This window comes from Acuticoccus kandeliae (assembly GCF_003073115.1).
On record NZ_QBBV01000001.1, the window covers coordinates 2104792 to 2162462 of the forward strand.

General features: G+C 68.9%; 49 protein-coding genes (2 of these 49 only partly in view). 18 read left to right on the forward strand and 31 right to left on the reverse strand.

Features of this window, described 5'->3' with window-relative positions:
• The 8 genes from bchY to pufC form a co-directional block, all read left to right on the forward strand.
• A protein-coding gene (gene bchY / locus DBV35_RS09565; RefSeq protein ID WP_108659922.1) for a chlorophyllide a reductase subunit Y crosses the window boundary here: on the forward strand, positions 1-854 show its 3' portion. The gene continues 706 nt to the left of window position 1, outside the view; the window shows 854 of its 1560 coding nt (coding positions 707-1560); its start codon lies off the left edge, out of view; its stop codon occupies positions 852-854.
• On the forward strand, positions 848-2296 hold the full coding sequence (bchZ, locus tag DBV35_RS09570; RefSeq protein ID WP_108659923.1) for a chlorophyllide a reductase subunit Z: 1449 nt from the start codon (positions 848-850) through the stop codon (positions 2294-2296). The genes bchY and bchZ overlap by 7 nt, the downstream gene beginning before the upstream one ends.
• A gap of 61 nt (positions 2297-2357) precedes the next feature.
• Positions 2358-2573, forward strand: a complete 216-nt coding sequence (locus DBV35_RS09575) for a hypothetical protein (RefSeq protein WP_157961654.1) — start codon at positions 2358-2360, stop codon at positions 2571-2573.
• A gap of 119 nt (positions 2574-2692) precedes the next feature.
• Positions 2693-2920, forward strand: a complete 228-nt coding sequence (gene pufB / locus DBV35_RS09580) for a light-harvesting antenna LH1, beta subunit (protein WP_108659925.1) — start codon at positions 2693-2695, stop codon at positions 2918-2920.
• A gap of 11 nt (positions 2921-2931) precedes the next feature.
• Entirely contained in the window at positions 2932-3111 is a 180-nt protein-coding gene (pufA, locus tag DBV35_RS09585) for a light-harvesting antenna LH1, alpha subunit (RefSeq protein WP_108659926.1), read from the forward strand.
• A gap of 158 nt (positions 3112-3269) precedes the next feature.
• The gene (pufL, locus tag DBV35_RS09590) at positions 3270-4097 is read left to right on the forward strand and encodes a photosynthetic reaction center subunit L (RefSeq protein ID WP_108659927.1); all 828 of its coding nucleotides are present in this window, start codon (positions 3270-3272) and stop codon (positions 4095-4097) included.
• A 15-nt stretch (positions 4098-4112) separates the two neighbouring features.
• A complete protein-coding gene (pufM, locus tag DBV35_RS09595) occupies positions 4113-5102 on the forward strand; it encodes a photosynthetic reaction center subunit M (protein ID WP_108659928.1) in 990 nt (329 codons plus the stop codon).
• Positions 5099-6391 (forward strand): photosynthetic reaction center cytochrome PufC, encoded by a 1293-nt coding sequence (pufC, locus tag DBV35_RS09600; protein ID WP_108659929.1) that lies wholly within the window; start codon positions 5099-5101, stop codon positions 6389-6391. Before pufM ends, pufC begins: the two co-directional genes overlap by 4 nt.
• A gap of 150 nt (positions 6392-6541) precedes the next feature.
• Here the strand turns inward: pufC and hemA are convergent, their stop codons facing one another.
• From hemA to bchF, 14 genes are read right to left on the reverse strand one after another with little or no spacing between them, the layout of a single operon-like run.
• The gene (gene hemA / locus DBV35_RS09605; RefSeq protein WP_108659930.1) at positions 6542-7762 is read right to left on the reverse strand and encodes a 5-aminolevulinate synthase; all 1221 of its coding nucleotides are present in this window, start codon (positions 7760-7762) and stop codon (positions 6542-6544) included.
• 36 nt (positions 7763-7798) lie between these two features.
• Positions 7799-8605, reverse strand: a complete 807-nt coding sequence (puhE, locus tag DBV35_RS09610; protein ID WP_157961655.1) for a putative photosynthetic complex assembly protein PuhE — start codon at positions 8603-8605, stop codon at positions 7799-7801.
• Positions 8606-8616: 11 nt separating this feature from the next.
• Positions 8617-9711 carry a magnesium-protoporphyrin IX monomethyl ester (oxidative) cyclase gene (gene acsF / locus DBV35_RS09615; protein WP_108659931.1) on the reverse strand — a complete coding sequence of 365 codons (1095 nt, stop codon included), beginning with the start codon at positions 9709-9711 and terminating at the stop codon, positions 8617-8619.
• Positions 9708-10007: a hypothetical protein gene (locus DBV35_RS09620; RefSeq protein WP_108660649.1), complete on the reverse strand. Its 300-nt coding sequence runs from the start codon at positions 10005-10007 to the stop codon at positions 9708-9710. The genes acsF and DBV35_RS09620 overlap by 4 nt, the downstream gene beginning before the upstream one ends.
• Positions 10007-10456, reverse strand: coding sequence for a photosynthetic complex assembly protein PuhC (gene puhC, locus DBV35_RS09625; protein WP_157961656.1), 450 nt, complete (start codon positions 10454-10456; stop codon positions 10007-10009). The genes DBV35_RS09620 and puhC overlap by 1 nt, the downstream gene beginning before the upstream one ends.
• A gap of 16 nt (positions 10457-10472) precedes the next feature.
• Positions 10473-11129, reverse strand: coding sequence for a photosynthetic complex putative assembly protein PuhB (puhB, locus tag DBV35_RS09630; protein WP_108659933.1), 657 nt, complete (start codon positions 11127-11129; stop codon positions 10473-10475).
• On the reverse strand, positions 11126-12058 hold the full coding sequence (puhA, locus tag DBV35_RS09635; RefSeq protein WP_108659934.1) for a photosynthetic reaction center subunit H: 933 nt from the start codon (positions 12056-12058) through the stop codon (positions 11126-11128). Before puhA ends, puhB begins: the two co-directional genes overlap by 4 nt.
• A gap of 22 nt (positions 12059-12080) precedes the next feature.
• Complete coding sequence (locus DBV35_RS09640) at positions 12081-13517, reverse strand: BCD family MFS transporter (RefSeq protein WP_108659935.1); 1437 nt, start codon at positions 13515-13517, stop codon at positions 12081-12083.
• Positions 13514-14221 (reverse strand): magnesium protoporphyrin IX methyltransferase, encoded by a 708-nt coding sequence (gene bchM, locus DBV35_RS09645; RefSeq protein ID WP_108659936.1) that lies wholly within the window; start codon positions 14219-14221, stop codon positions 13514-13516. The genes DBV35_RS09640 and bchM overlap by 4 nt, the downstream gene beginning before the upstream one ends.
• Positions 14221-15111, reverse strand: coding sequence for a ferredoxin:protochlorophyllide reductase (ATP-dependent) iron-sulfur ATP-binding protein (gene bchL, locus DBV35_RS09650; protein WP_108659937.1), 891 nt, complete (start codon positions 15109-15111; stop codon positions 14221-14223). Before bchL ends, bchM begins: the two co-directional genes overlap by 1 nt.
• Positions 15108-18794: a magnesium chelatase subunit H gene (locus DBV35_RS09655; protein ID WP_108659938.1), complete on the reverse strand. Its 3687-nt coding sequence runs from the start codon at positions 18792-18794 to the stop codon at positions 15108-15110. Before DBV35_RS09655 ends, bchL begins: the two co-directional genes overlap by 4 nt.
• Complete coding sequence (gene bchB / locus DBV35_RS09660) at positions 18769-20292, reverse strand: ferredoxin:protochlorophyllide reductase (ATP-dependent) subunit B (RefSeq protein WP_108659939.1); 1524 nt, start codon at positions 20290-20292, stop codon at positions 18769-18771. The genes DBV35_RS09655 and bchB overlap by 26 nt, the downstream gene beginning before the upstream one ends.
• Complete coding sequence (locus tag DBV35_RS09665; RefSeq protein WP_108659940.1) at positions 20289-21590, reverse strand: ferredoxin:protochlorophyllide reductase (ATP-dependent) subunit N; 1302 nt, start codon at positions 21588-21590, stop codon at positions 20289-20291. Before DBV35_RS09665 ends, bchB begins: the two co-directional genes overlap by 4 nt.
• A complete protein-coding gene (bchF, locus tag DBV35_RS09670; RefSeq protein WP_108659941.1) occupies positions 21587-22096 on the reverse strand; it encodes a 2-vinyl bacteriochlorophyllide hydratase in 510 nt (169 codons plus the stop codon). Before bchF ends, DBV35_RS09665 begins: the two co-directional genes overlap by 4 nt.
• Positions 22097-22326: 230 nt before the next feature.
• Here bchF and DBV35_RS09675 point away from each other — a divergent pair, with 230 nt between their 5' ends.
• The 7 genes from DBV35_RS09675 (at position 22327) to DBV35_RS09705 (ending at position 29777) form a co-directional block, all read left to right on the forward strand.
• Positions 22327-23229: a cobalamin B12-binding domain-containing protein gene (locus tag DBV35_RS09675; RefSeq protein ID WP_157961657.1), complete on the forward strand. Its 903-nt coding sequence runs from the start codon at positions 22327-22329 to the stop codon at positions 23227-23229.
• A 62-nt stretch (positions 23230-23291) separates the two neighbouring features.
• Positions 23292-24671, forward strand: a complete 1380-nt coding sequence (gene ppsR, locus DBV35_RS09680) for a transcriptional regulator PpsR (RefSeq protein WP_108659943.1) — start codon at positions 23292-23294, stop codon at positions 24669-24671.
• 88 nt (positions 24672-24759) lie between these two features.
• Positions 24760-25644, forward strand: a complete 885-nt coding sequence (gene chlG / locus DBV35_RS09685) for a chlorophyll synthase ChlG (RefSeq protein WP_108659944.1) — start codon at positions 24760-24762, stop codon at positions 25642-25644.
• A complete protein-coding gene (locus tag DBV35_RS09690) occupies positions 25641-26975 on the forward strand; it encodes a BCD family MFS transporter (protein ID WP_245943890.1) in 1335 nt (444 codons plus the stop codon). Before chlG ends, DBV35_RS09690 begins: the two co-directional genes overlap by 4 nt.
• A 5-nt stretch (positions 26976-26980) precedes the next feature.
• Positions 26981-28177 carry a geranylgeranyl diphosphate reductase gene (locus DBV35_RS09695; RefSeq protein ID WP_108659945.1) on the forward strand — a complete coding sequence of 399 codons (1197 nt, stop codon included), beginning with the start codon at positions 26981-26983 and terminating at the stop codon, positions 28175-28177.
• A 140-nt stretch (positions 28178-28317) separates the two neighbouring features.
• Positions 28318-28626 carry a high-potential iron-sulfur protein gene (locus tag DBV35_RS09700; protein ID WP_108659946.1) on the forward strand — a complete coding sequence of 103 codons (309 nt, stop codon included), beginning with the start codon at positions 28318-28320 and terminating at the stop codon, positions 28624-28626.
• A gap of 374 nt (positions 28627-29000) precedes the next feature.
• The gene (locus DBV35_RS09705) at positions 29001-29777 is read left to right on the forward strand and encodes a GntR family transcriptional regulator (protein ID WP_205648532.1); all 777 of its coding nucleotides are present in this window, start codon (positions 29001-29003) and stop codon (positions 29775-29777) included.
• 38 nt (positions 29778-29815) lie between these two features.
• Here DBV35_RS09705 and DBV35_RS09710 read toward each other — a convergent pair whose 3' ends face one another.
• The 13 genes from DBV35_RS09710 to DBV35_RS09770 form a co-directional block, all read right to left on the reverse strand.
• Positions 29816-30568, reverse strand: coding sequence for an SDR family NAD(P)-dependent oxidoreductase (locus tag DBV35_RS09710; protein WP_108659947.1), 753 nt, complete (start codon positions 30566-30568; stop codon positions 29816-29818).
• Positions 30565-32070, reverse strand: coding sequence for an amidase (locus tag DBV35_RS09715; protein ID WP_108659948.1), 1506 nt, complete (start codon positions 32068-32070; stop codon positions 30565-30567). Before DBV35_RS09715 ends, DBV35_RS09710 begins: the two co-directional genes overlap by 4 nt.
• Positions 32067-32966 (reverse strand): polysaccharide deacetylase family protein, encoded by a 900-nt coding sequence (locus DBV35_RS09720; RefSeq protein ID WP_108659949.1) that lies wholly within the window; start codon positions 32964-32966, stop codon positions 32067-32069. The genes DBV35_RS09715 and DBV35_RS09720 overlap by 4 nt, the downstream gene beginning before the upstream one ends.
• Positions 32963-33862 (reverse strand): polysaccharide deacetylase family protein, encoded by a 900-nt coding sequence (locus DBV35_RS09725; RefSeq protein WP_108659950.1) that lies wholly within the window; start codon positions 33860-33862, stop codon positions 32963-32965. The genes DBV35_RS09720 and DBV35_RS09725 overlap by 4 nt, the downstream gene beginning before the upstream one ends.
• A complete protein-coding gene (locus DBV35_RS09730; RefSeq protein ID WP_157961658.1) occupies positions 33853-34545 on the reverse strand; it encodes an ABC transporter ATP-binding protein in 693 nt (230 codons plus the stop codon). The genes DBV35_RS09725 and DBV35_RS09730 overlap by 10 nt, the downstream gene beginning before the upstream one ends.
• The gene (locus DBV35_RS09735; protein WP_108659952.1) at positions 34542-35297 is read right to left on the reverse strand and encodes an ABC transporter ATP-binding protein; all 756 of its coding nucleotides are present in this window, start codon (positions 35295-35297) and stop codon (positions 34542-34544) included. The genes DBV35_RS09730 and DBV35_RS09735 overlap by 4 nt, the downstream gene beginning before the upstream one ends.
• On the reverse strand, positions 35297-36193 hold the full coding sequence (locus DBV35_RS09740) for a branched-chain amino acid ABC transporter permease (RefSeq protein WP_108659953.1): 897 nt from the start codon (positions 36191-36193) through the stop codon (positions 35297-35299). Before DBV35_RS09740 ends, DBV35_RS09735 begins: the two co-directional genes overlap by 1 nt.
• 3 nt (positions 36194-36196) lie before the next feature.
• The gene (locus DBV35_RS09745; RefSeq protein ID WP_108659954.1) at positions 36197-37114 is read right to left on the reverse strand and encodes a branched-chain amino acid ABC transporter permease; all 918 of its coding nucleotides are present in this window, start codon (positions 37112-37114) and stop codon (positions 36197-36199) included.
• A gap of 10 nt (positions 37115-37124) precedes the next feature.
• Positions 37125-38285: an ABC transporter substrate-binding protein gene (locus DBV35_RS09750; RefSeq protein WP_108659955.1), complete on the reverse strand. Its 1161-nt coding sequence runs from the start codon at positions 38283-38285 to the stop codon at positions 37125-37127.
• Positions 38286-38307: 22 nt separating this feature from the next.
• Positions 38308-39261, reverse strand: coding sequence for a D-2-hydroxyacid dehydrogenase family protein (locus tag DBV35_RS09755; protein WP_108659956.1), 954 nt, complete (start codon positions 39259-39261; stop codon positions 38308-38310).
• A 38-nt stretch (positions 39262-39299) separates the two neighbouring features.
• On the reverse strand, positions 39300-40025 hold the full coding sequence (locus DBV35_RS09760; RefSeq protein ID WP_170134896.1) for an SDR family NAD(P)-dependent oxidoreductase: 726 nt from the start codon (positions 40023-40025) through the stop codon (positions 39300-39302).
• Positions 40026-40231: 206 nt separating this feature from the next.
• Positions 40232-41029 carry a DUF2189 domain-containing protein gene (locus DBV35_RS09765; protein WP_108659958.1) on the reverse strand — a complete coding sequence of 266 codons (798 nt, stop codon included), beginning with the start codon at positions 41027-41029 and terminating at the stop codon, positions 40232-40234.
• Between the two features lie 170 nt (positions 41030-41199).
• Entirely contained in the window at positions 41200-43248 is a 2049-nt protein-coding gene (locus DBV35_RS09770) for a calcium-binding protein (protein ID WP_170134897.1), read from the reverse strand.
• Positions 43249-43691: 443 nt separating this feature from the next.
• Here DBV35_RS09770 and DBV35_RS09775 point away from each other — a divergent pair, with 443 nt between their 5' ends.
• Positions 43692-44402 (forward strand): response regulator, encoded by a 711-nt coding sequence (locus DBV35_RS09775; protein WP_170134898.1) that lies wholly within the window; start codon positions 43692-43694, stop codon positions 44400-44402.
• On the opposite strand, the gene DBV35_RS09780 is transcribed toward DBV35_RS09775, so the two are convergent.
• The 3 genes from DBV35_RS09780 to DBV35_RS09790 form a co-directional block, all read right to left on the reverse strand.
• Positions 44381-45748: a sensor histidine kinase gene (locus DBV35_RS09780; protein WP_108659961.1), complete on the reverse strand. Its 1368-nt coding sequence runs from the start codon at positions 45746-45748 to the stop codon at positions 44381-44383. The genes DBV35_RS09775 and DBV35_RS09780 overlap by 22 nt on opposite strands.
• A gap of 86 nt (positions 45749-45834) precedes the next feature.
• Positions 45835-46740 carry an oxygen-dependent tRNA uridine(34) hydroxylase TrhO gene (gene trhO / locus DBV35_RS09785; RefSeq protein WP_108659962.1) on the reverse strand — a complete coding sequence of 302 codons (906 nt, stop codon included), beginning with the start codon at positions 46738-46740 and terminating at the stop codon, positions 45835-45837.
• Positions 46741-46810: 70 nt separating this feature from the next.
• Positions 46811-54118, reverse strand: coding sequence for an autotransporter outer membrane beta-barrel domain-containing protein (locus tag DBV35_RS09790; protein WP_108659963.1), 7308 nt, complete (start codon positions 54116-54118; stop codon positions 46811-46813).
• Between the two features lie 284 nt (positions 54119-54402).
• Here DBV35_RS09790 and DBV35_RS09795 point away from each other — a divergent pair, with 284 nt between their 5' ends.
• Complete coding sequence (locus DBV35_RS09795; protein WP_108659964.1) at positions 54403-55602, forward strand: serine hydrolase domain-containing protein; 1200 nt, start codon at positions 54403-54405, stop codon at positions 55600-55602.
• A gap of 159 nt (positions 55603-55761) precedes the next feature.
• The gene (locus tag DBV35_RS09800; RefSeq protein ID WP_108659965.1) at positions 55762-56856 is read left to right on the forward strand and encodes a cache domain-containing protein; all 1095 of its coding nucleotides are present in this window, start codon (positions 55762-55764) and stop codon (positions 56854-56856) included.
• Positions 56857-56902: 46 nt separating this feature from the next.
• Here the strand turns inward: DBV35_RS09800 and DBV35_RS09805 are convergent, their stop codons facing one another.
• Positions 56903-57671: the 3' portion of a glycosyltransferase gene (locus DBV35_RS09805; protein ID WP_170134899.1), read on the reverse strand. Its footprint extends 1208 nt past the window's final position; only the last 769 of its 1977 coding nucleotides appear in the window; the start codon falls outside the window, past its right edge; it ends in the stop codon at positions 56903-56905.

Consider the following 57671-nt stretch of genomic DNA (forward strand, 5'->3'; position numbering starts at 1 on the left):
CCGATCCGGTCGGCATCGCCGCGATGCTGGCGCCGATGGGACTTGCGGCCGGCCCCGTGGTCCCGACGCGCGAATGGCGCGAACTCTATGCCGCGCTCGACTGCGCCGCCGTCGCCGCGATCCATCCCTTCTACAAGGCCTCGATCCGCGAGTTCGAGGCGGCGGGTCGCGCGGTCGTCGCCTCCGCCCCCGTCGGCGTCGACGGCACGGCGGACTGGCTCGACGCCGTCGGCGCCGCCTGCGGGATCGCGGCGGCCCAGACGGGCGCGGCGAAGGACGCCGCGGTCGGCGCGATCCGGGCGGCGCTCGGCCGGACCCCGATCAACGGGCGCATCACGCTGTCGGGCTATGAGGGGTCCGAGCTCCTGGTGGCGCGGCTTCTCGTCGAGAGCGGAGCGGAAATTCCCTATGTCGGCACGGCCTGTCCGCGGACGCCCTGGTCCGAGCCGGACCGTGCGTGGCTCGAGGCGCGCGGCGTCACGGTCATCTACCGCGCCTCGCTTGAGAACGACCTCGCGGCGGTCGACGCGTTCGCGCCCGACCTTGCGATCGGCACGACCCCCGTCGTGCAGCACGCGAAGGCGCGCTCGATCCCGGCCCTCTACTTCACGAACCTCATCTCGGCGCGGCCGCTGATGGGTGTCGCAGGGGCGGGCTCCCTCGCGAGCGTCGTCAACGCGGCGCTCGCCAACAAAGACCGCTTCGCCGCGATGACCGCCTTCTTCGACGGCGTCGGCACCGGCCACGCGGCCGGGGTCTGGCAGGAAGTCCCCGCCGACCGTCCGCAATTCAAGGCGAAGTTCGCGAAGCAGCGGGCCGCGGCGGCCAAGAGCGAGGAGGCGGTCGGATGTTGATCCTCGATCACGACCGCGCCGGCGGCTATTGGGGCGCCGTCTACGCCTTCACCGCCGTGAAGGGGTTGCAGGTCATCGTCGACGGTCCGGTCGGCTGCGAGAACCTGCCGGTCACCTCGGTGCTCCACTACACCGACGCGCTGCCGCCGCACGAGTTGCCGATCGTGGTGACCGGGCTCGGCGAGGAGGAGCTCGGCAAGACCGGCACCGAGGCGGCGATGAAGCGCGCCTGGGACACGCTCGACCCGGATCTGCCGTCGGTCGTCGTGACAGGCTCGATCGCCGAGATGATCGGCGGCGGCGTCACGCCCGAGGGCACCACCATCGCGCGCTTCCTGCCGCGCACGATCGACGAGGACCAGTGGCAGAGCGCCGACCGCGCGCTGAAGTGGCTGTGGACGCAGTTCGGGCCGAAGAAGGTCCCGGCCGCGAAGCCGCGCAAGGAGGGGGCGCGGCCGAAGGTCAACATCATCGGCGCGATGTACGGCACCTTCAATTGTCCGAGCGACCTCGCCGAAATCCGCCGCCTCGTCGAGGGCATCGGCGCCGAGGTGAATATGACCTTCCCGCTCGGCAGTCACCTCGCCGACATTCGCCAGCTTGCTGAGGCGGACGCGAACGTCTGCCTCTATCGCGAGTTCGGCCGACTCCTGTGCGAGACGCTGGAGCGGCCCTACCTCCAGGCGCCCATCGGGCTGACCTCGACGACGCGCTTCCTGCGCACGCTCGGCGAGATGCTCGGGCTCGACCCGGAGCCGTTCATCGCGCGCGAGAAGCACACCACCATCAAGCCGCTCTGGGATCTGTGGCGCTCGGTGACGCAGGACTTCTTCGGCACCGCGAGCTTCGGCATCGTCGCGACCGAGACCTATGCGCGCGGCGTGCGCCATTTCCTCGAAGGCGACATGGGCCTCCCGTGCCACTTCGCGTTCGCGCGGACCGCCGGCGTGAAGCCCGACAACGAGGCGGTGCGCAAAGCCATCCGCGAGACGCCGCCGCTGGTCCTCTTCGGTTCCTACAATGAGCGCATGTATCTCGCCGAGGCGGGCGGGCGCGCGATCTACATCCCGGCCTCCTTCCCCGGCGCCATCATCCGGCGGCACACCGGCACGCCGTTCATGGGCTATGCCGGCGCGACCTACCTCGTGCAGGAGGTCTGCAACGCGCTGTTCGACGCGCTGTTCGCGATCCTGCCGCTCGGCGCCGACCTCGACCGGGTGACGCCGACGCCGGCGCGCCGCCACGACACGGTGCCCTGGTCGGCCGAGGCGCGGACGGCGCTCGATCGCATGGTGGAGGCCGAGCCCGTCCTCACCCGAATTTCCGCCGCAAAGACCTTGCGCGACCGTGCCGAACACACGGCCCGCGCCTGCGGCGCATCCGAAGTTTCCGTCGCCCATCTCACTGGTCGATCGCACGTCCTGGAGGTCGAGACGGTCTGAGGCGTCGTCGATCCGTCGGCGCGCCGCTCGTGGTCAAGCAAAAGAAGAGTGGAGGTTAGAAATGAAGAGTGCGCCCCACAGTCACATCTTGACGAAGCGCGAGAGGGATTTTCGCGTCGTCTTCATCATGTCCTTTCCTCTGTTCGTCGTCGGGGCGCTCGCTGAGCGGATGATCCCGCAGTCGCGCCCCGTCGGACCGATGCCGCGGCGGCGTCGCGGGTCGATCTTCGCCGAGGCGAAGGCCGCAGCCTATCGGACGCTTCCCTACGCCTTCTGAGGCGGACCGTCTCCCGGCCGTCAGCCGGAGAACCTCGGCCGCAGACGACGCGGCCAACCCTGTCGCGCGGGTCGTGCGCGGCGTCCAGAGGCCGCAAGGCCAAGTGCGGAGGTATTTCAATGGCAGGAGAAGAACGGCCGGTCTCCCTATCGGGGTTGACTGAGGCCGAAGCGCAAGAGTTCCACAGCGTATTCATGACGAGTTTCGTCATATTCGTCGTTATCGCCATTGTCGCCCACGTCCTCGTGTGGATGTGGCGCCCGTGGTTGCCAGGACCGGAAGGCTACACTTCGCTGCAAGACGCCACTACGTTCGCCTCGGCGACCGTCAGCGCGCTGATCGGATAGGAGAACAGACCATGTGGAGAATGTGGTTGCTGTTCGACCCTCGTCGAACACTTGTGGCGCTGTTCACCTTCCTCTTCGTCCTTGCCCTGTTGATCCACTTCATCCTGCTCAGCACGGATCGGTTCAACTGGCTCGAAGGACCTGGCGCGCACATGCGGCCGGCACCGGCGGTGGCCGCCAACCCGGCCTGACGATCGGCGCTGCAGGGCAGCGCGCGAGAACGGGTCAGGAGGGACCCGGACCAGCACAGGCGGCGGAGGGCGCAGAGCGTCCGCCGTCGACCCATGCGGCCCCGCCCCCCTGATCCTCGTCCGATTTCGCCTCGCGAACCGTGCAGGAGCTCAATGGCATGGCTATGCTGAATTTCGAGCGTAAGTATCGCGTGAGGGGTGGCACCCTGATCGGGGGAGACCTGTTCGACTTCTGGGTCGGGCCGTTCTATGTCGGTTTCTTCGGTGTCACCACGATCTTCTTCTCCACGCTCGGCACGAGCTTCATCCTGTGGGGCGCCGCGCTCGGCGATACCTGGAACCCCTGGAAGATCAACATCGCGCCGCCGGACATCGCCTATGGCCTGTCCTTCGCCCCGCTCGCCGAAGGCGGGCTGTGGCAGCTCATCACCATGTGCGCGATCGGCGCCTTCGTATCGTGGGCGCTGCGGCAGGTGGAGATCGCCCGCAAGCTCGGCATGGGCTACCACGTGCCGTTCATCTTCTCCTTCGCGATCCTTGCCTACATCACCCTCGTCGTGATCCGGCCTGTGCTGATGGGCGCATGGGGCCACGCCTTCCCCTACGGCATCTTCTCGCATCTCGATTGGGTGTCGAACGTCGGCTACCAGTACCTGCACTTCCACTACAATCCGGCGCACATGATCGCGGTGAGCTTCTTCTTCACCACCGCGCTCGCCCTGTCGCTCCATGGCGGCTTGATCCTCGCCACCTCCAACCCCGGCAAGGGCGAGGCGGTGAAGACGCCGGACCACGAGAACACGTTCTTCCGCGACACGATCGGCTACTCGATCGGCCCGCTCGGCATCCACCGTCTCGGCGCGTTCCTGGCGATCAACGCCGCCTTCTGGAGCGCCGTCTGCATCGTCATCAGCGGGCCGTTCTGGACGCGCGGCTGGCCGGAATGGTGGAGCTGGTGGCTCAACCTTCCGATCTGGCAGCAATAAGGAGGGGCGAGGACAATGGCGACCTATCAGAACATCTTCACGCAGGTCCAGATCCGCACCGCCGCTGGAGAGCCGGGCGTACCCGTCCCGTACTCCACCTTCCGGCGCACCGGGCGGCCGACCTTCAGCTACTGGCTCGGCCAGTTCGGCGACGCGCAGATCGGCCCGATCTATCTCGGCTATCTCGGCTCGCTGTCCCTCCTGTGCGGCTTCATCGCGTTCGAGATCATCGGCCTCAACATGTGGGCCTCGGTGGACTGGGATCCGGTGGAGTTCGTGCGCCAGCTACCCTGGCTCGCGCTCGAGCCGCCATCGCCGGCCTATGGGCTCACCATCCTGCCACCCCTCAACGAGGGCGGCTGGTGGCTCCTCGCCGGCTTCTTCCTCACCGCGTCGATCATCCTGTGGTGGGTGCGGATCTACCGTCGCTCGCGCCAGCTCGGCCTCGGCTCGCACGTCGCGTGGGGCTTCGCGGCGGCGATCTGGCTCTATCTCGTGCTCGGCTTCTTCCGGCCGATCCTGATGGGCTCATGGGGAGAGGCGGTGCCGTTCGGCATCTTCCCCCATCTCGACTGGACCGCCTCGCTCTCGATCCGGTACGGCAACCTCTTCTACAACCCGTTCCACTGCCTCTCGATCGTCTTCCTTTACGGGTCGGCGGTGCTGTTCGGGATGCACGCCGGCACCATCCTCGCGCTGACGAAGCTCGGCGGTGACCGGGAGATCGACCAGATCCTCTATCGCGGCACGGCGGCCGAGCGCGGCGCGCTCTTCTGGCGCTGGTGCATCGGCTTCAACGCCACGTTTGAATCGATCCACCGCTGGGCCTGGTGGTTCGCCGCGCTGACCACGATCACCGGCGGCATCGGCATCCTGCTCACCGGAACGGTGGTCGACAATTGGTACCTGTGGGCCGTCAAGCACGGCTACGCGCCGATCTATCCCGAAGTCTATCCGCCGACGCCGGATCCGAGCGTCTTCCTGCCGACGGAGGCGGTGCAATGAAAAGCGGCCTGCGCATCTCATTCCTCTCCGTCGTCGTGGTGCTGATCGGCGCGGCGATGCTCCTCATGCCGGACTATTCCCGGCCGCCGATCGAGTCCCGGCAGATCGGCTATCGCGGCACCGGCATGATCGATGTCGCGAACCCGCGCGAGGAGGCGGCCCTCCTTGCCGCCAACGTCGTGACGCCGCCCACGATGCCGCTGATCACGGCGGGGCCGAAGGCGAGCGAGGCGTACGAGAATGTCCAGGTGCTGGGCGATCTCAGCCAGGCGCAGTTCACGCGGCTGATGCTCGCCATCACCGCCTGGGTGGCGCCCGAGCAGGGCTGCACCTACTGCCACTCGGCGGCCGGGTTCGCCGACGATTCCCTCTACACCAAGCGCGTCTCCCGCTGGATGATCGAGATGACGCGGCACATCAACAACCAGTGGACCGATCACGTCAAAACCACGGGCGTCACCTGCAACACCTGCCATCGCGGCAAGAACGTGCCGGAATTCGCCTGGTATGAGCCGGAAATCACGGGCGTTCAGCCGGGCAGCAATGCGATGCTTGGTTATTACAAGGAGCTCTATGGCGCGTCGGAGGTCGCGGGCGACACCTCGCTCGGGCTGACGCCGCTGATGCGGTATCTGGATTCCGACACGCAGATCCGCGTCGTCTCCGACACGGCGCTCCCGACCGGCAACGCCGCGTCGACCAAGCAGACCGAGCAGACCTACGCGCTGATGATGCACATGTCGCAATCGCTCGGCGTGAACTGCACCTTCTGCCACAACACCCGCGCCTTCACCGACTGGGCGCAGAGCCCGCCCCAGCGGGCGACGGCCTGGTACGGCATCCGCCTCGCGCGGGACCTCAACGAGAACTATCTCGGACCGATCACCGAGGTGTTTCCGCCGCACAGGCTGGGACCCCACGGGGATGTCGGCAAGGTGGCGTGCGGGACGTGCCACCAGGGGCTCAGCAAGCCGCTGAACGGCGTCTCGATGCTGCCGGACTATCCCTCGCTCGCCGCCGCCAACACGACGACGCCGGAAGAGCTCCTGCCGCGCACCCTGGAGCCGATGCCGCTCGCGGCCGCGACCCCTGCGGCCCCGGATGCCGCCAACTCGCCGGCCGACACCGCGGCGACCCCGGCGGAGACACCTGCGACCGAGGCTGCGGCCGCGCCGGACACCCCCGCGCCGCCGACGACACCGGAAGGCTCTGGCGAGGCTCCGGCCGCCGCGGAGCCCGCGCCGGCCGAGACGCCGAGCGCCGAGACACCGACGCCGGGTACCCAGTAGGGGGCACCGCCTCCGGGCGGGCCCTCGCGGCCCGCATCCGCCGACGAAAGAACGCCCGCTTCGGTCCGAAGCGGGCGTTTTCAGTTTCCATGCGCCGGGTGGAGGAGGACCCGACGGAAGGGCCTGGCCGTTGTGGCCAGGCGAGGGCGTTCAGGCGGCGACGGACACGTGATTGAGCGCGCAGCGCGACCAGAGCGCGTTCAGCGCGCGGGCGAGGTGGTCGATGTCCGCATCGCTGTGCAGCGGGCTCGGCGTGATGCGGAGCCGCTCCGTCCCGCGTGCCACGGTCGGGTAGTTGATCGGCTGCACGTAGATGCTGTGATGGTCGAGGAGGTGGTCGCTGATCAGCTTGCACTTGGCCGGATCCTTCACCATCACCGGCACGATGTGGCTCGGATTGGCGAGGTGGGGGATCCCGATCGCGTCGAGCCGGTCGCGCACCTTCCGCACGCGGTCGCGATGGCGGGTCCGCTCCGCGTCGCTGACCTTGAGGTGGGCGACCGAGGCCCGCGCCCCTGCCGCGACCGCCGGCGGCAGCGCCGTGGTGAAGATGAAGCCGGACGAGAAGGAGCGGATGAAATCGCACAGCGGCGCGGACGCGGCGATATAGCCGCCGAGGACGCCGAACGCCTTGCCGAGCGTCCCCTCGATCACCGTGAGGCGGTCCATCAGCCCCTCGCGCTCGGCAACGCCGCCCCCGCGTGGGCCGTAGAGGCCGACGGCATGCACCTCGTCGAGATAGGTCATGGCGCCGTGCTTCTCGGCGACATCGCAGATCTCGGCGATGGGCGCGATGTCGCCGTCCATCGAATAGACGCTCTCGAAGGCGACGAGCTTCGGCACCTTCGGGTCGAGCGCGGACAGCTTGGCGTCGAGGTCGTCGGGATCGTTGTGCCGCCACAGCACCTTCGTCGCGCGCGAATGGCGGATGCCCTCGATCATCGAGGCGTGGTTCATCGAGTCGGAGAGGACCACGCAATCCGGGATGCGCGAGGCGAGCGTTCCAAGCGCTGCCCAGTTCGAGACGTAGCCGGAGGTGAAGAGGAGCGCGGCCTCCTTGTGGTGAAGGTCGGCGAGCTCGCGCTCCAGCTCCACATGATAGTGGTTGGTGCCGGAGATGTTGCGCGTCCCGCCCGCGCCCGCGCCGCAGCGGTCGAGCGCCTCATGCATCGCGGCGAGTACCGTCGGATGCTGCCCCATGCCGAGATAGTCGTTCGAGCACCAGACGGTGACGTCGGAAATCTCGCCGCCCGCATGGCGGCGCGCCTGCGGAAACGCGCCGCGGCGTCGTTCAAGGTCCGCAAAGACGCGGTAGCGCCCTTCGCGATGGAGGCCGTCAATCTGGTCTCTGAAAAATCTGTCAAAATCCATGGTCGGTCTCCAGCGTCGGTCGTTTGTCGATCCGGTCTAGGGGGCGGGCGCTTCAGTGCGCAGTCGCCGCGTCTCGGGTTGGGTGGGAGGGGAGGCCATGCCCCACCGCCACAGGCCGGTCGCGGGGAAGGGCGCGACCATGAAGAGATGCTCGATCACCGCGAGGAGGACGAGCGTTGCGGTCAGCGTGTCCCGCGCGACCGCGAAGGGGGTCGCCGCCGGGTCGAACGCGCCGGAGAGGAGGAGGCCGGCCGCCACGAGTCCCGCCACCACCGAGAAGGGCAGGAGCGGGTTCATCGGCGTGCGGCGGAAGTAGCTTTCGACATAGGCAAGGTGCGCGGGCAGGAAGTCCTCGGAGAGGTTCCGCACCCCGAGGAAGACGTTGAACTTCGCCGAGAGGCGCATGACCCACAGGATCGCGAAGGTCATGATGCCGACCTTGTTCGCGCCGCCGGCGGTGATGAGCGCAACCGCGCCGAGCGTCAGTGCGAGCCCGACCTCGTGATAGAGGATGACCTCCGTCGCGGCGCGGAACCGGCTCACCCCGGCCTCCGGCGGCGGGGCCGAAGTGATGCGCGGGCCGGTGATGAAGCCGTGCAGGAACATCAATTCGTGCCAGCTCCACACCCCGATCGCGCAGAGGAAGGCGATGTAGGCCCCGGCGACCGTCGTGTCGTCGCGGCCGAGATGGAGGCCGACCAGCGAGATCGCGAGCACCACCGTCGCCGCCGCTGCCGTCCACCCGTGCGCCCGCCGTGGCCGGCCGCTCGCAACGAGGATCACCCCGGTCGAGAACCACCAGACGAAGACCACGGTGAGAAAGGCGGCGGCGTGGGGGAGCACCCGGAACCCTCCTACCAGACCGGCTGGAGGCGGACGGTGTCCGGCAGGTCGTTCCGCTTCACCGGCAGGAGATAGAGGCGGGCGAAGATCGCCGCGGACCGCGCCGCGAGCCAGCTCCGCCGGATGGCCCCGCCGACACCGCCCTCGGCTTTCGCCTTCGCCATCGCCTCGCCATTGGTGCGCAGCCGCTCGAGGCCGCGCCGGAAGGCCGGATTGTCGATGTCGAGGAGCACCGGGAAGACCTGCTTCGAGATCTCCGACGTCAGCGCGAAGACGCGATAGTCGTAGTCGGTCGGGTCGATGCCGAGCGCCTTGTGGAACTCGGGCCGGGCGTGGTCGCGCACGTACATCGTCGCGTAGACGGCGAGCTGGAAGAAGCGGACCCAGAGCGTGTTGCGGCCTTCGAGGATGTGCGGGTTCGCCCGCATCAGGAGGGCGAAGGCCTCGCCGTGGCGGAACTCGTCGTTGCACCACTTCTCGAACCACTTGAAGATCGGGTGGAAGCGGTTCTCGGGATGCTTCTCCAGGTGACGGAAAATGGTGATGTACCGCGCGTAGCCGATCTTCTCGGACAGATACGTCGCGTAGTAGATGAACTTCGGCTTGAAGTAGGTGTACTTCTTCGTCTTCGTCAGGAAGCCGAGATCGACGCCGATATTCGCCTCTTTCAGCGCGTCGTTGATGAACCCCGCGTGGCGCGCCTCGTCGCGGCTCATGTAGCTGAAGAGCTCGCAGATATCCTTGTTCGTGCCCCGCTTCTTCATCTCCTTGTAGAGGACGCAGCCGGAGAATTCGGCGGTCAGGGACGAGACGAGGAAGTCGACGAGCTCCTTGCGCAGGCCCGGTGAGAGCGCGTCGAAGTCGATCGTGTCCCACTCCTCGGTCTTCTTGAAGTGGCCCTTGTTGTGGTCGGCCTTCAGCTCCGCGATCAGCTCGTCCCAGTCGGCGCGGACCGGGGAGACGTCGAGCCTGTCCATCTCGTCGAAATCGGTGGTGTAGAAGCGCGGCGACAGCATCGTCGTTTCCTGCGCCGCGCGGGTGGTCTCGTTGACCTCGCGCGCCGGAACGGCCGCGGCGACGTTCGCCTGACGGAGAGGGGCGTTCATAGCGTGGTCCTTTCCGAGAAGCTGAATTCGCAGAGCTCCATGAATTCGGTGTCGCCGGTGAGCCGGGTCCACATGCGCTCGATCGGTCCGGCGCGCACGACCGTCGCCTCCCGGCGGAACACGGCGCGCTCGCCATAGGGGACGCGGATCGCCTCGCCGTGGACCTTCACCTCGTCGCCGGGCTCGATCGCGATGTCGCCGTCGAGGACGACATGGGCCGAGAGGCTCTCGAAGGTGTGCTCGACCTCGACCGTGCAGGCGGTCTTGATCGTCTCGCGGGGAAACAAGCGTGCCATCATTGTCCTGTCTCCGGCGTCATGATGGCCGCGAATGCGGCCTGGTTCGTCGGCCCGAACGCGCCGAGATCGACCTGCTGTCCGGTGGCGGGGTCCGACAGGGTGATGTGCCCGTCGGAGAGACGGTTGAGCGCGAAGCCGCCATCCTCGCGACCGAGCCCGAGCTGGGCGCGCGACCGCACGAGGGCGCGCAGGACCCCCCGCACGAAGCCCCCCGTCTCGGGCGCGATGACCGCCTGCACGGTGCCGTCTTCCCGCAGTGCGAGGACGGCGCCGTCGGCGCGGTCGGTGAACTGGAGGATCTGCGTCTCGGCCACCGGCGCGAACGGGATCGGCGTTGCCGAGACCTTCTCGATCCGCGCGAGCGCGACGCTCACGAACGCGAAGCCGAGGAGGGCGGCGACGCCGAGCACCGCGCGGGACGGGACGGGGATGTTGGGAATGGCCATGGCGTCCTCCATCCCCTCAGGAGGTCAGCGCCGCGGGGCGGATCGCCGCCGCTGCGCGAGCGGGCGCGGGCTCGACCGTCAGCGCCGCCTGGCGCGCGTTGGCGGCGAGCGCCTTGGCGAGGATGTTGGCGACGCGCTCGCCGTCCGGCACGCCGCGCATCATCGGCTGCGGCCGTTTCACCGCCCAGGGCCGCGCATGGGGCCACAAGACGAGGAAGGAGATGCGGTCCGACCCCGACAGCGCCACCGCGATGTCGCCGGTGCCGAACACGGCCGCCTTGTAGTGCGCCGCCGCGACGGACCGGAAGGGCAGGTTCAGCGTGACGGTCAACGCGATCCCGATCCGCATCACGATGCGTCTGTTGGTGATCGTGTAGACGGTGGAGGCCGCCGTCGCCCAGGCAAGCGCGCCGAGGATGGCGATCGCCCCGATGGGCAGCAGCAGAAGCCACAGCCCCGCGATCGCGGCCGCCTCGGCGCTGCCTCCGTCGTGCAGGATGCTCGCGGTCCGCCACACGATGAGGATCGCCGCATAGATGAGCACCGCGCGGGCGTGGAACACGTCCACCATGAGCGCCTTCCAGTCCGGCGCGCCCTGCCACAGGATGCGCTCGCCCTCCGGAAGCGGTTCGGGCAGGCCGCGCAGCGGTTCGACGTGGATGTCCTCGCTCATAGCAGCGGCTCCGCGCGAAGCGGCGTTGCGTAGAGTGCGCCGCCGCCGAAATAGCCGACGATGCGATCCTCCTCGGCGAGGGTGATCTGCGACGGGCTCGCGATGCGCGGAACGTCGCCGAATTGCGCCGCGGTGATGGCCTTCGTTTCGAGACGGCGTCGGCGGGCGTCGACCCTTGCGAAGCCGATCGGCATGAGAACGCGCCGCCCGAACATCTCCGGCGTCACCACCACCGGCTCGACCGTCTCGGTCTCGACGACAGCGACCACCGTTTCGCCGCCCGCGGTGTGGGCGACCACATCGACCTCGCGCTCGACCACCGCGGCGTGGACCTCCGGTCCGCGGGTGACGACGGCGTGGTCGGACAGCTCCAGTTCGACATAGCGGACGACCCCTTCGGAGCGGTCGACCCAGAGGTCGGTCACGGTGCCGGCGAGGCGGCCGTCGGCGGCAAGGACGGGCATCCCGCGCGGGTCGCGATCCTCGCTGGCGACGTAGTGCTCATGGGCGACCCGCATCGGGACGATCCGGTCGAGCCCCTCGAAGGTGCGCTCGGGGAAGTCTACGCGGGGCGCGTAGGCCGCCGGTCCGACCCCGTCGACGAGCGGGTTGCCGGTGGGGATCAGCGGCGAGCCGGGTGCGCGGAAGGCGGGCACGGCGGCGATGGGGCGGGTGTCGGCCCGCTCGCGCTCCGGCACGTAGACGAGGCCGTCGAACAGCGTGAGGTAGCGCTTCTTCGGCGGGGTCGCGAGACCCATGTCGCCCTTGCGCGCCCGCACCTCGAGCACCGTGTCGGGGACCATCGGGAAGCCTTCGCGCCGGCTTTCCCGCTGGAGATAGACGACGAGACAGAAGAAGAAGATCCAGAAGGCGTAGAGCACGACGAGCGCGACATCGATGTGCCCAGTAATGGCCGCAGACGGTTGCATGGCGACATCCTCCTTCGGTCGATCAGTTCGGCAAATCCGCCAAACCAAATCGTCTCAACGGTGTTTTATTCTTGTCGATGGTGTAGCGGGCGAGCGGCCCGATCGCGACGAGGGTTGCGAACAACAGGGCGATCTCGATCTGGTAGACGACGCTGTAGCCGACCGCCTGGGTGGAGAGGGCGGGGCCGAGCGCGCCCGAGGTCGCGAGCGCGCCGAACGCGTCCCGCAGCGCGCCACCGGCCGCGATCGCGACACCGGCGGCCGTCGCCTGCACGGCGCCCCATGCGCCAAGCGCGAGCCCGGTCCGCCCGCCGTCAGCGAGTGCCATTGCGGCGACGAGCGTCGCGATCACGAAGAGCCCGCCGCCGACGCCGATGAGCCCCGCGCCGAGGGCGAACAGGATCGGCGACGCCAGCGGTCCCGCGAGCGTCACGATTGCGAAGGCGACGATGCCGACGAGCGCGCCGTAGCCGCCGAGCCGATGGGGATCGACGCCGCGGCCGAGCATCGACGCGCTCAGCGTAAAGCCGATCAGCGTTCCGCCGGCGAGGAGGGCCGTCAGCTCGGTGGTCTCGCCCACCGAGAGGCCGAGAACCTGTGCCCCATAGGGCTCCAGGAGCACGTCCTGCATCGAGAAGCCGGCCGTGCCGAGCGCCGTCGTCACGAGGAGGCGGCGCGAGCCGGGATCGTTGGCGAAGGCGCGCCAGGTCGGCAGGAACGCGCGGCGCGGCCGGTCCGGCGCGGTGAGGCGCGGGTTGCGCGTCTCCTGCTTCCAGAGCGCCGCGACATTGAGCGCGACCGTCACGAGAGCGGCGCCCTGGATCACCTGGATGAGGCGCAGATTGCTGAAGTCGGCGAGGAGCTGGCCGAAGGCGAGCGCGGCCGCGAGCATCCCGACGAGGAGCATCACATAGAGGAGCGCGACGACACGGGGGCGTGATTCCGTGGGCGCGATGTCGGTCGCAAGGGCAAGGCCCGCGGTCTGCGTGGTGTGGAGGCCCGCTCCGACGAGCAGGAACGCGAGCGCGGCACCCGCTTCGCCGGCCCAGGACGGACCGGTGACACCCCCCTCCGAGAGGAGGAGCAGCGCGAACGGCATGATCGCGAGGCCGCCGAACTGAAGGAGCGTCCCGAACCAGACATAGGGCACGCGCCGCCAGCCGAGGATGGAGCGATGCTCGTCCGAGCGGAAGCCGATGAGGGCGCGCAGCGGCGCGAACACCAGGGGCAGCGCGATCATCACCGAGACGATCCAGGCCGGCACGCCCATCTCCACGATCATCACCCGGTTGAGCGTGCCGGTGATGAGGACGACGGCCATCCCGACCGAGACCTGGAAGAGCGACAGGCGCAGGAGGCGCGGGAGGGGGAGGGTCTCCGACGCAGCATCCGCGAACGGCAGCAGGCGCGGGCTCACCCTGCTGAAGTCGACGACGCGGATGCGGCGGGCGAGGCTCATTTCGGCTGCAGCTCCTGCGCGTGCGAGGTGTAGAAGCCGCGCGAGATGCGCTGCGTGCGGGTGAGCCGCCAGTCGGCGAGGCCGGGCGTCTCTCCTAAGGTCTCCGCGAGCTTGCGCACGGACACCGGCTCGATCGCCGGCGCGCGGTCGCTGCGCGGGAAGAGGCGGCCGACCGCGTGCATCGCGGCGAGCGCCGGGGTGCGCGGGGCGAAGGTGAAGAGGATCGCCTTGTCGGTGCGCTCCGCGATCCGCTCGATCGCGCCCGCCATGTCGTCGGTCTGGTAGTGGATCAGCGAATCCATCGCGACGACGTAGTGGAAGCGGCCGAGGCCCCGGTCCAGCATGTCGCCGACATAGAAGATGATCCGCCCCTTGCCGCGGCCGAGATCACGCGGCTTGCGCTGCTTGGCGAGCTTGATCAGCGCGTGGGAGATGTCGGAGGCGACGACGTCGGCGCCCCGGCGGGCCATCTCGAAGCTGAGCATCCCGGTGCCGCATCCGGCGTCGAGCACCCGCGCGCCGGAGAGGTCGGCGGGGAGCCAGTCGAGGAGGGCGGCACGCATCTCGTCCCGCCCCGCGCGCACGGTCTCGCGGATGCGCGACAGCTTGGCGTTGGAGGTGAGCTTCTCCCAGCCGTCCACTGCTGTCCGGTCGAAATATGTTTCGAGTTCGGCCCTGCGGCCGAGATAGGATGAATCGGTCATCAGTCGAACCCCAGGAAATCGAAGATCTCGCGGTCCTTCATCGGCGTGGCGGTGAGGGGCGTCGTGCCGGCCCAAAGGCGCGCGGCGAGCTGGAGATATTCCTGCTGCACGGCCTCGATCTCCGGCGTCGCCTCCATCTCGAACAGCGTCCGCTTCTTCAGCCGCGAGCGGCGGATCGCGTCGATGTCCTTGAAGTGCGCGAGCCGCTTCAGCCCGACCGCCTCGTTGAAGCGGTCGATCTCGTCGGTGTCGGCCGAGCGGTTGGCGATCACGCCGCCGAGGCGCACGTCATAGTTCTTGGACTTCGCCACGATGGCGGCGACGATGCGGTTCATCGCGAAGATGGAATCGAAGTCGTTCGCGGTGACGATCACCGCCCGCTCCGCGTGCTGCAGCGGCGAGGCGAAGCCGCCGCACACGACATCGCCGAGCACGTCGAAGATGACGACGTCGGTGTCCTCCAGGAGGTGATGCTCCTTGAGGAGCTTGACCGTCTGGCCGACGACATAGCCGCCGCAGCCGGTGCCGGCGGGGGGGCCGCCCGCCTCGACGCACATGACGCCGTTATAGCCCTGGAAGACGAAATCCTCGGTCCGCAGCTCCTCGGAGTGGAAGTCGACCGATTCCAGAACGTCGATCACCGTGGGGCAGAGGCTCTTCGTCAGCGTGAAGGTGGAATCGTGCTTCGGGTCGCAGCCGATCTGGAGGACGCGCTTGCCGAGCTTCGAGAACGCGACCGACAGGTTCGACGAGGTCGTCGACTTGCCGATGCCGCCCTTGCCGTAGACGGCGAACACCTTCGCGGTCTCGATCTTCAGCGTCGGGTCCAGCGCGACCTGCACGCTGCCTTCCCCGTCGCCGCGGACCGGATTGCGGATCGCGATATTCATGCGGCCTCCTCGACACTGATGTCCGGTCCGACGCCTTCCAGGATGTCTTCGAGCTCGTCGCCGGCGTCGCGCAGGGCGGCGAGGGTCGCCGCGTCCGGCTGCCAGTAATTGCGCTCGTGCGCCTCGATCAGCCGGTTCGCGACGCGGGCCGAGGCGGCGGGATTGAGCTTGGCCATCCGCGCGCGCATTTCGGGGTCGAGCACGTAGGTTTCGCTCAGCCGCCGGTAGACCCAGGGCTGGACCTTGCCCGTGGTCGCCGACCACCCGACGACGTTGGTGACGTGCGCCTCGATCTGCCGCACGCCCTCGTAGCCGTGCTTCAGCATCCCCTCGGTCCATTTCGGGTTCAGCATCCGCGTGTGCGTCTCGAGCGCGACCTGCTCGGACAGCGTGCGCACCTTGCCCGTCCCGCGGGTTTGGTCGCCGATATAGACGGGCACGGAGGCGCCCCGGCTGCGGGTCACCGCGCGGGAGATGCCGCCGAGCGTGTCGAAATAATGGTCCACCGTGGTGACGCCGAGCTCCACCGATTCAAGGTTCTGGTAGGCAAGGTCGACGTGGGAGAGGAGGTGGCCGAGGTGCTGGGTGTGCTGCGCCGCCCGGCCGTCCCGCCCGTACGCGAAGGACTTGCGGCGCGTGTAGGTCTCCGCCAGCTCGTCGGCGTCGGTCCAGGCGCTGGAATCGACGAGCTGGGCGACGTTTGAGCCGTACGCGCCGCCGGCGTTGGAGAAGACGCGCAGGGACGCGGTCTCGATGTCGGTTCCCGTCGCCGCCTGCTCCGCGAGCGCATGCTTGCGCACGAAGTTGCGCTCCACGGGCTCGTCGGCGGTGGCGGCGAGCCAGCTCGCCTCGGCCAGGAGCCGCATCTGGAGCGGGAGGAGGTCGCGGAAGATGCCGGACAGCGTCATCATCACGTCGATGCGCGGGCGGTCGAGATCGTCGAGCGGGGCGAGGACGGCGCCGGCGAGCCGGCCGTAGCTGTCGAAGCGCGGCCGTGCGCCGAGGAGGGCGAGAACCTGTGCGATCGCGCCGCCCTCGCTCTTCAGATTGTCCGTGCCCCAGAGAACGAAGGCGACGGTCTCGGGGAGCGCCGCGCCCGCCTCGGTGTGGCGGGCGAGGACGCGCGCCGCCTGCACCGCGCCATCGGCCATCGCGAAGGCGCTCGGGATGCGGAAGGGGTCGAAGCCGTGGACATTGCGCCCCGTCGGCAGCACGTCCGGCGTGCGGATCACGTCCCCGCCGGCGACGGGACGGATGAAGCGGCCGTCGAGGGCGCGCACGATCGCCGGGAGCTCGTGATCCTCGCCGAGGAGGCGGTTCGCGGTCCGCAGCGCGTCGGCGACGTCGCCATCGAGCGGGGTCTCGCGGCCGGCCATCAGCGCGTCGATCGTCGCGGCGGCCGGGCGGGCGCCGGTCTTCGCCTCGGCCATCGCCGCGAGGAGATCGGCGCGCGCGGCCTCGCTCAGCGGCGCGCCGACGATGTGGAGGCCATCGGGAATGAGCGTCTCTTCGAGCTCGTGCATCGCGATGCGCAGCGCCGCGATCTCCCGGTCCGGGTCCGTCCATGCCGGCTCGGCGGCGGCGAGGTCGATCGCGCTCGCCTGGGCCTGGATCAGCGCCGCCATCTCGCTCTCGTCGAGCGTCGCCGTCCCGTCGCGCTGCCGCCAGCGGTCGAGCGAGCCCTTGAGGTCGAGGAGGCCGCGATAGAGGCCGGCCTGCGTCACCGCCGGGGTGAGGTAGGAGACGAGCGTCGCCCCCGCGCGGCGCTTGGCGATCAGCCCCTCGGACGGGTTGTTCGCGGCGTAGAGGTAGAGGTTGGGCATCGCGCCGATGAGGCGGTCCGGCCAGCATTCGCGCGACAGGCCGACCTGCTTGCCCGGCATGAATTCCAGCGCGCCATGGGTGCCGAAATGGAGGACCGCGTGGGCGCGATAATCCTCCCGCAGCCAGCGATAGAAGGCGCTGAACGCATGGGTCGGCGCGAACCCCTTCTCGAAGAGGAGCCGCATGGGGTCGCCCTCGTAGCCGAACCCCGGCTGGAGGCCGACGAAGACGTTGCCGAAGCGTGCGCCGAGAACGAAGATCGAGCGGCCGTCCGTCAGCGCGCGGCCCGGCGCCGGACCCCACTGGGTCTCGATCTCGGCAAGGTGCGGCTCGCGGCGGACATGGTCGTCCGCCGGGATGAGGGCGTGGACGTTGCCGTCCGTCCCGTGCCGCGCGGCGTTGCCGGTCAGGAGTGCCGCGCGCAGGGCATCGACGCTGTCGGGCACCGTGACGGTGTAGCCCTCGGCGGCAAGGCGCGTCAGCGTGTTGAAGAGCGACTCGTAGACCGCGAGATAGGCCGCCGTGCCCGCCGCCCCGGCGTTCGGCGGAAAGTTGAAGAGGACCACCGCGATGCGCCTCTCCGAGCGCGGTGTGCGGCGGAGCGCAACCATCTTCTCCACGCGTTCGGCAAGGCGCGCGCAGCGGTCCGGGCTCGGCTGCATGTGGCGGTTGGTCGGGTCGACGGAGGAGCGGCCGCCGAAGACGGTTGGCGCGGCGGCCCCGTCTAGCTCGGGGATCGCGACCATGATGGTCGCCTCGATCGGCAGGAGGCCGGCGGGCGAGGCGTCCCATTCCTCCAGCGTCTGGAACTCCAGCGGCTGGGCGACGATGTACGGCACGTCGAGCCGGGCGAGGAGATCCTCGGCGGCGGAGGCGTTGTTGTAGGCGGGCCCGCCGACGAGCGAGAAGCCGGTGAGGGAGACGAGGGCGTCGATGCGCGCCGAACCGTCCTTCGCGGTGAAGTAGCGGTCGATGGCGGGGCGCGAGTCGAGCCCGCTCGCGAAGGCGGGCACCACGTTGAAGCCCTTCGCCTCCAGCGCGTCGATGACGCCATCATAGTGCGCCGTGTCGCCCGACAGGACATAGGCGCGCATGATGAGGATGCCGATGGTGCCGGCTGTCCCTCGGCGCGGCAGGTCCTCCAGCGTCTCGGTCATCCGCGTCGCGAGGCGCGGGTGATAGAGGCCGACTTCCGGATATTCGGTCGGCGGCGGCACATCGAGATGATGGGACAGCGTCTCGCGGACGCCGCGCGCGTAACGGGAGACGAGGAAGCGCACGAGCGCGGCGACGTTCTCGTCCGAGCTCGCCAGCCAATATTGCATCGCGATGAAGTAGGCCCGCACGTCCTGGGCGGTGCCGGGGATGAAGCGCAGGATCTTCGGCAGGCGGCGCAGCATCCGCATCTGGCTGGCACCGGAGCTTTTCGCCGCCGCGCTGCGGCCGGACGAGCCGCGCAGCCGCTTCAAGAGCCCGACGATCCCGGCGTCCTTCGCCCCCATCTCGAACCGGCCCATGCGCGTCAGGCGGATGATCTCGCCGGCCGACATCAGGCACACCATCGCGTCGCAATCGTCCCGCCGCGCCTCGAGGTCGGGGAGGACGGCGCTGATGTGCTCGTCGATGAACAGCATCGAGGCGACGATGATGTCGGCGCGGGCGATCGCCTCGCGGCACGCGGTCAGTTCTTGCGGTTCGGACTGCCAGGTGCTCGCGGCGTGGAGCGTCAGGACGAGGCCCGGAAGGGTCTGCGAAAGCTGCTCGGCCGCCCGCTCGACGATGCCTGCAAGGTGGCTGTCGAGCGTGATGATGGCGACCCGCACCGGGGTCGCGTCAACGGCCGAAGTGGGCTTTCGCATCGTAAAGCGTCTCCAGGGAGATGGTCGCGAGACCGCGCGTCGCCGCGTATTGCTCGGTGTTGCGGCGCGCCTTGCCTCGAACGAAGAACGGGATCTTGCGGAGCTCCTTCTCCGCCTCGCTGTGCCAGAGGATCGGGGCGTCACTGGCGGCGGATGTCTCGGCCAGGGGTGACGGCGCGGCATCGAGGTGAGACGGGCCGGCCGCGTCGTGGAATTCGAAATCGTCGCGGAACATCGTGAGGAGATGCTCCTCGAGCCCCATCGTGAGGGGGTGCACGAACGTGTCGAAGAGGACGTTCGCGCCCTCGAAGCCCATCTGCGGCGAGTGCCGCGCGGGGAAATCCTGCACATGGACGGGGGCCGAGATCACCGCGCACGGGATGCCGAGGCGCTTGGCGATGTGCCGCTCCATCTGCGTCCCGAGCACCAGTTCGGGCGCGAGCGCGGCGATCGCCGCCTCCACCTCGAGATAGTCGTCGGTGACGAGCGCCTCGATGCCGTAGCCTGTCGCTGCGGCGCGGACCTCGCGCGCGAACTCGCGGGCGTAGGTGCCGAGGCCGGCGATGGTGAAGCCGAGCTCGTCGGCGCAGACGCGGGCGGCGGCCACCGCGTGAGTCGCGTCCCCGAAGATGAAGACGCGCTTGCCGGTGAGGTAGTTGGAATCCACCGAGCGCGACCACCAGGGGAGTCGCGAGCCGCCGAGCGCGGGGGCGGGGTCCACCCCGGCGAGCGCCGCCACCTCGTGGACGAAGTCCGTGGTGGCGCCGACGCCGATCGGGACCGTCCGTGTCCGCGCCTGCCCGAAGGTGCGTTCGAGCCAGCGCGCCGCCGTGTCCGCGATCTCGGGGTAGAGGACGACATTGAACCCGGCCGCCGGGATCCGCGTAAGATCGGACGGGCGGGCGCCGAGCGGGGCGGTGACGTTCACCTCGATGCCGAGACGCTCCAGGATCGCGGCCACCTCGACCACGTCATCGCGGTGGCGGAAGCCGAGCGCGGTCGGGCCGAGAATGTTGCAGGTCCGGCGCGCGGCCTCCGGATCGGCGGGCCGCGTGCCGGGATCGGCGAGCCGGCGCACGAGCGCGTAGAAGGTCTCTGCCGCGCCCCAATTCTCCTTCTTCTGGTAGGACGGCAGCTCGAGCGGGATCACGGGGACTGGAAGGCGCAGCGCGCTCGCAAGGCCCGCCGGGTCGTCCTGGATCAGCTCGGCCGTGCAGGACGCGCCGACGATGATCGCATCCGGCGCGAACCGCTCGAATGCGTCGGCGCACGCGGTCTGGAAGATCGCGGCGGTGTCGGCGCCGAGGTCGCGCGCCTGGAAGGTGGTGTAGGTCACCGGCGGGCGGTGGTCGCGCCGCTCGATCATCGTGAAGAGGAGATCGGCGTAGGTGTCCCCCTGCGGCGCGTGGAGGACATAGTGAAGGCCCTTCATCGCCGTCGCGACGCGCATCGCGCCGACGTGCGGGGGCCCCTCATAGGTCCACACGGTGAGCTTCATGCGGCCGCCTCCAGCGCTGCGAGGCGATCCGCGCGATCGAGCGGGCGCACGAAGAGGTCGGCAAGGTCGGCCGCCTGCTCGTAGCCGTGGATCGGCGAGAAGATCAGCTCGATCGCCCACTTCGTGCGGATACCGGCCGCCTCCAGCGGGTTGGCGAGGCCGAGACCGCACACGGCAAGGTCCGGCTTGGCGGCGCGGCAGCGGTCGAGCTGGCGGTCGACGTCCTGCCCTTCGGCAAGGCGCGTCGTTTCGGGGAGAAGCGCCAGCTCCTCGGCGAGATGCTCGCGATGGAGATAGGGGGTGCCGACCTCGACGGGGCGCATCCCCATCTCGCGGGCGAGAAAGCGGGCGAGCGAGGGTTCGAGTTGCGAGTCGGGGAAGAAGAAGATCGACTTTCCCGCGAGCGCCGCGCGGCGTGCGGCGAGTGCGGTCTCGGCGCGACGGCGGGCGGGCGCGGTCGCCCGCTCGAAGGTCGCCGGCGCGACACCCATCGCCTCGGCCGCGGCGCGGAGCCAGAGCGTGGTGCCCTCCGCACCGAAGGGGAAGGGGGCGGCGATGCGCGTCGCGCCCCGCTCGGCCAGGGTGCGGGCGGTGTTGCCAAGGAAGGGCTGTGCGAGGAGGACGCGGGTCTCCCGCCCGATCGCGGGCATCGCGTCGGCGCGGCGGGCGGGGAGGAACGCCGCCTCGATCCCCATCGCCGCGAAGAGGCGCGCGAACTGGTCCTCCACGATATCCGGCAGGACACCCGCGACGAGCAGCGACGGCCCCGCGTCGGCCGCCGCCGAGGGCAGCGTCGCGGCAAGCGCGCTGAGGCAGGCATCCTCGCCCTCGGTGAAGGTCGTCTCGATGCCGCTCCCCGAATAATTCAGCACCCGCAGCGCCGGCCCATGGATCGCGTCGAGCCGCGCGGCCGCGCGCGACAGGTCGAGCTTGATGACCTCGGAGGGGCACGAGCCGACGAGGAAGAGGAGGCGGATCTCCGGCCGCCGCGCGATGAGCCGCGCGACCACCGCGTCGAGCTCGTCGTTCATGTCGGCGAGGCCCGCGAGGTCGCGCTCCTCGATGATCGCGGTCGCGAAGCGCGGCTCGGCGAAGATCATGACGCCCGCCGCCGATTGCAGGAGATGCGCGCACGTGCGCGAGCCGACGACGAGGAAGAACGCGTCCTGGATCTTGCGGTGCAGCCAGACGATCCCGGTGAGGCCGCAGAAGACCTCGCGCTGCCCGCGTTCGCGCAGGACCGGCGCCGCCGCGCAACCCCGGCCGGTGTCGCCTGGCGTCGCGCAGCCCGCGCTCACGCCGTGACCCCGAGCCCCGAGGGCACCGCCTCCGGAGAGGCCAGCCGCGCGGCCCGCAGCTTCAGGACGAACTGCGTCGCGTTGATGACGTAGGCGGCATAGGCGGCGAGGGCGAGCCACATCTGTTGTGTGAGGTCGAGCGCGCCGGTGACGAGGACCGCGACGTAGGCGAGGTGGAGGGCGATCACGATCATCGAGACCGCGTCCTCCCAGAAGAAGGCGGGGGCGAAGAGATAGCGGCCGAAGACCACCTTCTCCCAGATCGAGCCGGTGACCATGATCGTCAGGAGGACGAAAGTCTTCGCGACGATCGAGATGGTCGCGGCGACCTCGCCTTCGCCGGTCGCGAGCACGCGGATCACGAGGGCGAGGCTGACCAGGAAGACGGCGAACTGGATGGGTGCCAGGATGCCCTGGACGAGGGTCCAGACCGAGCCGTCCCGCCGCTCTCGCTCAGCGGCCGAATAGAGGGGCCGGGCTCGGGTTTGGGGCGGGCGAAGCGACATTTCCAGAGAACCGATCCTGGTAAGGCGACGCTCGGATGCTAGTTCCGCTTCCCTACAAGTGTCAACTTGGATTGACGTAAAATATATTAGACATCACAATGGCTGTGTTGTTGAAGCAGCGTCGTCGCGCGGGTCTTGAGTCGCGTTCAAAAGGCCGGTGGCGGACCCTCGTCTTGGACGCTAAAATCGTCTAATTCTAACCAAAGAATATAAACGGCGGAGGGCGGAACGTGAACGTTACCGAACTTGCTTTCGGGGAATCCGGCCGTGAAAACAATGGTAAAAGCGGGTTTTCGACGACCAGCCTGACCTGTCTTCAACTAGATCGACCGGACAGACTGGGGCACCTCAAAGCGCTGACGCGGACGATCGAGGGAGAAATCATCCCACGTCTTCTGTTGGTTCACTCAAAGGCTGAAATAAGCCAGCCGCAGCCGCAGGATCAGCGCCGAATCGTTGAGGCTGATATCGAGACGATCACCAAGCTCGTCCTGTCGTCCGGCCCGTCGGATTGTATCCGTCATGTGGAGCGGGTGCAGGAGGAGGGGATCTCCCTCCAGACAATATTCCTCGATCTCTTCGCGCCGTCCGCCCGCCGCCTCGGCGTGCTGTGGGCCGAGGACATCCGTTCCTTCACCGACGTCACCATCGCGCTCGGCACGTTGCAGCAGGTGTTTCACCACTTCAGCCACGCCTTTACGGAGATTTCGGCGGCGTTCGGCGGGCGGCGCGCCTTCCTGGTGCCGGCGCCCGGCGAGCAGCACACCTTCGGCCTCTTCATGATCGAGACGTTTCTCTATCGCGCGGGCTGGCAGGTCGACACGGTGCCGTCCTTCAGCGTCTCGGAGGTCCAGGCCTTCCTCGCGCAGAACCCGGTCCAACTCATCGCCATCTCCGCCAGCAGCGAGCGTGCGATCGAAGGCACCTCGCTCGCGATCGGCATGATGCGCGGCGAGTCGCGCCTCGACGATGTCGTCATCATGGCCGGCGGATCACCCTTCAACGCATCCCCTTCGCTCGTGCAACAGGTGGGGGCGGATGGGACCGCGGAGGATGCTCGCGCGGCGGTAACCAAGGCGGACCGCCTTGTTCCGAAGCCGGTCGGCGATGAGCATCGCCGTCCAATTAATTGATCTTGGATCAATATAGTGCGATTGAAGGTGCTCCTGCTGGGGCTGTGCTCGGTCGATTCCATATGGACTACCCATTGCCGAATTTCGACGCGTCCGATGCTGCTTCCGCCATTGCGAAAGCAGCCGATATAGCAATTATACTCGACGCGGACGGTGTCGTCGTCGATGTGTCCGTCAACGCGCCCGAGTTGGCGAAGCTCGACGTGAAGCGCTGGATCGGCAAGCCGTTCGCCGAATTCGTCACCACGGAGAGCGTGCCGAAGATCGACACGCTGATGGCGGAAGACCTGAGCGGCCTGCGCCGCTGGCGGCAGATCAACCACCCGTTCGGGGGCGAGAACGACCTTCCGGTCGAATATGCGGTGATCCATGTCGCGGCGGACCAGTCGCGGATCATCGCGGGGCGCGAGCTCATCGGCATCGCGAACCTCCAGCAGCGCCTCATTGCGGCCCAGCAGTCGATGGAACGCGAATATGCGCGCGTGCGCAGCGCGGAGGCGCGCTACCGCATCCTCTTCCAGATGACGACCGAGGCGGTCGTGATCGTCGACGCCGTCACCGAGCGCATCGTCGACGCGAACCCGGCCGCCATCACCCTCCTCGACCTCAAGCCCGCGCGGATCAATGCGGCCGAATTCACGAGCCTCGTCGATGGCGCGGACGCGCCGACCGTCGAGGCGCTGCTCGCCAAGGTGAGGGCGACCGGCGGGAGCGACGCGGTGGACGTGCGCGGCGCGGGCGGCCGGAATCTGTCGCTGATCGCCTCCTTCTTCAGCCAGGGCGGCAAGTCGCTCTTCCTGCTGCGCGTCGCCGACGCCGATGCGACCGACAGCGCGGCACGCACGCAGTCGCGCGTTGCCGAAGTCATCGACCAGATGCCGGAAGGGTTCGTCGTCTGCGACACCGCCGGCACGGTGCTCAGCGCCAACGCCGCCTTCGTGGAGCTTACCCAGACCGCGCGGGTCGAGCAGATGCGCGGCGAGCCGATCTCGCGCTGGATCGGACGGACCGGCGTCGACGCGAGCGTCCTCCTCAGCGCCCTCACCAAGCGCGAGGCGGTGCAGCGCTTCTCCACGATCATCCGCGGTGAGCATGGCGGCTTCGACCTCGTCGAGATCTCCGGCGTGATGGTGAAGCCGATCAACGGCGAGCCGTGCTGCGGCCTCGCGGTGCGGATCGTGCGGCCGGAACAGCCGAGGACCACCGCCGGCCTGGAGCGCTCGGTCGAGCAGCTCACCGAGCTTGTCGGCAGCGTGCCGCTGAAGGATCTCGTGCGCGAGGCGACCGACCTCATCGAGCGCATGTGCATCGAGGCCGCGCTCCGTCTGACGGAGGACAATCGGGCCTCCGCCGCGGAGATCCTCGGCGTCTCGCGGCAGAGCCTCTACAACAAGATGCGGCGCTTCGACCTGCTCGCGCCTGGGCTCGACCCGGAGCGGTAGCGATCCCATTGGGATTGTACAAAGTATTTGTCAAAAACTAGTGTCAACTTAGATTGACGCCAAACAGGACGAGTCCTATCGTCCTGTCATGGCTCGTCCCGCTGCAATAGATGCTCTGGAACTCCTGAAGCCAATCACATGGTTCGCCCCGATGTGGGCCTTCATGTGCGGCGTCGTTTCAGTCTCGGGCACCATCGAGCCGGCGCGCATTCCCGCTCTCTTCGTCGGACTGCTCGTGGCGGGGCCGCTGATCTGCGGCACCAGCCAGGCGGTCAATGACTGGTTCGACCGTCACGTCGACGCCATCAACGAGCCCGGCCGGCCGATCCCGTCCGGCCGCATTCCGGGTCGCTGGGGGCTCTATATCGCCTTCTCGTGGACGCTCCTGTCGCTCTCGGCGGCGATGCTGCTCGGGCCGATCGGCTTCGCCGCGGCGGCGTTCGGGATGGCGATGGCGTGGGCCTACAGCGCGCCGCCGACGCGACTGAAGCGGAACGGGTGGTGGGGCAATGCCGCCGTCGCCGTCTGCTACGAGGGCGTCCCCTGGTTCACCGGGGCCGCGATCGCCGCCGCCGCGATGCCCGACTGGCGGATCGTCCTCGTCGCCGCGCTCTACAGCGTCGGCGCGCACGGGATCATGACGCTCAACGACTTCAAGTCGGTCGCGGGGGACAGGGCGACGGGCCTGCGCTCGCTTCCCGTCCAGCTCGGCGTCGACACGGCCGCGCGCGTCGCGTGCTGGGTGATGGTCCTGCCGCAGATCGCCGTGATCTCGCTGCTGATCGCCTGGGGCCGGCCGGTCTATGCGATCATCATCACCATCCTGCTCGCGGTGCAGATCATCCTGATGCTGCGCCTCCTCGGATCGCCGCGCGAGCGGGCCGCCTGGTACAACGCCACCGGCACCACGCTCTACGTCCTCGGCATGCTCGTGAGCGCCATCTGCCTGCGCGGCATCGGGGGCCTGTCGTGAGCGCGTCGGCGCCCGCGCGGGGCCTCTCCTATGTCGGCATCGTGCGCCTCGGCCTCGTCCAGGCCGGGCTCGGCGCGATCGTGATCCTGACGACGTCGACGATGAACCGCGTGATGATCGTGGAGTACGCGCTGCCCGCGATGCTGCCGGGCGCGCTCGTCGCCTACCATTACGCGGTCCAGGTGCTGCGGCCGCGCTTCGGCCATGGCGCCGATATCAGCCGCCGCCGCACCCCCTGGGTGATCGGCGGCATGGCGACGCTCGCCGCTGGCGGAATCCTCGCCGCGGTCGCGACGGCATGGATGGCGACGGACACGGCCGCCGGGATCGCCCTCGCGATCATCGCCTTCTCCCTCGTCGGCGCGGGCGTCGCGGCGGCGGGGACGGCGCTCCTCGCGCTCCTCGCGGTGTCCGTCGAACCCGTGCGGCGGGGCGCGGCGGCGACGATCGTCTGGCTGATGATGATCGCGGGCTTCGCGGTCACCGCCGGGATCGCCGGGGGCTATCTCGACCCGTTCTCACCCGCGCGCCTCGTCACCGTGACGGCGGTGGTCGCGGCGATCGCGCTCGCCGTCACGCTGCTGGCGCTCGCCGGGCTGGAGCGGCCGCACGCCGTGTCCCTCGCGGCCGAGCCCGCGAAACCGCCCTTCCGCGAGGCGCTCCGCGAAGTCTGGGCGGACGGGGAGGCGCGCCGTTTCACCCTCTTCGTCTTCATGTCGATGCTCGCCTACAATCTCCAGGACCTCATTCTGGAGCCGTTTGGCGGCACGGTGTTCGGCATGTCGCCGGGCGAGACCACGCAGCTCGCGGGCCTCCAGCACGCCGGCGTGCTCGTCGGTATGCTCATCGTGGCGTTCGCGGCGACGTGGATCGGACGCGGCCGGGCGAGCGCGCTGAAGACGTGGACCGTCGGGGGCTGCATCGCCTCGGCCGCCGCCTTCGTGGGCCTGATCGCGGCGGGCCACGCGGGGCCGGCCTGGCCGCTCTCGCCGTTCGTCTTCTTCCTCGGCCTTGCCAACGGGACGTTCGCGGTTGCCGCGATCGGCACCATGATGAGCCTTGCCGGGAGCGGCCGTGTGGCCGGGGAGGGGGTGCGCCTCGGCGTTTGGGGCGCGGCGCAGGCCTTCGCCTTCGGCATCGGCGGCTTCCTCGGCACCGCCGCGATCGACGCGACGCGCGCGATCTTCGCCGACCCCGCGACCGCCTATTCGATCGTCTTCAGCGTGGAGGCGATCACCTTCCTCTTCGCCGCGCGCCTTGCGGCGGGCGTCGCCCGGCGCGCGCCGGCCGAACCCGCCCCGCCGCTTGCCGCGCCCGCGCTCGCCCGGTGACGATGATGGCCGAGACCCCTCCCTTCGACGTCGTCGTGGTGGGTGGGGGACCGGCCGGCGCCACCGCGGCGGCGGACCTCGCGGGTCGTGGCCTCTCCGTCCTCCTTCTCGACAAGGCTGGCCGCATCAAGCCCTGCGGTGGCGCGATCCCGCCCCGCCTCGTGCGAGACTTCGGCATTCCGCCGGACCTCCTCGTCGCGAAGGTGTCCTCCGCCCGGATGGTCTCTCCGGCCAATGTCGACGTCGATATGCCCATCGATGGCGGCTATGTCGGCATCGTCGACCGTGAGACGTTCGACGAGTTCCTGCGCGCCCGCGCGGCACGCGCCGGGGCGGAGCGGCGCGTCGGCACCTTCGCGGACCTGGAGCGGCGGCCCGACGGCCTCGCGGTCGTCGTCTACGAGGCCGATGGTGCGACGCATCGCGTCCCCGCGCGCGCGGTAGTCGGCGCGGACGGGGCGCGCTCGGCGCTCGCCCGCGCGGCGCGGATCCCGAACGCCGACAGGGTCCCATGCGTGTTCGCCTACCATGAGATCGTGACCTCGCCCGCGGCGGACGCCGGCGCCCGCTTCGATCCCGCCCGGTGCGACGTCTACTATCAGGGCCGCCTCTCGCCCGACTTCTATGCCTGGATCTTCCCGCACGGGGCGACGACGAGTGTCGGCGTCGGCTCGGCCGTGAAGGGCTTTTCGCTGCGCCGCTCGGTCGAGACGCTGCGCGCCGAGGCGGGCCTTTCCGGCTCGCGCGTCGTGCGGCGCGAAGGCGCGCCCATCCCGCTGAAGCCGCTGAAGCGGTGGGACAATGGCCGCGACGTGGTCGTCTGCGGCGATGCGGCGGGCGTGGTGGCGCCGGCCTCGGGCGAGGGGATCTACTATGCGATGCTCTCGGGCCGGCTCGCCGCGGACAGCGTCGCCGCATTCCTGCGCACCGGCGACGCGGCGGCACTCGCGACGGCGCGCAAGGCCTTCGTGAAGGCGCACGGCCGCGTCTTCCAGGTGCTCGGTCTCATGCAGTGGTTCTGGTACCGCAGCGACCGGCTGAGGGAGCGGTTCGTCCACATCTGCCGCGATCCGGACGTCCAGCGCCTCACCTGGCAAGCCTACATGAACAAGGAACTCGTCCGGCGCGACCCGCTCGCGCACGTGCGCGTCTTCTTCAAGGACCTCGCGCAAATCCTTCGACTGGCAGCGCCGCCAAGATGAGCGCCTGCCGGGCCCGAATTCCGTCCACCCCCGCCGCCAGCCGACGTCTTCCCCAAGAGGCGCGCTGGAGGCACGGGGGCGACACAGCACCAACAACAGCCGAGCGGACGGACTTGGCGCGCAAGTGGGAGTAAACCCTCGTGTCGAACAAGGATCATGGGATTTCGCGCCGGACCATTCTCGGGTGCGGTGCCGCCGCGCTCGCGGCGGCGGGCTTCAACCCGGCCAACGTGCAGGCCCAAGGCAAGATCCCGCCAGAACAGCTGATGTACGTGGCGAAGACGAAGACGCCCGGCCGCTTCTGCGCCAACTGCCTCCAATTCCTGGGCACGCACGTGAAGGATTATTCAGAGCTCGATGAGGCCAACCCGGAGATGGCCGAGTGCAAGATCGTTGCGGGCAAGGTCGCCGCCACCGGCTGGTGCGGCGTGTGGTCTCCGATGGGGTGAGGGGCGCGGGCGGCGGGGCGTAAGGCCCCGCATTCGCTTCGGGATGGTGGCGGTTCGGGAGTGGTCTTCACCGTCCCGGCCGCCCAGCCGAGGCGGCGATGGCTGCGGTGAGCGGACGCCGCCGGGTCGCTCGAAGGCCCAGCCTCCTCAACCACCCCCAACAGAACTTCCGACCTTTTCCCTCAAAGAACACCGCGCGGACGTCCTCACTCGGGATCCTGCCGGCATCGCCGTTTGGCAGAGCCGGGGCGCGATGCCGCCTACGACATTGCGCGTCGCACGCACGGTCGCCTCATCCCTATTCGATAGCACGAATGTGCGTCCCGGTCGGATGGCGGCGGCATCGCGCCGCAACGCGGAGGGGTTCCGATCCGGTGCCGTCCTGGCCGATATTCGCGGCGGAACGCGTTTCAATCTTACATGGTCGTTGCCATGCAGCAATGATCGATCTAACCCATTTTCCGAAGCATTCCTTCGGCGGACATATGCAACCTTTCGCCCCTCTGTCATCAACGTCTCTTGCGAACGAAGCCTTTCAGAAGATTGTTGAGGCGATCACCTCCGGGGCGTTCCGGCCGGGGGAGAAGCTGTCCGAGGCGGAGCTGGCGCGTCAGTTCGGGATCAGCCGGGGGCCGCTGCGCGAGGCGCTGGGGCGGCTGGAGGGGCGGCTCGTCACGCGCACGCCGCGCCTCGGCGTGCGCGTGATCGACTTCGCCGCCGAGGACGTGGAGCAGCTCTTCCTCCTGCGCGAAGCGCTCGAGGGGATGGCCGCACGCCTCGCGGCCGAGCGTATCAGCGAGCGCGAGCTTGCCGATCTCGAAGCCCTACTCGACCGTCATTCCGCGCGCCGCGATATCGTGGAGGGCCGCTCGTACATCCAGGACCGCGTCGACGACGATTTCCATATGGCGGTGGTGCGCGGCGCGAAGAGCGAGCGCATCGAGGCGCTGCTCGTCGACAATGTGTACTACCAGCTCGCCATGCAGCGGCAGCGGTCGAGCACGCGCGCCGGACGGACGAAGGCCGCGCTCGCCGAGCATCGCGACATTTGCGAGGCCCTTCTCGCCCGCGATCCGGAGCGCGCCGAGGCCGCGATGCGCAAGCATATTCGCAACGCTCGCTACAGCGCGTTGGCGGCGTTCAACAACTGACCGGCCGCGCGGAAAGGGCCCGCGACGCTTATCTCGGCCTAAGTCGCCAGGAACCCGCCGTCGACCGGGATCACCGCGCCCGTCATGTAGCGGGCGCGCGCTGAGCAGAGGAACAGCACCGGCTCGGCGATCTCGTCGGGCTCGGCGAAGCGGCCGAGGGGGATGCGCTGGTGGAGCGAGGCCATGCGCGTCCCGTCGTTGCGCGTCGGCGCCGTCATCGCCGTGCGCACAAAGCCCGGCGCGACGGCGTTCACGCGGATGCCGCTCGGCGCGAATTCCACCGCCATCGCCTTTGTCATCTGCGCGATCGCGCCCTTGGAGGCGGTGTAGGCGATCGAGTTCGGGAAGGCGATGAAGGACTGGATCGAGGCCAGATTGACGACGCATCCCTGCCGTCGCCGCAGCATCGGGTGCAGGAGCCGCGTCAGCCGGTAGGTGCCGGTGACGTTGACGCGGAAGACCGCATCGAAATCGTCCTCGGCATGCTCGGTGTCGGCAGGGCCGCGCCGGTTGATGCCGGCATTGTTGACGAGGATGTCCACCTCGACCCCGGCGTCGGCGAGCCTCGCGCACACCTCGCGGGCGCTCTCTGTATTCGCGACATCGAGACCGAGCCCGGTGACCGCGCCGCCCCCTTCCTGGAGGCCGGCGGCCGCTGACTGCGCGGCCGCGGCGTCCACGTCCGAGAGGATGACCTTGGCACCCGCATGCGAGAACGCTGCCGCGATGGCGAAGCCAATCCCGCTTGCCGCACCGGTGACGAGCACCGTCTTTCCGGCGAACTCGCTCATGCCGGCGTGCCGTCGATCGGCAGGGTGCCGAGCGGGTAGGCCGCCTCGTGGGACGGGAAGTAGGCCGGCATCCGCGCGATCGCGGCTTCGTTGGCCTTGGTCTGCACCGCGACGCTCTCTGCGTGGGTCAAAGGCTCGGTGATCTTCAGCGCCCCGCCGTCGCCATAGCGGCGGGGGTCGGGGCGCGGCGTCGTGCCGAGAACGGCCTCCAGCCGCTCGGCGACGTCGAGGAGGAGGGCCTCCCTGCCATATCCGGCCGCGAGCTGGATGTTGAGCGGCATCCCGTTGCGGTCGAGCCCCGGCGAGAGGACGAGCGCCGGATGGCCGGAGACGTTGTAGACCGCCATCGCAGACTGCCCCGTGAAGGCGATCACGCGGTCGACGTCGGACAGCGGCGGGGCGACCATCGGCGTGCCCATCGACAGGACGATTTCGCAGTCATGGAAGAGGGCATCCACCTCGGCGGCCAGCGCCCGGCGCCAGCGCAGCGCCCTGATGTAGGCGTCGGCGCTGATCATGGAGCCGGCGATGAGCTTGTCCCGGAGCGCGGCCCCGATCCGCTCGCGGTCCTCCTCGAAGGTGCGGCGGTGGATGGAGTAGCACTCGCCGACATTGAGGACGCGCGAGCAGGCGCGGAAGTCGAGCACGCCGTGGGTGAGGTCGATCTCGATGGGGGTGAGGCCGGCATCGGTCAGCGCGGCGACGCAATCCTCGAAGCCGCGCGCGATGTCGTCCTCGCAGGGGACGTCGCGCTCGTGGAAGCGCCGCAGCACGCCGACGCGCAGCCGCTCCGCGCCGCCGCCGGTGCCGCCATCGCGGCAGAGCGCGGCGAAGACGCGGCGCGTGTCGGCGACGGAGCGGGCGAGCGGGCCGACATGATCGAGCGAGGGGCAGTTTGGCTGCATCCCTGCCGTCGCGATGCGCCCGAGCGTCGGCTTCAGCCCGACGATTCCGCACGCTGCGGCGGGGAGGCGGACCGAGCCGCCCGTGTCGGTGCCGATCGCGAACTTCGCGAGCCCGGCCGCGACGGCGACGCCGCCGCCCGTCGTCGACCCGCCGCTGAAGCGGGAGGGGTCGAACGGGTTGCGCGCGACGGGCACCGCGAGGTCGTCATAGACCGCGCCGCTGCCGGTGCCGAACTCGTAGGTGTTGAGCTTGCCGAGGAGAACGCCGCCGGCCGCGCCGAGCGCGGTGACGACGGCCGCGTCACGCGCCGGCACGTTGTCGGCGAGGAGGCGCGATGCGGCGGTCGTGCGGATGCCGGCGGTGTCGATATTGTCCTTCACCGCGAAGGGGATCGCGCCGAGCGGGGCGTCGGGGCGCGCGGCGGCGAGGTCCGCCTCGGCGCGCTCCGGCGTCACCGTCAGGAATGCGTTGAGGGTTGGGTTGTGGCGTGCGATCGCGTCGAGGTGCGCGGCGAGGAGCGCTGCGGGGGTCACCTCGCCACGGTTGATCGTCGCGCGCGTGTCGTCGATCGACAGGAAGAGGAGGTCATCGCTCATGGGGCGAAGGCGTCCCGCGCGTGGCGGGCGATCTCGGCCGCCTGCGCGAACCAGACGTCGTCGCGCGATCCGAGCCCGTTCAGCATGCCCGTCACGGCGCGGATCCGGTGCGGCATCCCGGCGAGCCAGGGGTGGAGATGGACCCCGAGGAAGCGGCCGGACTCACGCCCTTCTGCCGCGAGCTGGTCGGCCGCGTCGCCGATGATGTCGCGGTAGCGGCGCGCCTCGATCCGGCGGTGCCACATGAGCTGGATGTCGTCGAGGTCGGCCTGGTTCGGGATCGAGACGATGCCGGGCGTGGTCTTCAGCTTGTAGGGCTGGTCGTCGTTCGCCCAGTCGCAGACATAGTCGAGGCCCGCCTCGGCGAGGAGTTGGGGCGTGCGCGTCGACTCGCCATAATCCTGCGAGATCCAGCCGACGGGGCGCGTGCCGGTCGCCGCCTCGATCGTCTCGAGGGTGCGTGCGATGACGGCCGCCTCCTCCGCTTCGCTCATCCGGCTCGAGATCATCTCGCGCGCGTTGATGCCGTGCCCCGCGAACTCGTAGCCCCGTTTCAGAAACGCCTCGACGAGGAAGGGATAGTTCTCGATCGCCTCCGCGTTCGCGGCGACGGTGACCTTCACCGGCAGCCGGTCGAAGGCGGCGAGGAGGCGGAAGATGCCGACACGCAGCCCGTATTGGCGGAGCGTGAAGGCCCGATAGTCGGGCTCGAAATTGCCGAAGGGGTCGTTGAAGCGCGGCTCGCTCACGGCTTCGGGTCGGCGAAAGGTCCGCCAGTGCTCGAAATAGAGGATGACTGAGACGGCGAGGGGCTTGCCGTCCGGCCAGCCGAGCGGCGGGCGGCGGTCGATCGGCGAGAAGTCGTAGTGCGGATGGTCCATGCCGGGGCGGGTCATGGGGCGGGCGCCTCCTGCCCGCGCGTCGCACCGAGGAACCAGTCGCTGATCTCGGTGCCGGTCGCGACCCAGACCCCGCTCCGCTCCACCATCGCGCCGAGCGCGCGCTCCAGCGCCGCGATGCGGTGCGGCTGGCCCATGATGTAGGGGTGGAGGGCGATGCAGACGATGCGCGCGGTCTCCGCGCCCTCTTCGTAGAGGCACTCGAAATGGTCGAGCATCATCCGCTCGAACTCGGCCGCATCGAAATGGTGCCGGTACGCCATCGCGTCATTGACATCCATCTGGTACGGCAAGGTCATCAGCCGGCCCGACCGCACATTGATCCAGGTCGGCTGGTCGTCATGGTAGAAGTCGCAATAGTAGCGGAAGCCGGCTTCGGCCACGAGGTCAGGGGTGTTCGCGGTGAAGGTCGCCGAGGGGGAGAACCACCCCAGAAGCGCCTTGCCGGTCGTGCGGCGGTAGATCTCCTGGCACTCCGCGATGGTGGCGCGCTCCTCCGCCTCGCCCATGCCCCACAGATAGTGCGTGTTGTCGAGACCGTGGCACAGGACATCCCAGCCCCGTCCCTCGATCCCCTCCATGATCTCCGGATAGCGGTCATAGACCGACATCGAGAGCGACACGGTGCAGCGGATCGACAGGCGGTCCATCACGTCGAACATGCGCCAGAGGCCCGCGCGGTTGCCGTAGTCGCGGATCGCGTAGCCGAGGACGTCGGGGTGGGGCATCCGCGCCCACGGGTCGCGCGGGGCGACGCGGCGGGGCAGATACTCGTAGTGCTCGATATTCGGGACGACCCACAGCGCGACGCGGGCGCCGTTCGGCAGCGTGAGGCGCGGCCTTTCGACGATCGGCGAATAGGGGATGCGGTCGAACGGATCGGTCAGAACCATTCCCAAAGATTGTCCTTCTCGCTCATCTGCGACGCGGGAATGTCCGTCACCATCCGCCCCGATTTCAGGATGATCGCACGATCGACATAAGCAAGCGTGCGCGGCACGTTGTGTTCGATGAGGACGAACGCGATGCCCTTGCGGGCGCTGACATCGACGACCGCGTCGAGCAGCATCTGCGACATGCGGGGCGACAGCCCGCTCGTCGGCTCATCGAGAAGCAGGATCTTCGGCTTGGTCAGGAGCGCCATGGAGAAGGCGAGCATCTGCTGCTCGCCCCCGCTCATCGACCCGGCCGCCTGCCGCCGCCGCTGCTCCAGCGCCGGAAAGAGCGTCCAGATATCGTCGAGATCGCCTTGGCCGTGCATCAGCCCGGCGATGTAGAGGTTGCGTTCGACCGAGAGGGTGGGAAACACGTTGCCCGATTGCGGCACGTAGCCGACGCCGAGCTTTACGTTCCGGGGGACGTTGCCGGGCTCGACCGCCTCGCCGCAGAAGGTCACCGTCCCGGTCGTGTGGGGCAGGGCGCCGACGAAGCACTTCATCAGCGTCGACTTGCCGGAGCCGTTGTGGCCGAAGAGGGCCACCCGCTCGCTTTCGCCGATCGTGAACGATGCGTCCGTCAGCGCGTGGTAGGCGCCGTAGTAGGCGTTGAGGTCGGTGACGCGCAGGAGTTCGCTCACTCGTGTCTCCCGAAATAGAGTTCGGTCAGCTGCGTGTCGCGCTTCAGGTCGGCAACCGTCCCCTCGGAGACCAGCGTGCCGTTGAACATGAAGACGCAATGGTCGCAAAGATCCTCGATGAACGAGATGTTGTGCTCGACGATGCAGACGGCGTTGCCCTTGGCGGCCTCCTGCCGGATGAGCTCCTTGAGCGTCTCGTAGACCCGGCCCTCGACCCCGGCGACGGGCTCGTCGAGGAACAGGCACTCGCCCTCGTTCATCAGCGCACGCGCGAGGCTCGCAAGCTTCTGACGCCCGATCGACAGCTCGGTCGGCAGGTGATGGGCATAGTCCTGCAGGTTGACGCGCGAGAGCTGGTGCATCGCCGCGTCGACGAGCGCAGAGTCGCCGCCCCTGCGCTCGCGGAAGATTGAGCCGATGCGCTCGCCCGAATATTCGCGCGCCGCGACGACGATGTTGTCGAGCACCGTGAGGCTCGGGAAGAGGCGGATATTCTGCCACGTCCGCGCGATGCCCGACCGGGCCCGCTGGTAGGCGGTGAGGCCCGTGATCGCCCGGCCGTGGAGGAGAACCTCGCCGGAATCGGCTGGGACCGTCCCACAGATGAGGTTGACCAGCGAGGACTTGCCCGCGCCGTTCGGTCCGACCAGCCCCATGACCTTGCCGCCATGGAGGGTGAAGTCGATGTCGTTCGCGACGACGATGCCGCCGAACTTCTTGCTGAGATGACGCGTCTCGATGATGGGCGACATCAGCGGCCCGCCCTCTGCGTGCGCATCGAGAAGTCGCGCGCCTTCTTGGCGGCGACAATGCCCTCAGGCCTCGTGAACAGGAAGACGATGACGAGGCCGGTGAAGATCATGCCCTGGAGGGGGCCGATCATCGTGTTGGGGAGGTCAAGGATGTTGATCGCCCGCGGCGCGGTTTCGAGGAGCACCGCGCCGACGATGGGCCCGAGGACCGTGCGCACGCCGCCCACGATCACCATCGTCAGGATCGCCGCCGACATCGTGATGTCGAACTGCTCGGGGACGAGATAGACGAAATAGTGCGCGTAGAGGACGCCCGCGAGGCCGGACATGCCGGACGCGATCGCGAAGATCGTGATCTTCATCCGCCGCGCGTTGCGGCCGAGGGCGACGAACGCTTCCTCGTCATCCCGCATCGCCGCGATCGCCCGGCCGTAGCTGCCGGACGTCATGCGCCGGATCACGAGCACCACGATGAGCGCGATCACCCCGATCAGCGCCCAGTAGAGGACGAGGTTCGACCACCCGTAATTCGGCAGAAGCGACGGGATGCCGGTGAGGCCGCCGGCGCCGCCCGTCCATTCGAGGTTCTTGATGACCTGCAACAGGCCGAGCTGGAAGCCGATGCTCGCGATGACGAGATAGTCGCCCGACACGCGAAGCGATGGAATGGCGAGGATCAGCGAGGAGAGGGAGGCGAAGAGGACGCCGCAGACCATCGCGAGCGGGATCGGCAGGCCGAGCCGCATCGACAGCATGGCCGAGCAGTAGGCGCCGAGGGCGAAGAAAGCTGGGTGCGCGATGCTGAGGAGCCCGCTGAAGCCGAGGATGAGATTGAAGCTGGACGCCAGGATGATCGAGATGCCGATCATCACGACGGCGGCGCTGATGAATTCCATCGTTCAGGCCTCCTCTTCTTTCGGCGCGCTGGCCGCGATGCTGCCGGCGGAGCGCATGAGGCGGGGCTGCGGCCACCGGATCCCCTTCGGGAAGCAGACGATCGCGATGAAGAGCACGCCGTAGACGATGAGTGGCTGCCAGTGGGAGCTGATGAAGAAGACGCTCGCCTGCTGCATCGCGCTGATGACGAGGACGGCGATCCCTGCGCCGAACACCTTGCCGAAGCCGGCGAGGATCGTCGCGGCGACGGAGAAGATGATGAGCTGAGGCCCGAGGTCCGGATAGTAGGCGAGCTTCCCGGCATAGACGAAGGTCGCGACAGCGATGAGGAGGCCCGCGATCCCGAGCGTCACCATGTAGACGACGTCCTTGCGCACGCCGAACACCTCGGCGAGCTGCGCGTTGTCGGAGACCGCGATGAGATGCTGGCCGATCCGCGTCGCGAGAAACCCCATGAGGGCGAGCGCGGCGAGGATCGTGACGGCGATGGACGTCACGTCCCAGACCGTGACGATCAGCGGCTCGAACAGAAGGAAATCCGTCGAGACCTGAGGGCTCATGTACACGGGCTCGGACGTGAAGATGAAGTTCATCAGGAAGACGGAGAACTGCGCGAACACGAGCGTGAAGATGAAGAAGAGCAGCGGCTGTGCGCCGCGGTTCCGCAGCCGCGCGAAGGCCTGATTCTCGAGCAGCACCGCGGCGGCGACCGTGACGGCCGCCGCGACGGCGAAGCTCGGCAGCACGGGCCACCCCAGGCGATGTTGCAGAAGGTAGCCCGTATAGAAGGCGAGCCCCATCAGGGCCGGCTGCGCGAAGTTCCAGATACCGGTTACACGTAGGACGAGAGCAAACGCCAGCGTAAGCAGAACCTGGAAGGCCGAGCTGGCGATGCTTGTCCAAAGGATTTGGGCAAGCATCTTCTGTATTTTACCGGAATTTCGCCAGGGGCTCGAACTTGCTGTTCTTCACCTCGAGGAGATAGACGGGCTTCACGACACGGTGGGTGTCGTCGATGTGGACGTCACCGCTGAGCGGCTGCTTGAAGTCACCGATGTCGAGGAGGGCCTGGCGCAAATTCTTGCCCGTGAGCTCCTGCCCGGCATTGTCGAGGTGCTCGACGAGCGCCTTGACGATGTAGGCGGTGTCGGAGACCACCTGATTGGCGGCGAGGAGGTTCGGCTCGCGACCCATCTCCGACTTCCAGCGGTCGATGAAGGGCTGGACGTTCGGGTTGTCGGAGACGCCGGGCGAGAGGCTGGCGACGATCAGCCCGTCCGCGGCCGGTCCGACCTGATTGATGAGCTGGGGGCTGTAGGCGGCGTTGTAGGACGTCACCGGCACCTCGATGCGGAGCTGGCGCAGCTGCTGCATCACCTGCGGCGAGTCGCCGGCATTGCCCTGGAGGTGGACAAAGTCGGGGTTCGCCGCCTTGATCTTGAGGAGCGCGCCCGTGTAGTCCGTCGCGCCCGGCTCGTAGCTGTCGAAGGCGACGACCTCGCCGCCGAGCGAGGTGAACGTGTCGCGGAAGACCTGCGCGCCGAATTTGCCGCTTTCATCGTTGATGAAGATGATCGCCGCCTTCTTCATCTTCATTTCTTCGCGCGTATACTTCGCGAGAAGGGTAAGGTCGACGTCGGCGAGCGGGTAGGTCGTGTAGACGTATTCGCCCATCTCGGCGATGCGCGGGGAGTTGGCGCCGGCGACCAGCGCCAGCACCTCGGCGCGGTTCACGATCGGGGCGACCGCCGCGACCACGGCGCTGTAGGCGGTGACGATGAGGGGCACCTTCTCGAGGCTGATGAGGCGCGTGACCGCGTCCACACCCACCTGCGGCTTGGCCTGCGTGTCCGCGGCGACGAGTTCAAGCATGCGCCCGCCCGCGCCGCCGGCGGCGTTGATCTCGGCGACGGACCATTCGAGGGACTGGACCTGGTCGGCACCACCCGGAGCGGCGGGGCCCGTCAGGGGAAGGGCGACGCCGAACTTGAACGGCGCCTTCGCCTCCTGGGCACGGACGACCATGGGCGTGGCGAGCGCGAGCGCCGTGCCGGAGATCAGGACTTTGCGTCGAGTGATTTCGCTCGTCATTTCATAGTACCTCTCTGGGTTCTCAGCTCATGACCAGTCGTCGAACTTCGCCACCTCGGGCAAAGTTCGAAATGTTACTCACAACGTCTCGATAGAATACTTGGTACTGCTCGTCGGTGACGTAGCCGATGTGCGGCGTCATCACGAGATTGGGGAGATTTCGGAGCGGACTGTCGGCCGGGAGCGGCTCGACCAGAAACACGTCGAGAGCCGCGCCGCCGAGCGTTCCGGCTGCGAGCGCGTCGGTGAGGGCGTCGTAGTCGACGATCCCGGCGCGGGACGTGTTCACGAAGAAGGCGCCGGGCTTCATCGCGCCGATGGCCTTGCGGTCGATGAGATTGCGCGTGCGGTCACCGAGGACGACATGGACCGACAGGCAGTCCGACTGCGCGAGGATCTCGTCGAAGGTGACGAGGGTCGCGCCGGATTCGCGCGCCCGCTCGGCGGTGAGATTTTCGCTCCACGCGATGACGTTCATGCCGAAGCAGTTGCCGAACTCGGCGACGCGCCGTCCGACATTGCCGAGGCCGATGAGGCCGAGCGTCTTGCCGGCGAGGGTGGTGCCGATCGAGGTCTGCCACGCGCCGCTGCGCAGCGCATGCTCCTCCGACGAGATGCGGCGAGCGAGGGCGAGGATCAGCCCCCAGGTGAGCTCCGGCGTCTCGTCATAGCGGCTGCGCGTGCAGCTGACGACGATGCCGAGCTCCGACGCGGTCGCAAGGTCGATCGACCAGTTGACCGGGCCCGTGGACGCGATGTGCCTCAGCTTCGGCAGGCGTCGCATCAAGGAGCCGGGGAAGGGGGTCCGCTCCCGCTCCAGGACGACGACGTCGAAATCGGCGAGGCGTTCGGCGAGCCGCGTTTCGTCGAAGATATGATCGGCGAAGAACTCGACCGTGAAGTCGTCACCGAGGTCGCGCCAGCCCGGATAGTTTCGAACCCAGCCGGAATAGTCGTCGAGAACGGCCACCTTCACGTGAGATCTCCCCGGCACATCGATGGATCAGATTTCTGTCAACAGTTAACGGATGGCCGGTGACGGTGCGCCATCGCCACATATCCACCGTCGACGACCAGCGTCGTGCCGGTGACGTATCGTGCCGCGTCGGAGGCGACGAAGCAGATCGCCTCGGCGATTTCGTCGGCCGATGCGAAGCGGCCGAGCGCCACCGTGCGTTTGAGGTCCTCGTTCGACGTGCGGCTCACGATGTCTTTCGTGAGAGGGGTCGCCGTCCGCCCCGGCGCCACGCCGACGACGCGCACGCCCGCCGCGCCCCACTCGGTGGCGACCGAGCGGGTGAGGTGCTCGATCCCGGCCTTGCAGGCGCCATAGACGGCGCGTCCGCCTGAATCGCAGAACGCGAGCTGCGAGCTGACATTCACGACGACGCCGCGCCTCGCCTGGAGAAAGCGGGGTGCGAAGGCGCGCATCAGCAGGATCGGCGCGACGAAATCGACGGCGACGAGGCGCAGGATGTCGTCCGCCGCGCTGGCCGCCAGATCATGGTCGAGGAGGATGCCGGCATTGTTGACGAGGACGTCCGGCAGGGCGAGCCCGGCGGCAAGGCGATCGATTGCCCGCGCATCGGAGAGATCGACTATATGTGCGGCCGCGCCGATCTCGCCTGCGAGATCGAGGACGCTCTCGGCGATGTCGACCAGTACGAGATCGGCGCCCATGTCGGCGAAGCGCCGCGCCGTCGCCTCGCCAATTCCCGAGGCGGCGCCGGTCACGAGCACGGACCGGTTCTCGAACACTTGGCATTGAGGCGCGTCGTGTCGCTGCACTGTGGCCTTCCGTCCGCTCATCCATCGTCATTGAGACTCACGAACTGAAAACTGTCAACAGTTGCCAGTCTGCAGTTCGCATCCCGGTTGCTGACCTCACGAAACGTTCGGGTTTGAAGACCCCAGCCCGTCCCGGACCGCCGGAGGCCACCCTCGTCTCAGCGCGCCACCGTCACCGCGCGCCGGTAGAGGTGCCATGTCGCGTGTCCCAGCACCGGCAGCGCGACGAGGAGCCCCAGGAACAGCGGCAGCATGGCGGCGATGAGGGTGATGGCGACGAAGGCGCCCCAGGCGAGCATCACCACCTTGTTCTGCAAGACGGTGCGCACGCTCGCGATCATCGCGGTTATGAAGTCGGGGTCGTGGTCGAGCATCAGCGGGATCGCGATGACCGTCACCGAGAAGAGCACCGTCGCGAGGGCGGCGCCGACGAGCGTGCCGACCGTGAGGAAGGCGAGGCCCTCGGGCGTGGTGGTGACGACGACCACGAACGCCTCGACCGACGAGAAGGATTGCATGCGCAGGAAGATCGCGAGCCAGAGGCGCACCTGGTACATCCAGAACCAGAAGATGAAGAGGACGACGAACGCCATCCAGGCGAGCTCCCGCTTCCGGCTCTCGAACATCACCAGGAGGACGTGCCGCCAGGTGAGCGGCGTGCCGGCCTCCAGCGTCCGGCTGATCTCGTAGAGGCCGACCGCGACGAAGGGGCCGATGAGCGGGAAGCCGATCGCCGCCGGGATCACCCAGTAGGGGGCGTGGAGCGCGGTCAGCGCGTAGACGATGAAGAGCCCGGCGAGCGCATAGATCCCGCCGAAGAAGAGGCCCATCAACGGCGCTCTCAGGAAGTCGCGAACGCCGGCGCCGAGCGCCGCGCGAAGGTCGGCGAAGGTGACCGTGTTGATCGAAATGTGGCGCAGCGTCACCGCCTGATCGACGCTCGGAACCTCTGCCATGGCCGTTCTCCGTTGATGGTCCCGTCACGCGGCGACGCACCAGAACCAGCCGGACTTGCGGGTCGGAATCCTACATGGAGCGGCGCCGCCGGAACAGGCCGCAACGACCATGGCGGGGGGATGTGCCCCGGCATGGCCGCGCGGTGGGACGCCGGATGGCGCCGCGAGCGTCAGAGGAAGGAGACGTCGTCGAGGCCGAAGGTCGAGCGGTCGACATTGGCGACGGTCGCGATCACGATGTCCGTGCCATCGATGGTGATCCGCGCATCGTTCCCGTCGAACTCGATGCTGAGGGAGAGGTCCGAGAGCGCGCCGATCCCGCGATGCGCGCTCGCGATGGCCGCCTGATCGACGAGGATCGTGTCGCCCGAGGCCGCGTCATAGTCGAGGATCGTGTCATCCTCGTCGACGATGAACGTGTCCGCGCCCGCGCCGCCCTGGAGCGTGTCGGCACCTTCGCCGCCGCGCAGCGTGTCGTCACCCTGCTTGCCGAACAAAGTGTCGTCCCCGGCGCCGCCGATCAGGAAGTTCGCGCCGTTGCCGCCGATGATGTTGTCATTGAAGTCGCTGCCGATGATGTTTTCGATGCTGTACAAGTAATCGATCGCGGCGCCGCCCTCGCCATGCTTGTCGTAGTAGGTGCTGCGGGCGATCGAATAGTCGAGGCCGTCCTTGTCGGTGTGGATCAGGGAGAGATCCACAGTCACGCCGCTGCTTGCCGTCGCATAGCTCGACGTGTCGCTGCCCTCGCCGCCGAAGAGGTAGTTCCGGCCCGCGCCGCCATCGAGGAAGTCGTCGCCGCCGAAGCCCCAGATGTTGTCGTCCTGGACGGCGCTCGCGCCACGGTTCTTCTCGCCATAGCCGAAGAGAACGTCGTTGTGGTCGGTGCCGAAGAGGTAGTCGACCTGGTCGCCGCCGCTGCGATAGACGCCCTCATAGCCGCCGAGCAGGATGTAGTTCCCGTCCGCGACATGGGCCATGCCGGCCCCGTCGAGCGCGACGTCGTTGTCGAACCCGTCCTTGGCGCTCCAGGCGTCGCCGTCCTTCCGGATCATCACCATCGTGCGGGTGATGTGGTCCTCGAACGCCCGGCGGGCGGCGGGGTTGGTGAAGATCTGCTCCGGATCGATCCAATCGGAGAAGTCGTCCCAGCGCACCTCGGCGATGTAGCCGCCATTGCCGTCCTTGATGCGGAAGGCGATGCCGCCGTCGGCATAGGCGCCCCATTCGATCGAGGGCGAGAGGTCCACATGGGGATTCATCTCGACGAGGATGGTGTCGTGGAACGGGTTGAAGTCCATGATCTTCGCGACATTCTTCTCCGAATTCACCGGATCGGGCGTGCCGCTGCTGTTGACCTTGCCGAGAAGGTCGACACCCTTCTTCATGATCTTGAAGATCGACCCGACCTTCGGCAGGGCGCCGAGAATGTCCCACATCGCCGTGTCGATCGGATTGCCGATATCCTCGGGCGCCGGCGGGGTCTGCGGGGCGTCCCCGTCGACGATCACGAACGTGTCGCGCCCCGTGCCGCCGTAAAGCGTGTCGCCGCCCCACTGCGATCCCGAACCGATCAGCCAGTCGTGGCCCGTCCCGCCGTGGAGGAGATCGGCGTCGCCGCCCTGCAGCACGTCGTTGCCGGAGCGGCCCATCAGCGTGTCCAGCCCGGCATGGCCGCGCATGAAGTCGTCGCCGCTGCCGCCGTCGAGGAAGTCGTCGCCGGCATAGCCGAAGAGGCTGTCGTGCCCCTCGCCGCCGACCAGAATGTCGTTGTGGTTGTAGACGATCTTGTTGCCGTTGAAGCCGTGGATCGTCAGGGTGCCGAACCCGTGCAGCTCGTTGTCGAGGCTGTTGCCGACGAGCTTCGTCGGAATGAAGACGTGGCCGTTGTTCTGGTTGTAGCTGTACTTGACCGAGCCGTTGGCGGTGCTGCCGCCGAGCTGCTCCTCGCCGGTCGAGTAGACCGTCCACCTCTGCTTCTCACCCCAGCCCGAGACCTTGACCTCTTGCGACCAGAGCACCGACCCGGCGGCGGGCGCACTGGGGATGTCCATCTCGCCCGTCGCGCTCTGCAGCGCGGTCGCTCCGGCGTAAGTGGGGGAGGCGAACGGGGTGATGTCCGTCCCGGCCGTCACGGGATGGCCGAGGGACGCCGCGCCGGCGCCCGTCCGGTTTTCGATCGCGTCGATGGCGTCGCTATAGAGAGTCGCGTCGTACATGAATTCGCTCCCAATGCTTGAAGGCATGAGGCTTCCATTGCTCTTGTTCGTCGAAGGCGGTCCGTGTATTCCGTTCATCATCGTTTCCATTGCCGTTCCTCAGTTCAGTTGAGAGAAGTCGACGCCTCGTAGGTCAACTGTCCGACGAGACTTCGTGTCGTTACTGCTTTGACACTTGATGAGGTGTGGAGAGATCGCTCGCGTCACAAGGAATTTTCGGGCGCGATACTTGTGACAAAGTCTGACATAATTTGTGCCGTCGGGGTGGAACGGGCCGCGCCCTCGCCGATGCCAACGCAGGGCGCTTCCGTGGCCGCGCCGGCCGAGGCAGACTGATGGGGCCGATGCCTGATGAATCGCGCTCAAAGAACGCGCATCATGGATCCGAGGCGTCTTCCCCTTGGGTGGGCTCGCAGGGCCGGGTGGCCGCAGAGAACAGCACCATGGATCTGATCAGCGATAAGGCCTTCCGCGTCCTCCTGGTCGATGACGACGAGGACTATTGCGTGAAGGTGCAGGCGCAGCTCCAGGAGCGCGGCTATTTCGTCGACTGTGCGCACGATGTGCCGTCGGCGCGCCGGTTGATCGACGCCAGACCTTATGACCTCTACCTGCTCGACCTCATCATGCCCGGCACGAGCGGCAAGGTGCTGTGCCGCGAGCTCGCCACGCAGAGCGTCGCGGGGATCATCGTCGTCAGCTCGATCAGCGACGATGCGGAGCGGATCGCGCTCCTGGAACTCGGCGCGGACGACTACATCGTGAAGCCGTTCAACGCGCTGGAGCTTCTGGCGCGGGTGCGATCGGTTCTGCGCCGGTCCGACCGCAACCGCGCGACGCCGCGTCAGGCGCCGCGCTTCGGCCCCTGGGCGCTCGTCGACGGGGAGCGGCACCTGAAGCACGAGGACGGGCGCGTCATCAGCCTGACCTCGAGCGAGGCGGAGATCCTGCGCTTCTTCGTGGCGAACCCGAACATGTTGTGCACCCGCGAGGACATCCTGGCCGTCGCGCGCGTGCGCCAATATGCCGGTGCGAACGACCGCAGCGTCGACACGCTGATCCGCCGCCTGCGCAAGAAGGTGGAGGTCGATCCCGGCAATCCGCGCCTCATCGAGACCGTCTGGGGCCAGGGTTACGTCTTCCGCCCCGGCTGAGGCGCGAAAGGGGAGGGGGCGGGCTCGCCGGGCAGGCGTACCATGGCCCTGAGGCCGCCACCCGCGCGGTTCTGCAGCGTGACGGTGCCGCCATGGTCGACGATGATCGTGCGCACGATCGCAAGGCCGAGCCCCGTGCCCGCGCGGTCCGCCGACAGCCGCTCGAACGGACGGAAGGCGGCCTCGATCGCGTCCGGCGGGATGCCCGGCCCGTCATCGTCGACGAAGACGACGACGCTGCCGCCCTCCCGCGCGAGGGTCACGCGCGCGGCGCCGCCATATTTCAGCGCGTTCTCGATGAGGTTCTGGAAGGCGCGCGCCAGCGCGTCGCGCCGGCCGCGCACGATGGCGGGCGCCGCGACCGCCATCGACGCGTCCTCACCGGCATCGGCTGCGTCGTCAACGAGCGCTTCGAGGAGGGAGGGCATGTCGACCCGCACCGTCTCCCCGTCGCGCCGCGTCGCCCGCGCGAAGGACGAGACGGCCTCGACGAGGGTCTCGACATGGTCGAGGCGGGCGAAGAGGCGCTCGCGCACCGCCTCCGGGCTGGCCTCGGCCGCATCGTCGCGCGCCCTGTGGAGCGGGCCCTTGAGGTCGTGGCCGAGGCTGCGCATCAGGGCGACCTGATAGTCGAGGGTCTGCGTCACCCGCTCGGCCATGCGGTTGAAGGCCTCGATCGTCTCGCGCACGTCGGCGCTGCCCTCCGGCTCGATGCGGCCGATATCCTCGCCCCGCCCGAACCGGTCCGCATTCACCACGAGCCGCCGCAGCGGCTGCATGATGCGCCCGGTGAGGACGACCACGATGACGGTCATCAGCACCGCGACGAGCGTGTCGATCGACCGGGACGCGAGCAGCGGAACCCACTCGATCGGCGCGACGCCGAGGGTGAAATTGTACCAGACCGGATCGTCCCGAAGCCTCACCGACAGCGCGATGAACTCTGCGTCGCGCTCCGGCCGGCCGTCGCCGGAGACCCTGAGTTCACCGATCGGCAGCGCGGCCGCGAGCGTCCGGCCGAGCCTCTCGGCATCCACCAGGCGGGACGGGGTCGAGGTCGCCACGGCGGGCTCGGCCCCAAGATGCAGGCTGCGCCCCGAGCCCGCGAAAGCGCCGGCGACGCTCTCGCGCTCGTCGGGCGCGGCGCGGATCGCGGACAGCGACTCGCTGAGGAAGGCGGTCGCCCTGTCCTGGGTCTCGGCGCGGTGCTCGTCGCTGATCTGATAGACGTCGATGGCGACCGCGATCATCTCGGACGGGACGAACGCCGCAAGGAAGAGCGTCACCATCTGCCCCTTGAGCGACAGATCCGACCACTTGCGAAGGCTCAAGAGACGTCCGCCCATGCGCGCGCTTCTTCCCGATCGACACACCAACCTTGCCAATTTGGCGTTGAATGCCAATCCCGCGCCTCGCGGGGAGGGCGCGGGCGTCAGGGGCGCTCGGGTTCGATCCCGCCGGAGCGTTCGGCCATCAGGTCCATCTGGCGCTGGCGTTCGCGGAAGCGGGCGCGGTCGTCGTCCGAATAGGTCGCGACGCAGTGGTGGCAGGCGACGCCGTCCTCGAAGGCGGGGTGGGCGCGGTCCTCGCCCGAGAGCGGGCGGCCGCACGCGCGGCAGAGCGAGAAGGGCATCGTCGCAAGACCGTGGCCGAGGGCGACGCGCTCGTCGAAGACGAAGCAGGCCCCGCGCCACCGGCTTTCCGCCTCCGGCACCGTCTCGAGATATTTCAGGATGCCGCCCTGCAGATGGTAGACGTCCTCGACGCCGCGCGACTTCAGGTACGCCGTCGACTTCTCGCACCGGATGCCGCCGGTGCAGAACATCGCGATCCGCTTGCCTTCGAACTCTGAATGGTGCGCGTCCCACCATGCGGGAAAGTCGCGGAAGCACTCGGTCTCAGGGTTGTGCGCGCCGTCGAACGTGCCGATCGCCACCTCGTAGGCGTTGCGCGTGTCGATGATGGCGACGTCCGGCTCGCCGATCAGCGCGTTCCAGGCTTCGGGCGGCACGTGGGTGCCGCAATCGTTGGGATCGAGCCCCGGCTGGCCCATCGTCACGATCTCGGCCTTCAGCCGCACCTTCAGCCGCGCGAAGGGCATCTCCGCGGCGGCGGATTCCTTCCATTCGAGGTCGCGAAAGCCGGGCTCGCGGCGGATGGCCTCGATCACCGCGCGCACGCCCTCGGGCGATCCCGCGATTGTCCCGTTGATGCCCTCCGCCGCCAGGATCAGCGAGCCCTTGACGGCCGCCGCCTCGGCCGCGGCGCGGAGCGATGCGGCGAAGGCCTCCGGCTTCGGCACGGGGGCGAAATGATAGAGCGCGGCGACGGTGATCATGGCGGTCCACTACAAAGTCGCGCCGCGGCAGACAAGCGGGCACGCGTGGCAAGCCGCGCCGGCCGCCGCGTCAGAACCGGTAGGAGAGGCGGAGCCGCCCGCCCTGGCTGAGATAATCCTCCCCGATCGACAGGTCGTACTCGCCGCGCAGATCGAAGCCTTTGCCCTGGTAGACCTGGACGCCCGCCGTCAGCGCGCCGACGAGATCGGGCGCGTCGATGTTGGTGCGCACGTCCCCTCCGCCGCTGCCGGCGAAGGTGGTGTCGAGGTGGCGCTCGCTGGTCGGCGTGTAGGTCGCGCCGAGCTTCAGATACCCGCGCAGCACCGTGTCCTCGGCAATGTCGCGCCGGATGCCGAGCTCAATCGAGGGGGTGATCGCGACATTGGTCTCGTCGTTCGTGCGCACCGTCCAGGCGAACGGCGAGGCGCCGCGCTCGGTGAATTCCGGGGTGTGGACGTGGAAGAGGTCGAGGTCGGCCATCGGGCGGACATAGGCGCCGCCGAGATCGACCGAATAGGCCGCCCGCAAGCGCCCGCCGACGAGGATCGAGGTCGGATCGCTGGAGAGGGTGCCGCCCGCCCAATCCTCGCGGTCGAGCGAATGGTCGCCGATTCCCGCCGCGATCGACCCGGCGAAGAGCCACGGCCCGGCGACGCGCTTCAGCGCGACCGTGCCGTAATAGTTCGTGCCCGACGCGTCGATCGTGTCGCCGTCGGCGTCGACGAAATCGGTCCTGAGGGCGCCGCCGAGATACCAGCCGGAGGCGATCTCCCCCTGGCCGCCGATGGCGGTGGCGAACCGGTCGACGCGCGTGTCGAGGTCGTAGCGGTTCGCGACCGATCCGCCGCCCTGCATCCATACGCAGCGCCCTTCGCCCACCAGCGAAGACTCGCCCTCGAACTGGGGGCAGCTGAGCGCGGTCCCGAGGACCTCCCCGGCATTGCTCGCAAGATCGCTCGCGAGGATGTCGAGCGAGGCGGGCGACATCCGATCGAGCGCGCGGGCATAGCGCGCGGGGTTCGGGGTCTCGTTGTAGAGGATCGCGAAGATCTCGCTGAAACCCTCGTTCGCCGAGTCCCAGTTCTTCTGGAGATAGCCGCCGAGGGCGGCGGCGTTGCCGGAGATGCCGGCCGGCGTGAAGTCGGCCGTCGCGGTCAGGGTAAGGCGCGTCGCGTCCGTCTCCTGCTCCCAGCCGAAGAGGGGGCTCGCCGACTCGACCGAAGCGAAGCGGCCCGAAAGCGCGCCGCTTTCGACAACCTGGACCGGCTCCGGGAGGAGCCAGGTGAACACGTTCGGCCGCAGCGCGCCGTCGAGCGATGCGGTGCCGCTGACCGCGAGCAAGCCGCCCGTCGCGCTGGCCTCGGCCCTCGTGAAGTCGAACGCGAGGAAGCCGGCGGCGCTCTGCGTGAAGTTGCCGTCCACCGTCGCGCCGGCGCCGATGAGGTAGGCCGCATCGTTGGTGAGCGTTCCGCCGTTCAGCGCAACGCTGCCCATGAGCGTGCCCTGGTTGTCGACGTCGAGCGCGGTGTCGCCCGTCTGGAGGATGGCGTTACCGGACAAGGCGGACACGGCGCCCATGCTGTCGATCGTGACGCTGCTCCCGGCCCCGCCATCGACCCAGACGCCATAGCCCCCGCCGCTGCCCCCTGCGACGGCGGCGTTGATCTCGATGCCGACACTGCTCTCGCTCTGCGCGAAGATCCCGGTGGAGCCGTCGCCGGACGTGGTCACCGAGCCGGCAAGCTGGATCTCGACCATGCCGCCATTGCCCGGCCCGTTGCCGGTGGCGGCGGTCGTGACGCCGTTGCTGGTGATGAGCCCGCCACCGCCGCCGAGGCTCTGGGCGATGACGCCGAACGCGCCATCCCCCGCCGTGCTGATGTCGGCATTGATGGCCAAATCGATGTCGCCGCCGTCGCCCGCCCCGGTGGTCGTGCGGATGAGGCCGGTCTCGAAAGACGGGGCGCCAGTCGGAAGGCCGAGGATGCCGCCACCTCCGCCGATGCTCTGCGCCACGATCGCGTGCGCGCCGTCGCCGAGCGTCGCGATCGTGCTTCCGCCCAGGATGGTGAGCGACACGGCCCCGCCATCGGAGGGCGGAACGTCCCCATCGACGCTGGAGAAGGCGACGTTCGGGGTGGCCGTGTTCTGGTCCGCGGCGAAGATGAAGCCGCCACCGCCGCCGATAGACTGGGCGAGGATGCCGTAGGCGTTGGCGCCGGCGGTGGAGAGGGTGAGGGTCGACTCCGCGAGGGTGACGGCGCCGCCGCCGCCTTCGGCGAGGCTGCCGCCCATCGCGAGGGTCACGGTCTCGAGCCCGCCGCTCGCCGCGCTGCTGCCCTGGCCGGCGATGCCGCCGCCGCCGCCGACCGACTGGAGCACCACGGCATGGGCGACGTCGCCATGGGTCGTGATCGATCCGTCCCCTTGGTAGGTGACGTTCCCACCGCCGCCTTTGCCCGAGCCGCCGATTGACAGGGTGCTGCCCGCGGCCGTGCCACCGTCATTGTTCTCCATGCCGAGGCCGCCGCCGCCGCCGATCGACTGGGCGAGGACGCCGAATGCCGCGTATCCGGTGCGCGTCGTGACCCCGTCGTCGGAGACGCTCACGCTCCCCGTCACGATCGTCGAGGCGTCACCGCCGGCGAGTTGGACGTCGACCGCGCCGCCATTGCCCGCGCCGAACAGCGGCCCTGTGCTCCCGACCTGCATCGCGAGCGCGACGTCGACACTGTCGCTCGCATAGGCGAAGCCGATGCCGCCCGAACCGCCGACGCTCTGCGCGACGATCCCATGCGCCCAGTCCATCGGCGTGGAGATCGCGTCGAACTGGGCGACCGACACAGCGCCGGCCGCGCCATAGGAGGGGCTCGTCTCGCTGACGCCTCTATAGTCGGCCGCGACGTTGATCGTGTGGGTCGCGGTGCCCGCAAGGCCGCCGCCGATCGTCTCGAACGCGTCGGTGCCGCCCGCCGCGATCCCGCCGCCGCTGCTCACCGACTGGGCGACGATGCCGGACGCTCCCCGCCCGGCCGTCGTGATCGCGCCCGTGCTCGTCACGGAGACGTCGCCGCCGGTGCTGCTGGTCTCGCCGGTCTCACGGGACATGCCGGTGACGGCGACGCCGAGCTGGATCGAGGTGTCGCTGTCGACGCTCCCGTCGAGCGCGATGCCGCCGCCGCCCCCGATGGACTGCGCCGCGATGGCGTGGGCGCCGAAGCCGGCGGTGGAGATCGTGCCGGAATGGGTGACGTCGACGGTCCCGCCATCCCCTTCGGCCGCGTTGGAGCCGCCGGCGGTGAGGTTCACCGTGTAGACCCGCAGCCCGATGTCCACGACGGAGTAAGCGGGCGTTGCCGAGCGCGAGGTCGCGGTCGCCGCCGCCCCGTGGCCGCCACCGCCGCCGATCGACTGGGCGAGCACGCCGTAAGCCTGCGACCCCGCCGTCCCGATCACCCCGGTGTTGGTGATGTTCACCCGGCCGCCGTCGTTTCCGCTGCCGCCGTCGCCGCCGACGGCGATGTTGGCGTTGTAGCTCTGCGCGCTCTTCGTCACCCAGTTCTGGATGGACGAGAGGACGTGGTTGTAGGCGGTGTAGACGCCGAGCGATGAGGCCGCCGCGTCGGCGGTCCCGCCCGAGCCGCCGCCGCCGCCGATCGATTGCGCGAAGATGCCGTGCGCGCTCCCCGCGGCGGTCGAGATCGCGCCGTCATTCTCGACGTTGACGATCCCGCCGGTTCCCCCGGCGCCGCCGGTTCCCCCGACCGCGAGCGTCGGCGAGAAGGTGTCGCCGCCGCCGGTCGCTGACGCGCCGCCCGCATCGCCGCCACCGCCGCCGATCGACTGCGCGAAGATCCCGTAGGAGGTCGAGCCCGTCGTCGCGATGCTGCTGCCGGCATAGTTGTAGACGTACACGGCCTCGCCGTTGCCGGTGCTTCCGGCCGCCCCGCCGATCCCGAACGTCATCGCGAGCGACATGCCGGTGTCGTAGTGGAGGAGGGGTGTCGCCATCGTGGCCGATCCAGCGCCGCCGCTCCCGCCGCCGCCGCCGATCGATTGCGCGACGATCCCCGGCGAGAATTGGCCCGAGGTCGTGATCGCGCCGATCTCGCTGCCGTCCGACGCGCCGTTGAAGGCGGTCACCGTCGCGCCATCGCCCGCGCCGCCGCCATCGCCGCCGCCCCCGATGGAGATCTGGAGGTCGAAGGAAGCGCTCTGGACGGCCGTCGATGCGGCCGTCCCGTCGCCACCAAGGCCGCCGCCGCCACCGATCGACTGCGCCAGGATCCCGCGCGAATAGTCGCCATAGCTCGTGATCTCGGCATAGTTCCCGGCGGTGACGCCGCCGCCATCGCCCCCGGCGCCGCCGGCCCCGCCATTGGCGATCGAGATGCTCGCCGTCGGCAGGGCGGTGTCGACGAGGTTTGCGCCGGGGACGGGAAGCGCGCTCGACTTCGCCGCGGCGGCACCGGCGATGCCACCGCCGCCGCCGATAGACTGGACCACCATCCCATCCGAATCCGCGCCATTGGAGGACGGGCCGCCCGTCTCGGTGATCCACCGCCCGTCGATGATGAGGCCCGTGACGACGGCCTCGGTGGCGTCCGTCCCGACACCGCGATAGATCCCGCCGCTGACGATCGTCCCGGTGAAGGTCTCGCCCGTCGCCGAAACGGTGCCCGTCACCGTCTCGCCGTCGACGGTCGCGTTGGCGATCACGGTGCCGTCGCTCAGGGTCACGTTCGTCACCGAGGCGGTGATCTCGCCGGTGTCGATGTCGCCGTTCTGGATGTCGGAGGTCAGCGTGGTGCCGTCCTCGAGCGTTGCGTAGAAGATGCCGCCCGTGCCGAGGCCGATCGTCTGCAGGTCGTCGGGCGAAAGGCCGGTCGTGATCGTGCCGTGATTGATCCCGGTCACGAGATCGCCGTCGCCGCCTTCGCCGCCATTGCCGCCGGTGGCGATGGCTTCGGCAAAGAAGATCCCCGTCGCGGAGGAGATCGCCGCGCCGCCGACGCCACCGCCGCCGCCGATCGACTGGACGACCATCCCCGAGGCCCGGTTGCCGCTGGTCGCAATGGCGCTGCCGGCGTTGTTGTACCCGGTCGCGACGCCGCCACGCCCGCCCGCGCCGCCGATCCCGCCGGTCGCCTGGCTGACGAAGATCCCCGCGCTGTCGGCGAAGCCGCCATTGCCGCCGCCGCCGCCGATCGATTGGATCAAGGCGCCCTGGGCCCCGTTGCCGAGCGTGGTGATCGAGGTCGTGCCGCTGGTGTTGAGCGTGATCGTCCCGCCATTGCCGCCATCGCCCCCGGCGCCGCCGACCGCGGCGTAGGCGCCCGTCGTGTTCGTGGCGCTGCCACCCCCGCCGCCGATCGACTGCATGAGGACGCCGACCGCGCTCGTGTCCCGCGTCAGCACCGTGGCGCCGTCGGTCAGGTTGACGGTCACGGTGGCCCCGTCGCCACCGCCGCCGGCCGCGTCCCCCACCTGCTGCACCGCCTGGCTTCCGCCGGAGAGGCCGCCGCCGCCGCCGATCGACTGGGCGAGGATGCCGATGGCGCCGATCCCCCCGCCCGCGCCATCGCCGGTCACGACGGCGCCAGAATGGTTGATGGTGATACCGCCGCCATCGGCCGCCTCAGCGCCGGATGCCGGATTGGAGCCGAGCGCGGTGCCGCTCGCCCATTCGCCGTCGCTGTTCAGCGCGAGGGGCGCGTCGTTGTGGACGATCCCGCCGCCGCCGGTGGAAATCGCGACGAGCCCGACCGAGCCCGCGCCGAGCGTCGTCACGCTGCCGGTGTTGCTGAGCGTGACGTCGGCGCAGCCGCCGGCAAGATCGCCGCAGCCGCCGCCGCTCACGGTGTTCACGTCGCCGACCGTGTTGCTGCCGCCCGTGTAGGCCGCGACGACCGGGTTGCCGCCGATGCTGAGCGCCGCGGCACCGATCGCGGTCGGCCCATTGGTCGAGATCGTCCCCTGATTGGTGACGCTCACCGTCCCGGAGACGCCGGTGCCCCGGTAGACCGGTGCGTTCGTCAGATCGGTGATCGCCGGGGTTCCGGAACTGAGCCCCATGACACCGAACGCCAGGGGCTCGGGACTCGCGTTCTCGCTGCCCGTCATGATCGAGGCGCCGTCTTCGATCGTGACGGTGACGTCGCCGCCGCTCGGCAGCGTCGTCTGCCCGTTTGGCGTCCAGGCGCCGGCCTGGCTGGATGCGAAGACGCCGGCGCCGCCATTGCGCATCGAGATGGTGCCGGTGACCGTCACGTCGACGGTGCCGCCATTGCCCGGATTGCCGGTGCCGTCGGTGAAGGGGACGTCGGTGTCGGCGCCGGTCCCGCCGATCGAGACGGCGAGGATGCCGAACCCGTTGCCGGCGTCGACCGTGATCGCGCCGCCATGCTCCACCGTGACGTCGCCCGCCGCGCCGCCATTGCCGACGGTGTAGACGGCACCGTCGAGCGTGCTGAAGCGCGAACCGGCGGCGCCGCCGATCGAGCGGGCATCGATGCCGGCCGCGTTGGCGCCCCCGCCCGTCTCAGTGAGCGAGATTGTGCTTCCGGCCGCGGTCGTCACCGACACGCTGTTGCCGGGGCCGCCGTCGCCCGCGAAAGGGTGCTCCGTTTTGACGACATCACCGGTGTACCAATAGATGGCGCTGCCGCCCCCGCCGGTGGACGACGCGCGCAAGCCGACCATCGTCGGGGTCAAGATGTCCGTCTCGCCGCCCGTTCCCGTGCCGGTGATGTCGATGGCGGCCGAGCCGGCGAGGCTGACGGACACCGCGCCCGACGCGACACCCTCTGTCGCAGCGGCGGCGATGGCGGAGGAGGCGGAGATCTCGGTCGCGTTGCCCGCGCCGCCGAAGCCGCCATCCCCCAGCGAGGCGGCGATCAGGCCGCCCGGCGCCGCGGCTCCGCCCACGACACCCGTCGCGATGATGGAGTCCGTGCCGGAACCGCTGCCGACGGTCACCGCGATATCGCCGCTCTGCACGAGGGTTTCGAGAACGTCGTTGCAGGAGACGCTCGGCGCGCACTCTCCCGTCGTGAAGTAGTTGACGACGCCGTTCAGCTGGGGCGAGGGCCCGAACGGCAGGCCGTCGAAGACCAGCGAGCCGCCGACGCTCGCCTCGATGCTCGTCGAACTCCCCGTTGCGAGTGCGACAGGGAGCGTCGTGCCTCCCTCGGCCGTCGCCGTGACGGTGTTGGCCGACGCATCGAAGGAATATGTGCCGCCTCGGTTGGCGAGGACATCGGCCTGCGCCGAGGCAAGGGTCGCGCACGCGATTGCGACCGATATGACCGCTGCGCGGGGCCGGATCGCGGTGAAGAAAGAGATGGCGGCGCGATCCCGAACGGGCGCCTCAAACATTTTTGGTGTCATTCAAATATCGGCTCACAAATCGTGACCGCGTCAGCCGTCACCCGCTAAGAATACTGTCTCCGGGTGCAGGGTATAGTGGGCCACGCCCCAAAATTGCCGAAATGCGACAAGTCTCCGAGTGTGTCGCATCTGTGCCACCCGATGGCATCACGCCACCTTTGATCAACCTCGGCGTGAGGCGTGCTTGTCACGCCGAAACGCGTGCGATTAGATCTTTGCAGGCTGCCGGCCGTGACGTCGCCCGGTGAACGGGCGCGACCGAGGGATCAGACATGGACATCGCCAAAATCCGCCTGGTCGGGCTCGCCGTGGCCGCGTGCGCGATGCTCGCGGCGTCCGCGCCCCCGGCGCGTGCGCAGACGGACGGCGAGACGGCGGCCGCCATCGTCGCGATGGCCGAGGCGGGGATGAAGGAACACGGGCTGCGGTCCGTGATCGTCCGCGTGGTGATCGACGGCGAGGAGATCGTGACGAAGGCGCTCGGCGAGTCGATCGGCGGCGTGCCGGCGACGCCGCAGATGCACTTCCGCAGCGGCAACGTCGCCTTCTCCTATATGGCGACGATCACCCTGCTGCTCGCCGAGGAGAAGCGGCTCGATCTCGACGGGGCGATCGCGACCTGGCTGCCGGACCTGCCGCACGCGGACGCGATCACCCCGCGCATGCTCCTCAACATGACGTCCGGCTATGCCGACTATGTGCCCGACGAAGGCTTCCAGGCGGCCTTTTTCGCCGATCCGTTCCGCCAGTGGACGCCCGAGGAACTGATCGCGATCGGCGTCGCGCAGCCGCTCCTCTTCGAGCCCGGCACCAACTGGGGCTATTCCCACACCGGCTACGTGATCCTCGGGCAACTCATCGAGACGGTCACCGGCGAACCGCTCGCCGAGACGATGAGGGCGCGCATCTTCGGCCCCCTCGGCCTCACCAACACCGATGCGCCCGCGACGGCTGAGATCCGCGCGCCCGCCCTCCATGCTTTCAGCTCCGAGCGGCGCGAGCCCCTCGGCATCGACCCGTCCGTCCGGTTCTACGAGGAATCGACCCACTGGAACCCGTCCTGGACGACGGCGCCGGGGGCGGTCCAGACCACCAACATCTACGATATGACGGCGACCGCCATCGGCATCGGCACAGGCGCTCTCCTGTCCGAAGAATCGTATCAGGCGATGGTCGGCCCGAGCCTCGTCGGGTTCGGCGGGCCGACCGACGAATGCCCGTCCTGCCGCGCGCTCGACGAATCCTTCCACTACGGGCTCGGGACATTCCTCGCGGGATCGTGGATCCTCCAGTCCCCGTTCTTCGGCGGCTACGCGGCCGTGGAGGGCTATCTGCCGTCGAAGAAGATCGCGCTCGCGCTCGCCGTCACGTTCACAGAAGCCGGATTCGCCAAGACCGACACCTACGGCGACGCCGCTCAGCGCCTCTTCATCGAGCTCGCGACGTATCTCGCGCCTGACGATCATCCGTGAATGGCGAGGCCGGGCGGCACGTCCAGCCGCGTCCCCGGCATGGTCGCTGGTTGATGTTGTTCGGCGGAACGCTATGACAACACGAGATCTGTGGCGCTAGACGAGCCTTTCTAACGGAAAATTTTCCGCGTCACCAAGTAACTTGAGGGATATTCGAAGATGGCGAATGGCGCGAATCGTTTTCCAGGTCTCGGCGCGACCGTGTTCGTCTTCGTTCTCGGCCTCACGATTCTGCTCGGCCTCGCCGGTGCGGCTCTCGTTTTCTCGACCGCGGAGAAAAGAGAGGAGGCGGCGCTCGCCGAAGCCATCGCGGCGCGCGGGCGCGGCCTCGAGATGACCTTCCTGCGATCGCTCCACGACAGCTGGCGGCGGGTCGACTTCCTCGCGCAGGAGATCGGCGCGCCCGGCGCGACGCCGGATCTGCGTGGCCGCCTCGCCGATCTCACCAACGCCGGAAGCTGGTCGGTCTGGGCGGGCTATGCCGGGCTCGACGGGCTCGTCGAGGCGGCCTCCGGCGGGCTCCTCGAAGGCGTCTCGGTCGCGGCGCGCCCCTGGTACAGCCAGGGCCTCGAAGGCCCCTATGCCGGCGATGCGCACGAGGCGGTGCTCCTCTCAGAGCGCCTCGGCCAGACCGCGTCGGACCCGCTGCGCTTCATCGATCTCGCCGCACCCGTCCTTGGCCCCAACCGCCGCCCGGTCGGCGTGCTCGGGATCCATATCGACCTCTCCAAGGCCCGCGAGCGATTTCAGGAGACGGCCGAATCGCTCGGCATCCAGGCCTTCCTGGTGAATGCGGGCGGGGACATCGTGATCGCGTCCCAGCCGCTGGAGATCGACCGGATCGACACGCCGAGCCTGCGCGCCGCACGCGTCGGCGCCGGCCGCCCCTTCGTGGAGACATGGCCGGACGGCGCGCAATACATGACCGTCGTCCTCGACGATCTCGAATATCGCGATCTGCCGAGCTTCGGATGGTCGCTGGTGATCCGGATGCCGATGGACGCGCTGGCGGCGGACCAGACGGGCTTTGCGAGGCGGCTCGCGGTCGCCGGCGCGATCGGCCTCGCGGCCGTCGTCCTCCTCACCCTCCTCTACACCCGCCTCTATATCCGCCCGGTGACGCGCGTCGCCGACAGCGCGACGGCGATCGCGGCGGGGGAGGACGTCTATCCCTACGAATCCCGCCGCACGCGCGAGGTCGCGGCCCTCTCCGGCGCGATCGCGCTCCTCCAGAGCCGCTCGGGCCATCGCTGAACAAAGCGTCGGAGCCATCTTGCCCGCGCTCCGACGCGCGGATGTTCTAGGGCCGGCCGGAGACGAGGCGGATCAGGAAGTCCGGCACGATGCCGGAGACGCGCGTCTCGATGACGCCCGGCGCGCTGCCTTCGGAATGAAGCCGCTTCAGCACCGCCTCGCGCTGCGCCTCGTCCGGTGAGATGTGGAGCGCGGCCCCGCCGGAATCGGCCGCGACGACCACCCCCGGCACGTCGCCGACACCCGCGATGGTGACGATGATATTGGTGCCGACCGGCGCGGTGACGCCGCGCAAGCGCACCGCCTCCGTCGTGAGGCCACGGATCCACGCCCGCTGGGGCGGCGCGTCGGCCCCGAGCGCGACCGTGACCCGCTCCGGCGCGTCGGCGAGATGGCGCTCCTTGCGGGGCAGCTCCACGCACGCGAGCATCGTGAGGCCGAGGACGATGAGGTTGTACATCGTCCAGAACAGGATCACGACCTTCCCGTCCCCGGCGTCGCCGAACGAGTAGCGCCACGACACGATGCCGATGAAGAGCCCCACCCAGGTCAGCACGAACATGATCGCGAAGGGGCGCATCAGCCCCCATTGCACGATCGTGCGGCTGCGGTCGCCACCCTTCGCCGTCACCTTGAAGGCGTGGCCGTGCGGCTTGAGGAGGCCGGTATAGGCCGCGCGCGAGATCGGGATCGCACCGAGAAGCTGGCTCACATCGTTGACGAGCGGCACGACGAGCCCGCCCGACACGAAGTTCAGCGAGGCAAGGACGAAGAGGAAGTAGGTGCCGAAATAGCTGATGACGTCGGGCACCGTG

Excerpts from the sequence above, each read along its gene's own strand:
- DBV35_RS09800 (WP_108659965.1), top strand. The coding sequence starts at position 55,762 with ATGGCGAATGGCGCGAATCGTTTTCCAGGTCTCGGCGCGACCGTGTTC.
- acsF (WP_108659931.1), bottom strand. The coding sequence starts at position 9,711 with ATGAACGCCCCTCTCCGTCAGGCGAACGTCGCCGCGGCCGTTCCGGCG.
- pufB (WP_108659925.1), top strand. The coding sequence starts at position 2,693 with ATGGCAGGAGAAGAACGGCCGGTCTCCCTATCGGGGTTGACTGAGGCC.
- DBV35_RS09765 (WP_108659958.1), bottom strand. The coding sequence starts at position 41,029 with ATGGCAGAGGTTCCGAGCGTCGATCAGGCGGTGACGCTGCGCCACATT.
- pufC (WP_108659929.1), top strand. The coding sequence starts at position 5,099 with ATGAAAAGCGGCCTGCGCATCTCATTCCTCTCCGTCGTCGTGGTGCTG.
- DBV35_RS09720 (WP_108659949.1), bottom strand. The coding sequence starts at position 32,966 with ATGACCCGCCCCGGCATGGACCATCCGCACTACGACTTCTCGCCGATC.
- DBV35_RS09620 (WP_108660649.1), bottom strand. The coding sequence starts at position 10,007 with ATGGCACGCTTGTTTCCCCGCGAGACGATCAAGACCGCCTGCACGGTC.
- bchL (WP_108659937.1), bottom strand. The coding sequence starts at position 15,111 with ATGAATATCGCGATCCGCAATCCGGTCCGCGGCGACGGGGAAGGCAGC.
- hemA (WP_108659930.1), bottom strand. The coding sequence starts at position 7,762 with ATGGATTTTGACAGATTTTTCAGAGACCAGATTGACGGCCTCCATCGC.
- DBV35_RS09725 (WP_108659950.1), bottom strand. The coding sequence starts at position 33,862 with ATGGTTCTGACCGATCCGTTCGACCGCATCCCCTATTCGCCGATCGTC.
- bchZ (WP_108659923.1), top strand. The coding sequence starts at position 848 with ATGTTGATCCTCGATCACGACCGCGCCGGCGGCTATTGGGGCGCCGTC.
- DBV35_RS09710 (WP_108659947.1), bottom strand. The coding sequence starts at position 30,568 with ATGAGCGAGTTCGCCGGAAAGACGGTGCTCGTCACCGGTGCGGCAAGC.
- pufL (WP_108659927.1), top strand. The coding sequence starts at position 3,270 with ATGGCTATGCTGAATTTCGAGCGTAAGTATCGCGTGAGGGGTGGCACC.
- pufM (WP_108659928.1), top strand. The coding sequence starts at position 4,113 with ATGGCGACCTATCAGAACATCTTCACGCAGGTCCAGATCCGCACCGCC.
- DBV35_RS09775 (WP_170134898.1), top strand. The coding sequence starts at position 43,692 with ATGGATCTGATCAGCGATAAGGCCTTCCGCGTCCTCCTGGTCGATGAC.
- DBV35_RS09770 (WP_170134897.1), bottom strand. The coding sequence starts at position 43,248 with ATGTACGACGCGACTCTCTATAGCGACGCCATCGACGCGATCGAAAAC.
- DBV35_RS09795 (WP_108659964.1), top strand. The coding sequence starts at position 54,403 with ATGGACATCGCCAAAATCCGCCTGGTCGGGCTCGCCGTGGCCGCGTGC.
- DBV35_RS09715 (WP_108659948.1), bottom strand. The coding sequence starts at position 32,070 with ATGAGCGATGACCTCCTCTTCCTGTCGATCGACGACACGCGCGCGACG.
- DBV35_RS09735 (WP_108659952.1), bottom strand. The coding sequence starts at position 35,297 with ATGTCGCCCATCATCGAGACGCGTCATCTCAGCAAGAAGTTCGGCGGC.
- puhB (WP_108659933.1), bottom strand. The coding sequence starts at position 11,129 with ATGAGCGAGGACATCCACGTCGAACCGCTGCGCGGCCTGCCCGAACCG.
- DBV35_RS09790 (WP_108659963.1), bottom strand. The coding sequence starts at position 54,118 with ATGTTTGAGGCGCCCGTTCGGGATCGCGCCGCCATCTCTTTCTTCACC.
- DBV35_RS09640 (WP_108659935.1), bottom strand. The coding sequence starts at position 13,517 with ATGAGCCTCGCCCGCCGCATCCGCGTCGTCGACTTCAGCAGGGTGAGC.
- DBV35_RS09780 (WP_108659961.1), bottom strand. The coding sequence starts at position 45,748 with ATGGGCGGACGTCTCTTGAGCCTTCGCAAGTGGTCGGATCTGTCGCTC.
- ppsR (WP_108659943.1), top strand. The coding sequence starts at position 23,292 with ATGGACTACCCATTGCCGAATTTCGACGCGTCCGATGCTGCTTCCGCC.
- DBV35_RS09740 (WP_108659953.1), bottom strand. The coding sequence starts at position 36,193 with ATGGAATTCATCAGCGCCGCCGTCGTGATGATCGGCATCTCGATCATC.
- DBV35_RS09575 (WP_157961654.1), top strand. The coding sequence starts at position 2,358 with ATGAAGAGTGCGCCCCACAGTCACATCTTGACGAAGCGCGAGAGGGAT.
- bchM (WP_108659936.1), bottom strand. The coding sequence starts at position 14,221 with ATGACCGATTCATCCTATCTCGGCCGCAGGGCCGAACTCGAAACATAT.
- puhC (WP_157961656.1), bottom strand. The coding sequence starts at position 10,456 with ATGGCCATTCCCAACATCCCCGTCCCGTCCCGCGCGGTGCTCGGCGTC.
- puhA (WP_108659934.1), bottom strand. The coding sequence starts at position 12,058 with ATGCAACCGTCTGCGGCCATTACTGGGCACATCGATGTCGCGCTCGTC.
- bchF (WP_108659941.1), bottom strand. The coding sequence starts at position 22,096 with ATGTCGCTTCGCCCGCCCCAAACCCGAGCCCGGCCCCTCTATTCGGCC.
- chlG (WP_108659944.1), top strand. The coding sequence starts at position 24,760 with ATGGCTCGTCCCGCTGCAATAGATGCTCTGGAACTCCTGAAGCCAATC.
- DBV35_RS09745 (WP_108659954.1), bottom strand. The coding sequence starts at position 37,114 with ATGCTTGCCCAAATCCTTTGGACAAGCATCGCCAGCTCGGCCTTCCAG.
- trhO (WP_108659962.1), bottom strand. The coding sequence starts at position 46,740 with ATGATCACCGTCGCCGCGCTCTATCATTTCGCCCCCGTGCCGAAGCCG.
- bchB (WP_108659939.1), bottom strand. The coding sequence starts at position 20,292 with ATGAAGCTCACCGTGTGGACCTATGAGGGGCCCCCGCACGTCGGCGCG.
- DBV35_RS09750 (WP_108659955.1), bottom strand. The coding sequence starts at position 38,285 with ATGACGAGCGAAATCACTCGACGCAAAGTCCTGATCTCCGGCACGGCG.
- pufA (WP_108659926.1), top strand. The coding sequence starts at position 2,932 with ATGTGGAGAATGTGGTTGCTGTTCGACCCTCGTCGAACACTTGTGGCG.
- DBV35_RS09655 (WP_108659938.1), bottom strand. The coding sequence starts at position 18,794 with ATGCGAAAGCCCACTTCGGCCGTTGACGCGACCCCGGTGCGGGTCGCC.
- DBV35_RS09695 (WP_108659945.1), top strand. The coding sequence starts at position 26,981 with ATGGCCGAGACCCCTCCCTTCGACGTCGTCGTGGTGGGTGGGGGACCG.